This window comes from Akkermansia sp. KLE1798 (assembly GCF_001580195.1).
In the GTDB taxonomy this organism is placed as follows: Bacteria; Verrucomicrobiota; Verrucomicrobiia; order Verrucomicrobiales; family Akkermansiaceae; genus Akkermansia; species Akkermansia biwaensis.
Genome location: NZ_KQ971093.1, coordinates 1 through 50,409, shown reverse-complemented (window position 1 = coordinate 50,409; position 50,409 = coordinate 1). Strand labels below are relative to the sequence as shown.

Annotated in this window: 38 protein-coding genes and 1 riboswitch; of the genes, 20 read left to right on the top strand and 18 right to left on the bottom strand. The window is 57.3% G+C overall.

The genetic code is table 11. The features are described 5' to 3' along the window. Positions 1–165: 165 nt before the first annotated feature. Together HMPREF3039_RS10495 and HMPREF3039_RS10490 are read right to left on the bottom strand one after the other, a co-directional pair. Positions 166–1,797 carry a hypothetical protein gene (locus tag HMPREF3039_RS10495; protein ID WP_197483309.1) on the bottom strand — a complete coding sequence of 544 codons (1,632 nt, stop codon included), beginning with the start codon at positions 1,795–1,797 and terminating at the stop codon, positions 166–168. Beyond that, on the bottom strand, positions 1,784–4,396 hold the full coding sequence (locus HMPREF3039_RS10490) for a two-component regulator propeller domain-containing protein (protein WP_147550014.1): 2,613 nt from the start codon (positions 4,394–4,396) through the stop codon (positions 1,784–1,786). Before HMPREF3039_RS10490 ends, HMPREF3039_RS10495 begins: the two co-directional genes overlap by 14 nt. Before the next feature lie 271 nt (positions 4,397–4,667). Here HMPREF3039_RS10490 and HMPREF3039_RS10485 point away from each other — a divergent pair, with 271 nt between their 5' ends. After that, the gene (locus HMPREF3039_RS10485) at positions 4,668–6,287 is read left to right on the top strand and encodes a beta-N-acetylhexosaminidase (RefSeq protein WP_231863913.1); all 1,620 of its coding nucleotides are present in this window, start codon (positions 4,668–4,670) and stop codon (positions 6,285–6,287) included. A 90-nt stretch (positions 6,288–6,377) separates the two neighbouring features. After that, positions 6,378–7,532 (top strand): M42 family metallopeptidase, encoded by a 1,155-nt coding sequence (locus HMPREF3039_RS10480; protein WP_067570494.1) that lies wholly within the window; start codon positions 6,378–6,380, stop codon positions 7,530–7,532. 229 nt (positions 7,533–7,761) lie between these two features. On the opposite strand, the gene HMPREF3039_RS10475 is transcribed toward HMPREF3039_RS10480, so the two are convergent. Further along, complete coding sequence (locus HMPREF3039_RS10475) at positions 7,762–8,262, bottom strand: hypothetical protein (RefSeq protein WP_067570496.1); 501 nt, start codon at positions 8,260–8,262, stop codon at positions 7,762–7,764. A gap of 204 nt (positions 8,263–8,466) precedes the next feature. Between HMPREF3039_RS10475 and HMPREF3039_RS10470 the strand changes: the two genes are divergently transcribed. Next, positions 8,467–9,015 carry a rubrerythrin family protein gene (locus HMPREF3039_RS10470; RefSeq protein ID WP_067570498.1) on the top strand — a complete coding sequence of 183 codons (549 nt, stop codon included), beginning with the start codon at positions 8,467–8,469 and terminating at the stop codon, positions 9,013–9,015. A 116-nt stretch (positions 9,016–9,131) separates the two neighbouring features. Here the strand turns inward: HMPREF3039_RS10470 and HMPREF3039_RS10465 are convergent, their stop codons facing one another. Next, the gene (locus HMPREF3039_RS10465) at positions 9,132–9,560 is read right to left on the bottom strand and encodes an EMC3/TMCO1 family protein (RefSeq protein WP_067982549.1); all 429 of its coding nucleotides are present in this window, start codon (positions 9,558–9,560) and stop codon (positions 9,132–9,134) included. Positions 9,561–9,875: 315 nt separating this feature from the next. On the opposite strand from HMPREF3039_RS10465, the gene HMPREF3039_RS10460 reads away from it, so the two are divergent. Together HMPREF3039_RS10460 and HMPREF3039_RS10455 are read left to right on the top strand one after the other, a co-directional pair. Next, positions 9,876–11,171 carry a hypothetical protein gene (locus tag HMPREF3039_RS10460; protein ID WP_067570501.1) on the top strand — a complete coding sequence of 432 codons (1,296 nt, stop codon included), beginning with the start codon at positions 9,876–9,878 and terminating at the stop codon, positions 11,169–11,171. A 221-nt stretch (positions 11,172–11,392) separates the two neighbouring features. Then, positions 11,393–13,009, top strand: coding sequence for a phosphoethanolamine transferase (locus HMPREF3039_RS10455; protein ID WP_067570503.1), 1,617 nt, complete (start codon positions 11,393–11,395; stop codon positions 13,007–13,009). Between the two features lie 43 nt (positions 13,010–13,052). On the opposite strand, the gene HMPREF3039_RS10450 is transcribed toward HMPREF3039_RS10455, so the two are convergent. Next, positions 13,053–15,290 carry a glycoside hydrolase family 88 protein gene (locus HMPREF3039_RS10450; protein WP_197483310.1) on the bottom strand — a complete coding sequence of 746 codons (2,238 nt, stop codon included), beginning with the start codon at positions 15,288–15,290 and terminating at the stop codon, positions 13,053–13,055. A gap of 364 nt (positions 15,291–15,654) precedes the next feature. Beyond that, positions 15,655–15,839, top strand: a riboswitch (cobalamin riboswitch). A 150-nt stretch (positions 15,840–15,989) separates the two neighbouring features. On the opposite strand from HMPREF3039_RS10450, the gene HMPREF3039_RS10445 reads away from it, so the two are divergent. Genes HMPREF3039_RS10445 through HMPREF3039_RS10430 form a run of 4 tightly spaced genes read left to right on the top strand, consistent with a single transcriptional unit; the run spans position 15,990 to position 20,698 of the window. Next, entirely contained in the window at positions 15,990–18,086 is a 2,097-nt protein-coding gene (locus HMPREF3039_RS10445) for a ribonucleoside triphosphate reductase (protein WP_067570506.1), read from the top strand. A gap of 49 nt (positions 18,087–18,135) precedes the next feature. Continuing rightward, entirely contained in the window at positions 18,136–18,330 is a 195-nt protein-coding gene (gene nrdD / locus HMPREF3039_RS10440; RefSeq protein ID WP_067570508.1) for an anaerobic ribonucleoside-triphosphate reductase, read from the top strand. 26 nt (positions 18,331–18,356) lie between these two features. Beyond that, a complete protein-coding gene (locus HMPREF3039_RS10435; RefSeq protein WP_067570510.1) occupies positions 18,357–19,073 on the top strand; it encodes an anaerobic ribonucleoside-triphosphate reductase activating protein in 717 nt (238 codons plus the stop codon). A gap of 11 nt (positions 19,074–19,084) precedes the next feature. Then, positions 19,085–20,698 (top strand): aspartate:alanine exchanger family transporter, encoded by a 1,614-nt coding sequence (locus HMPREF3039_RS10430; protein WP_067570512.1) that lies wholly within the window; start codon positions 19,085–19,087, stop codon positions 20,696–20,698. 70 nt (positions 20,699–20,768) lie between these two features. Here HMPREF3039_RS10430 and HMPREF3039_RS10425 read toward each other — a convergent pair whose 3' ends face one another. Next, complete coding sequence (locus tag HMPREF3039_RS10425) at positions 20,769–22,901, bottom strand: alpha-galactosidase (RefSeq protein ID WP_067570514.1); 2,133 nt, start codon at positions 22,899–22,901, stop codon at positions 20,769–20,771. Between the two features lie 126 nt (positions 22,902–23,027). Continuing rightward, on the bottom strand, positions 23,028–23,300 hold the full coding sequence (locus HMPREF3039_RS14195; protein WP_067570516.1) for an HU family DNA-binding protein: 273 nt from the start codon (positions 23,298–23,300) through the stop codon (positions 23,028–23,030). A 153-nt stretch (positions 23,301–23,453) separates the two neighbouring features. On the opposite strand from HMPREF3039_RS14195, the gene HMPREF3039_RS14190 reads away from it, so the two are divergent. From HMPREF3039_RS14190 to miaB, 5 genes are all read left to right on the top strand, one after another. Next, positions 23,454–24,920 carry a hypothetical protein gene (locus HMPREF3039_RS14190; protein ID WP_167506795.1) on the top strand — a complete coding sequence of 489 codons (1,467 nt, stop codon included), beginning with the start codon at positions 23,454–23,456 and terminating at the stop codon, positions 24,918–24,920. Between the two features lie 191 nt (positions 24,921–25,111). Continuing rightward, a complete protein-coding gene (locus HMPREF3039_RS10410; RefSeq protein WP_067570520.1) occupies positions 25,112–26,041 on the top strand; it encodes a DUF3750 domain-containing protein in 930 nt (309 codons plus the stop codon). Between the two features lie 115 nt (positions 26,042–26,156). Next, complete coding sequence (locus tag HMPREF3039_RS10405; RefSeq protein ID WP_067570522.1) at positions 26,157–26,480, top strand: hypothetical protein; 324 nt, start codon at positions 26,157–26,159, stop codon at positions 26,478–26,480. A gap of 16 nt (positions 26,481–26,496) precedes the next feature. After that, positions 26,497–27,720 carry a class I SAM-dependent RNA methyltransferase gene (locus HMPREF3039_RS10400; RefSeq protein WP_067570524.1) on the top strand — a complete coding sequence of 408 codons (1,224 nt, stop codon included), beginning with the start codon at positions 26,497–26,499 and terminating at the stop codon, positions 27,718–27,720. A gap of 7 nt (positions 27,721–27,727) precedes the next feature. Then, entirely contained in the window at positions 27,728–29,104 is a 1,377-nt protein-coding gene (gene miaB / locus HMPREF3039_RS10395; protein WP_067570526.1) for a tRNA (N6-isopentenyl adenosine(37)-C2)-methylthiotransferase MiaB, read from the top strand. Here miaB and HMPREF3039_RS10390 read toward each other — a convergent pair. The 3 genes from HMPREF3039_RS10390 to HMPREF3039_RS10380 all read right to left on the bottom strand — a co-directional run bounded on the left by HMPREF3039_RS10390 (position 29,067) and on the right by HMPREF3039_RS10380 (position 34,446). After that, a complete protein-coding gene (locus HMPREF3039_RS10390) occupies positions 29,067–31,178 on the bottom strand; it encodes a ComEC/Rec2 family competence protein (protein ID WP_067570528.1) in 2,112 nt (703 codons plus the stop codon). The genes miaB and HMPREF3039_RS10390 overlap by 38 nt on opposite strands. Positions 31,179–31,189: 11 nt before the next feature. After that, positions 31,190–32,245, bottom strand: a complete 1,056-nt coding sequence (locus HMPREF3039_RS10385) for a 3'-5' exoribonuclease YhaM family protein (protein ID WP_167506794.1) — start codon at positions 32,243–32,245, stop codon at positions 31,190–31,192. 104 nt (positions 32,246–32,349) lie between these two features. After that, a complete protein-coding gene (locus tag HMPREF3039_RS10380) occupies positions 32,350–34,446 on the bottom strand; it encodes an alpha-L-fucosidase (protein WP_067952111.1) in 2,097 nt (698 codons plus the stop codon). 150 nt (positions 34,447–34,596) lie between these two features. On the opposite strand from HMPREF3039_RS10380, the gene HMPREF3039_RS10375 reads away from it, so the two are divergent. The 3 genes from HMPREF3039_RS10375 (at position 34,597) to HMPREF3039_RS10365 (ending at position 38,545) form a co-directional block, all read left to right on the top strand. Next, positions 34,597–35,430, top strand: a complete 834-nt coding sequence (locus HMPREF3039_RS10375; protein ID WP_067570532.1) for a deoxyribonuclease IV — start codon at positions 34,597–34,599, stop codon at positions 35,428–35,430. 154 nt (positions 35,431–35,584) lie between these two features. After that, the gene (gene eno, locus HMPREF3039_RS10370; RefSeq protein ID WP_082770218.1) at positions 35,585–36,874 is read left to right on the top strand and encodes a phosphopyruvate hydratase; all 1,290 of its coding nucleotides are present in this window, start codon (positions 35,585–35,587) and stop codon (positions 36,872–36,874) included. A gap of 171 nt (positions 36,875–37,045) precedes the next feature. Then, positions 37,046–38,545, top strand: coding sequence for a hypothetical protein (locus tag HMPREF3039_RS10365; protein WP_067570533.1), 1,500 nt, complete (start codon positions 37,046–37,048; stop codon positions 38,543–38,545). A 14-nt stretch (positions 38,546–38,559) separates the two neighbouring features. On the opposite strand, the gene HMPREF3039_RS10360 is transcribed toward HMPREF3039_RS10365, so the two are convergent. From HMPREF3039_RS10360 to HMPREF3039_RS10350, 4 genes are all read right to left on the bottom strand, one after another. After that, positions 38,560–39,249: an SWIM zinc finger family protein gene (locus tag HMPREF3039_RS10360; protein WP_067570535.1), complete on the bottom strand. Its 690-nt coding sequence runs from the start codon at positions 39,247–39,249 to the stop codon at positions 38,560–38,562. Positions 39,250–40,004: 755 nt separating this feature from the next. Beyond that, on the bottom strand, positions 40,005–41,204 hold the full coding sequence (locus tag HMPREF3039_RS10355; RefSeq protein WP_197457179.1) for a hypothetical protein: 1,200 nt from the start codon (positions 41,202–41,204) through the stop codon (positions 40,005–40,007). Then, a complete protein-coding gene (locus HMPREF3039_RS13365) occupies positions 41,155–42,222 on the bottom strand; it encodes a DNA-methyltransferase (RefSeq protein ID WP_082770217.1) in 1,068 nt (355 codons plus the stop codon). The genes HMPREF3039_RS10355 and HMPREF3039_RS13365 overlap by 50 nt, the downstream gene beginning before the upstream one ends. Before the next feature lie 118 nt (positions 42,223–42,340). Further along, entirely contained in the window at positions 42,341–42,568 is a 228-nt protein-coding gene (locus HMPREF3039_RS10350; RefSeq protein ID WP_067570537.1) for a transposase, read from the bottom strand. 299 nt (positions 42,569–42,867) lie between these two features. Between HMPREF3039_RS10350 and argH the strand changes: the two genes are divergently transcribed. Continuing rightward, a complete protein-coding gene (gene argH, locus HMPREF3039_RS10340; RefSeq protein ID WP_067570541.1) occupies positions 42,868–44,235 on the top strand; it encodes an argininosuccinate lyase in 1,368 nt (455 codons plus the stop codon). A 132-nt stretch (positions 44,236–44,367) separates the two neighbouring features. Beyond that, a complete protein-coding gene (locus HMPREF3039_RS10335) occupies positions 44,368–46,047 on the top strand; it encodes a SulP family inorganic anion transporter (protein ID WP_067570543.1) in 1,680 nt (559 codons plus the stop codon). A 16-nt stretch (positions 46,048–46,063) separates the two neighbouring features. Here HMPREF3039_RS10335 and HMPREF3039_RS10330 read toward each other — a convergent pair whose 3' ends face one another. Then, the gene (locus HMPREF3039_RS10330; RefSeq protein WP_067570545.1) at positions 46,064–46,396 is read right to left on the bottom strand and encodes a winged helix-turn-helix transcriptional regulator; all 333 of its coding nucleotides are present in this window, start codon (positions 46,394–46,396) and stop codon (positions 46,064–46,066) included. A gap of 104 nt (positions 46,397–46,500) precedes the next feature. On the opposite strand from HMPREF3039_RS10330, the gene HMPREF3039_RS10325 reads away from it, so the two are divergent. After that, on the top strand, positions 46,501–47,367 hold the full coding sequence (locus HMPREF3039_RS10325) for a nitroreductase family protein (protein ID WP_231863912.1): 867 nt from the start codon (positions 46,501–46,503) through the stop codon (positions 47,365–47,367). Here the strand turns inward: HMPREF3039_RS10325 and HMPREF3039_RS10320 are convergent. From HMPREF3039_RS10320 to HMPREF3039_RS10310, 3 genes are all read right to left on the bottom strand, one after another. Beyond that, entirely contained in the window at positions 47,361–47,888 is a 528-nt protein-coding gene (locus tag HMPREF3039_RS10320; RefSeq protein ID WP_067570549.1) for a hypothetical protein, read from the bottom strand. The two genes, HMPREF3039_RS10325 and HMPREF3039_RS10320, sit on opposite strands and share 7 nt — an antisense overlap. A 20-nt stretch (positions 47,889–47,908) precedes the next feature. Then, complete coding sequence (gene nrdR / locus HMPREF3039_RS10315; protein WP_012419886.1) at positions 47,909–48,400, bottom strand: transcriptional regulator NrdR; 492 nt, start codon at positions 48,398–48,400, stop codon at positions 47,909–47,911. A 293-nt stretch (positions 48,401–48,693) separates the two neighbouring features. Beyond that, on the bottom strand, positions 48,694–50,256 hold the full coding sequence (locus HMPREF3039_RS10310; RefSeq protein WP_067570552.1) for a sialate O-acetylesterase: 1,563 nt from the start codon (positions 50,254–50,256) through the stop codon (positions 48,694–48,696). Between the last annotated feature and the right edge of the window lie 153 nt (positions 50,257–50,409).

Here is a 50,409-nt window from a genome sequence, read left to right as displayed (position 1 = left end):
GTTTTTTCTGTAAGAGGTGTAAACGTCATCCACTTCCCCCATTCCGACATCGATTCTTTTTCCCACGAATCATGCCAGTTTCCCTTCACGAAATACATGCCCACCCGCGCATCTGCGGGAACAGCCGTCCAGAACAATAAAAGTATCAGCAATAACTTTTTCATATCAATTAATCAATCGGTGTTCCGTATCTCCCTCAGAAATATACCATCGGTCATTCACTATTCCTTCATTTCGCTTGTCAATGAATTCATTCAACGTCATGGTGCCTACTTCGTGTTCTCCCTGTGGCGGCCTTTGCCCGTCCGTCGTCTTCTTACAAGGTGTACCGTCATAGACTTTTCCTCCATAGATCCCCACCTGATGGCCCCAGTCATACTTGCGCAGGATATCCTGTGCAGTAGCTTCTCCATCCGTCACCAGATTCTGCATGGAACGGAATAAGGCGGCAGCCTCCACACAAATCAGGAATATGTTGTCTTCGGCAAAGTTGCTCACCATTTTGTTGAGGAAAATGTCATGCACGTACCCTTTTCCTTTCGGATATTTGCGACTGTACTTCGGAAGAAAATCTTCAGGATACCAGCTTTTTTGATAAATCCCCTTCACCAGCATTTTGGCATATTCCCCCGGCTCCGAACATGTTTGGGCTTCCTCTTTTGGGGCAGGGCGCAAAAGTATATTGACAGCCAATTCGATGCCATTTTTCCAGATCTTGGTGTCCTTACTTGCGCTTTGGTCAATTTCCGCCTGTCTCAGGATCAGGAAGGTATCCTGGATCGTGGTTCGGTGAACCTTTTCCAGGTAAATATCATCCTTGTCCTCCTTGAGAACCCATTCCAGATCGATTTTCCCCTTGCGCATCTTGTCGCCCAGAGGTGCCTCAGCCGAAAAACGGCCTGTCAGGAGCAACTTTCCGACTTCAATAGATTTCTTGATCTCTCCCTGCAATTTTAAACTCCCCAGAAGGCTGCTTTTGTCATCTTCATCAAATTTTTCCGCCCTTGCTCCCCACTGAAAGGGTTCCAGCTGCTTTGCGGTCAGTTTTTTGGATGAGAGCTGAAGTACGGTTTCCACCACTGGCTGCGACTTGACGGGATAAACAACGGCCATGTTCTGATTCACCAGCTTGCCGTCCTTGAATTCAGGCTTGTCGTTGATGACCTTTCCCCTCACCTTGTCCACCAGATCAAATGCGTCATTGCTGATTTTACCGGGAACGGTATTGAACGCAATGGATTTGACCCGCATCTCCAGGCGGGGATCCTGCACGAATACGCGGCGCAACTGCCCGCGCTTTTCCTTCCATTCCTCCTTTTCTCCCGGGGATTTGAGCCGTGCGCGCATGCAAACCAGAATGCGGTGATCATTTTCCGGCTGGATATTCTGGAGATCCGCCTCATACGGATATTCCCAGGACAGTTCTTCTTCCTTGGGCTTTACGTAGCCCCGGTCATCCTCCATCTTCCATACCAGCTTGGCCTCCACTTCCGCATTCGTCTCCCGGTGAACAGTGGGAATGAATTTGCAGGAAGCCCGGAAATGTTCCCTGTTGTTCTCCGAGGTACGGATATAAACAAAGCTGTCGGAATCCTGGCTGTGCTCCAGTTCCACAATGTGCTTGGTCACGTTTTCGGAAGTAACCGTCAGATTATCTGTTTTCTTCCAACGGGCATCATCCACATCCACTTCTTCCGGTTTCCGATCCTGGGCATATCCGCAGGCGAACAGGCAGGTCCAGACACCGAAAACCGCACCGGCAGTCGGCAATAGGCGTAATACGTTATTCTTCATCATTATTTTCGGGTTGTTGAGGGGGAGCTTCCTTGAGAAAACGTTTCAGTTCCTCCAGGGACATTTGCGGGCGGGATGCCGAACCCGGAAGATACTGCTTCCAGTCAATGCCGCGGGCCGCCATTTGGGACAGCTCTTCCCGGCTCAGGGGAAGAACGTTGGGGCTGTTGGGCCTCCATTCCCTGGAACGATAAATGACGCTGCGTTCCTGCAGCTCGTTCCATGAACGGATACACGCCTTATCAAAAGCGTTCCTCAAGTCGCCGTCCCAGAGTTTCAGGGAAAACTGCCATACTCTCAGCAATTCCCGGTGCTGCACGTTTTCGGCGCGGGGCATCAGATGCTTCTGCATGGACCTGTAGGCCCGGAGACGGTCCCGCTCCCCGCGGTCCCACCGGGAGGGAGAAGGCAGGTAATCCGTAAAAGCCCCGCTCCACAGGGAAAGAACGTCCATGGGCAGGTCACCCCCTGCCGACAAACCGTTTACGGAAGGAATATAAGGATCCCTGGACGCCAGGATGGGCAACGTGTCGTATTTCCCGTCCAGCCTTGTCACAAAAACACCGTTGACGATCGTATTAAACGACGCATTGCGCCTTACGGTGAAACCGCATGAGACGGGCCCCTTTACCAAAAACCTCTTGTACACGCCGTTCCCCGCAAAATCCTTCACCCGCGTCCGCGCTTCCACCGGCTTCCCCTGCTGGTCGAATATTTCCTCCTTCCTTTTGTCCATATTCCTGCCCCAGGCCCCTTGGGGAGGCTCTTTCCCCTGGAGAAACCGCATCCGGTTCCCCTGGATCAGGAAATTAACAAGGCCCGGATATTTCGGCTTCCATGTCCGGGCTTCCAGGAGAAAATCCCGGTAGCCGTTGTTCCCCTCCCTGCCGTTCGGATTGTAAAAATACAGGGCCACCTCGTGCAATCCTTCCGGAATATCCGTCACTATCCAGACATTCGGCCCGTCAAACGTGCTTTCATAAGCTTCCCCGTGGTCGTCCCATTCCGCCTCCGTGCGCGTTCCTACTTCCGGGCAATAAAGTACGTTGCGGTTCTCCGGCCAGCTGGGCCTGTGGCACCAGGCGCGCAGAAAGTCCTTTTTCCTCTTATGGGGGCCCATGTAACCGCGAATGTCCACCTCCAGAATTTTTTCTCCCTTGGGCACTGCGCCGGGTTGACGCCAATCCGGATAGCGCGTAGAAAAATAGGTATTGCTCAAAGGAGCGTTTACGGCACACAAAAGAGCCTGGTCCTGTCCATAATGGCCGCACCAGTCCCCGCGCGTCGCCCAATCCTCTCCCACGTACACCACTCCCGTACCGGACGAATTCCCTCCTTCTTCCATCCCCCCTGCATTCCGTAGGCGCTCCACCGGTGCTTCCCGGGGATGCGGGGGCGTGGAAGCGGCTGCTCCCTGAACACGGTATTTGGCTGTCTCTCCCACCTTTTGCAGTCCCCCTCCGTTCGTGCAGGCGTACACATCCCCCCCGGGCAGCACTACAAAACTCCTAACCCATTTGGCCCTGTCGTTGCGCTGCCTGTCCAGCGACCTTTTTATCACTTTCATTCCCGCCGGATCCACCAAAACCGCCCCCTCCTTGCGGAACCCCACCCACAATCCTTCGCGGCAGGGCAGCAGAGCCGTCACATAATCCTCCGGCAGAATGTCCGGTTTCCCGATCTCCGACGGAAACCCCGTTTTGCGGAATACGGAAGGAAGCCCTCCGTAAATACCCTTGTTCTTGGCTGCCGCATCTTTCCCGCGCGTATAGAACCATTTGCCTTCGCGCAGCCACGCCAGCCCGCAGCTGGTCGCAACCCATACGTGCCGGGTTCCCGCCGCCGCCACGGCATTACACAGGTTGGAAGGCAGCCCCGTTCCGTACATTTCTCCGGGCTGGTGCATGCGCCTGCCTTCATCCCAATGCCAGGGGGACTGTGTGTTGTTCCATTTTTTCCATCCGCTCTCAGGAGTGGAAATCCCCACTCCGCCGCACTGGTAACCCGCCACCAGGGCTCCTCCGGCCATGAAGGCCAGGGACTCGATCTGGTTCTCCGCCAGCCCCTCGGCCCTGCTGACAGCCGTCCAGATTTTTTCCGTCGGGCTGTAAATACTCAGTCCCCCGGAGGTAGCCACAGCTACATCCCCGGTCTCCGGACTGACCTGGATATCGAAAACGCGGTCCCCGATGAGGCCATTGAGCCGATTATAGGCCTTCCATTCCCGTCCGTTCCATACGGCCACTCCTTCATGCGCGGTTCCGGCCCAAACGCGCCCCTGGCCATCTACGGCCAAAGCGTAAATGTTGGGGGAATTTCTGGGAAATCCGGGAGTTTTGCTCATGTACTGCCAGGAACCTCCCGGAACAAGCCTCCAGAGCCCCTGATTCTCGGAAGCGGCCCAGAGGGCGCCCTGGTGATCGACAACGGCATCCATCAGGAAGGAGGCGGGACAGCGGGGCATGGAAGAGGAAGCCTGCTGTGGAGTCCGGGAGCTTGTGGGAGCGCCCTGGACCGCCGGTATGAACAGGATGCCCGCGAACAGGCAGACAGACAAACGGATCAGGGGGTGCCGCATACAGATCACTGAAAGAGAAATCATAGGAAAGAAGGACAGGGGAATAATTCTGATGAAATAATAAAAGGAGGCATTTCGTCAATTAAAAAATAATTGTTATAAAATTGTGATTCATATTCCGTTTTTTAAATAGCCGGGAAATACTCCAGGCACTCCAGGCGTCCTGGTGAAAAAAGTTCGTACCACCTGCCGTTCCGAAAACAAAAATAAATAAAAATGAAGAACGGAATTTTTTGCAGGAACAGCCCGTATTTCTCTTGTCATGACTTTCATCCCCTTTTCTGCTGCAACAGTTTTGATTCTAGCCCCTTTCTGCTGGGGCGCCCCTTCCGCCCCCGTCCAGGAGGCTCCCTGCATCATTCCGCGGCCCGCTTCGCTGGAATTCAAGGCCGGACAGCCCGGTTTTGCGCTGAAAAACGGCGGCGTGAAACTTCCGGCGGGGCATCCCCTTTCCGTACAGGCGGAGCGCCTTTTCCGGGAAAACGGCGTCAAAACGGCAATGGTTGAACAGGGCGCGGACATTGCCTTTGCGGAAGACAAATCCCTGGGAAGGGAAGGTTACCGCCTGACCGTCACCCCGGATTCCATCTCCATTGACAGCGGCGCGGCCAACGGCGGCCTCCATGCCCTGCAAAGCCTCATGCAGAGCATCGTCAAAGACGGCGGCGACGCTCCCGCACTAGCCGCGCTGGAGATAAGGGACCGTCCCCGTTTCTCCTGGCGCGGCATCATGATGGACAGCTGCCGCCACATGATGCCCGTGCGGGATATCAAGAAAGTTCTGGACCTGATGTCCAGGTACAAATTCAACATCCTGCACTGGCACCTGACGGACGACCAGGGGTGGAGGCTTCCCGTTGCCAAATACCCCAGGCTCACGGAAACAGGGGGGACCCGTGCGCAATCCCCCGTGATCGGCAACCGCAGCAAGCCGGACGGCAAGCCCTATTCCGGCCATTACACGGCGGAGGAAATCAGGGACGTGGTCCAATACGCAAAGGACCGGGGCATTACCGTCATTCCGGAGGTGGAACTGCCCGGACATGCCTCCGCAGCTATCGCCGCCTATCCGGAGCTGGGAAACTCAGACATTCCGGATTACGCCCCGAAAGTGCAGGAAACCTGGGGAGTCCACCCCTACACGTTCGCCCCCACGGAAAAAACCTTCCGCTTTCTGGAAGACGTCATTGACGAAGTGTGCCGCCTGTTCCCGGACAGCCCGTACATCCACATCGGCGGGGATGAAGCCCCCAAGGACCAGTGGAAGCAGTCCCCCACGGCTCAACAAGTCATGAAAGACAAGGGCCTGAAAAATGAGCACGAACTCCAGAGCTACTTCGTCAGAAGGGTGGAAAAGATGATCAACGGCCACGGCAAAAGGCTGATCGGCTGGGATGAAATCCAGGAAGGGGGGCTTTCCCCGACCGCCACCATGATGGTCTGGCGGAGCTGGATGCCGAACAGCGCCAGGCACGCCCTGGAACAGGGCAACGACATAGTGATGACGCCCAACAGCCACCTGTACTTCGACTATGACCAGGGCCCCGGCAAGCCCGCCGCCGCGGAATACGAGACCATCAACAACGATTCTCTCACCTGGCAGCACGTCTATTCTCTGGAACCCGTCCCGCAGGGCACGCCGAAAGACCGGGAAAAACAGGTTCTGGGCTGCCAGGCCAACGTCTGGGCGGAATACATCCCAAACCTGCCGAAGTGGGAATACCAAGTTTTCCCCCGCGCCCTGGCGCTGGCGGAAGTAGCCTGGACGCCGCGCGAATTGAAAAACGAAAAGGAATTCCGGCAGCGGCTGGAACGCCAGCTCCCGTTCCTGGACGCCTGCGGCGTGAACTACAAGAGGCCGGACAACGGCGCCCCCGCACGCCCGGATGCCGTCATCACCCGGGAACTCCGCTGAATCCGGGAGAAAACCATGCCGTGCGCCCACTTCCGGAGGCCGCATTATGGACTAGCCAAGCCTCGGGAAAACCATTACATTGGCGGCATTATGAATTTGGAACTGCTTCGTCAGGTTTGCGCAACTCCGGGCGCTCCGGGGTTTGAAGACAAAATCCGCGACTTCATCATTCAGGAAGTGGCGCCCCTCGTAGACGCCATACGCGTGGACAACATGGGCAGCGTGATCGCCATTGTGGAAGGCAAGGATACGGAAAAAACCATGATGGCCGCCGCCCACATGGACGAAATCGGCTTCATGGTCCGCCACATCGACGACAAGGGGTTCATCAAATTCCTGCCCCTGGGCGGGTTTGACGCCAAGACGCTGACCGCCCAGCGCGTGATCGTCCACGGGAAAAAGGACCTCATCGGCGTCATGGGTGCCAAGCCCATCCACGTCATGTCTCCCGCGGAACGCACCAAGCTTCCGGAAGTGACCGACTTCTTCATCGACCTGGGCATGAGCAAGGAGGAAGTGGAAAAATACGTCTCCGTGGGCGACTCCGTCACCCGTGAACGGGACTTGGTGGAAATGGGCGACTGCGTGAACGTCAAATCCCTGGACAACCGCGCCGGATGCTACGTGCTCATTGAAGCCCTCCGCGCCATCAAGGCTTCCAAAAAGAAACCCTCCTGCAACTTCGTGGCCGCATTCACCGTGCAGGAGGAAGTGGGCCTGAGAGGCGCTCAGGCCGGCACGCTGGACATCCTGCCGGACTTCTCCATCGCGCTGGACGTCACCATCGCCTGCGACATTCCCGGCACCCCGGCGCACGAGCAGGTCTCCCGCCTGGGTGAAGGCGCGGCCATCAAGCTCTATGACGGCTCCATCATCGCGGACCGCCGCATGGTGCAGTTCATGAAAGCCACCGCGGAAGCCAACAAGATCAAATGGCAGGTGGAAATGTTGCCCGCAGGCGGAACGGACGCCGGAGCCATGCAGAAATTCGTACCCGGCGGCTCCATCGCCGGCGCCATCTCCGTTCCCACCCGCAACGTCCACCAGGTCATTGAAATGGCCAGCAAGAGCGATCTGGACGCGGCCGTGGACCTGCTGGCCGCCTGTGCCATGAATGTGGACAAATGGGACTGGTCCTGGAACTCCGTCAATCAATGCCAGAGCGTTTGCGACAAACCGGCCAAGGCATCCAAGGCCGCTGCCAAGACCGACAAAGCCGCCGCCAAGAAAAAGAAGGCCAAGTAAGGCCAGTATTTGATACCTCCCTGAACAGCAGGCCGCACCCGGAAACGGATGCGGCCTGTTTCATTGAAAACCTGTCTAATTCCGGAAAACCTGCATGACCGGCAGGGCCATGTCTCCATAAACCCGGCCTGGCATTTCCCTTCCCCTTCGGCGGCATGCCGCAACCGGCACAAAAAAATCTCCCGGCATCCTGAAAGGCACCGGGAGCGAATCAATGAGAAAAGGAAAATTACTTGGCGGCGGGAGCCGGTGCAGGAGTAGGAGCAGGAGCCGGAGCGGCATCCACTTCCACCTCTTCTTCCTCTACTTCAACGCCTTCTTCCGGACCGGAAGCGCCGGTCTTCTTCATGGCGTCCTTCAGAGCCTGGCTGCCGAAGAAGTCGGCCTGCTGCAAGCGCTGCATGTCAGTCATCATGCCCATGAAAATGGGCAGAAGTTCGGCTTGGCGGGCCTGCATGGCAGCGTCCACCTGGTCCGCCAATTTCTGGGCGTCTTTGGAAAGGGCTTCACCCTTTTCATTGATCTTCGCCATCTTTTCAGCGGCCGCATCTGCGGTGGCCTTGTCCTTTACCGTGCTGAGCGTAGCGGACATTTCCTTCATCAATGCCAGCATCTGGTCTGCGGCTTCCTTAGCTTCCTTGGAAACTTCAGCGGCCGGTGCAGCCGGCTCCGCAGGCGTTTCAGCAGCCGGCGCGGAAGCCGGAGCCGGGGCATCCTGGGCGGAAGCCATACCTGCAAATGCCAGGGCACATGCTGAACTAATTGTTACAATGCTCTTCATAGCGTTCTCCTTGTACAGGCTCTCCATGTCTGCGTCAATGCCTCATTGCGTTACGGCTCCCTCTGATGCCGCAGAAAACGTGTTTTGCAATTTTTTCAAGCTTCCGGATTTTTTCAGTTGCATCTTTTTAGAATTATTATAAATTTAATTCCGATGACCAAGACCATAGAAAATCTGAAAGCCGCCATTATTGGCGAAAGCACCGCCTCCGCCACTTACGCGGCCTACGCAGCCAAAGCTGGCCAGGAAGGGCAGCCTCTCATCCAGAAATTGTTTGAAGCCGCTTCCAAGGCTGAATCCGTCCATGCCGCCAACCACAACAAGGTACTGGAAAAACTCGGAGCCAACATGGCCCCCTTCGACATTCAGATTCATGTGGGCACCACGGCGGAAAACTTGAAAGCCGCCATTGCCGGGGAAACCCATGAATTTGAAAGCATGTATCCGGAATTCATCGCCGCAGCGGAGGAAGAAGGGCAGAAGGCCGCCGTCCGTTCCTTCACCTGGGCCACGGAAGCGGAAAAGGAACATGCCGAATTTTACGCCGCCGCCCTCCAGGCCCTGGAAAACGGAGACACCAGCGCCCTGCCCGGACAATACTGGATCTGCCTTGTGTGCGGGGACACCTTCAAATCTCTGGAAGGTGTGAAAGCCTGCCCCCTCTGCGGCACCAAGGCTGAAAAATTCCTCGTCATTGGATAAACTCCGCTTGAGCACCGGAGACCTTCCATGACATTGCAAAACCGCCCGGGTTATTCCCGGGCGGTTTTTTACACCGGCTTCCGCAATACACGCGGGCCGGAAAAGAGCAAAAGTTTCTATTTAGCGAACTTTTTCTGCAGATTCTGCGAATATTGTTCCAGTGCCTCCTGCTGCTCCTTCTTCAGCTCCTCCACCTTTTCCAGGTCGCCGGCCTTCTGGGCAGCCTCGATTTTCTTTGCAAACTCTACCTGAATCTTGCCTTGATCAACGAGATTCAAATCCTTGGCTACGGAGAACAAATACCCTCCGGTAGCTATGCCGCCGGCAATCATGCCCACGACGATCATGATGATGCCGAACACAGTAGCCTTTTTGCATACGGCGATAATGGCACATACGATGGATACTACCGCAAGCAGGATACCGATAAGGGCCGCCATCATGCCAAACCATGGAAGCACCACGGCCAGCACGGCACAAGCGACCGTAATACCTTTAAGGATTCCAGAACATTGACAGGCAACAGGTTGGTTTTGAGTTTCCATATGTCTCCTATATACCTTGCCGCAACTGATTGTCAATCATTGCCAAAGAATCACAGGTAAAAAATTCCAACATCCTCCGGTTTACGGAATTCCGGGTAAATAATGCCGGCAGCCGGAAATTTGCTCCTGTGCAGCCACAGCCGCGCCCTCTTCCATGGAACTCCACTTGCAGGCAAATCCGGCAAAACCTGTTTACCTCCCTTTCCCCATGTGCACCAGGCGCCCTGACAGATATGGCGGGCATCACCTCCGTTAAAGCAGGCTTGCAGAAACGAAAAAACAGTGCTAATGAATGGCAACCAACTATTTCCAACAATGAAAAAAATCCTCCTGATACTGGCCGTTTGCTGCCTGTGGCTGTGTACTGCCGCCGCCTCGGATGAAACTTGGCTGCAGGATATGGAAAAGGCAAAACAAGCTGCGCAAAATGATGGCAAGGATATCCTGGTGCTTTACAAAATCGGGAAATACCCCCTGTTCAGCAACGAAAATCCGGAGCCCTTGTTCCATTCCATTCACTTCACAAATGCCGCACGCCGCAACTACATTCTGGTGGAGCAGCAAATGCCCCTGTCCGACCCGGAGGATTCCCCCTCCACCGTCATCGTTTTTTGTGATGCCCTTGGTCGGCCTTATTACAGTTTTTCCAGTGAATGGACCATGGGAATGGACTGGGTCCTTGAAGAATTGGTTATTGCGGCCGAGCGCAAACCCGTCATTCAGAAAATTCTTCAATCCCTGGACAGGCAGCCCGGCAAAAATCCGGATTTCCGCCTCATCGGACAATTATTCCTGTCCATGCCTGACGGAATAGAACAATTCCATGCTTCCTACCGCAACTGGATGGAAAAAACGCTGAAAAACGACGGCGAAGATTCCAGCGGATTAAAAAAACGCGCCCGCCGTATTGAGCAGATGAACCAGCTTTTGAGTGAACTTCTCAAAATCATCTCCAACGCAGAAAACATGGAACAGCTGCAATCATTCCTCCAGCCTTATCAAACACGGCTCAATGCCTCTCCTGTCGTAAAGCAGTTCCTGGAATCTTACCTGGCTGTGGAACCGTACATCCACCCCCTGAAAAAGGACCCCTCCTTCCTGGATTCATTTCTACAAGAGCCCGTGAAAAAAGTGCAGGCCCGAATTATTTCCATTTCTCCCCATTCCAAAATGTCCCGTTACCTGCGTACGCATGCCTGGGACAATATCCGCATGGGGGCAGAGATTTTCAAATTGGACGACACTTATAAAAATAATCCGTCACTAGCCCTTCAACGTCTGGAAAAATCTTTCTCCAAATACACCTCTTATGCATCCCGTCAGTTGCTGCTGTTGCTCAAAGGCCGTTTTTTTGCGGAACAAGGAGAGTGGGACAAAGCCCGGCAGGCTTTGAACCAGGCAATCCCCATGGACCCTCTTTCCGGCAATGCCGGGGAAGCCAAAAAACTGCTTCAATCACTCTCCTCCAACCGGGTGCGCCTGCAGGAACTTTTTTATTTGAAACGTCGGGGAAACCAGGAAATAGATGACGAATGGGATAAACTATTGCTCATAGAAACGTCAGGAAATGTATTTTTCCATTTTTCCACCTTTGACGAATACTTCAATTAGATAAACCCTCGCCTCCATGAAATTCATTCCGGCATAATTCTGCTTGAGCCTCGTTCCCGAGGCCTTACAATAACTTCTTTCCGGGGCGGAAGAAACCCCGCCCCGTTCATCTGATGGCAATACCCCGGACAACTACCGACTCTCCGGCACGGCACCTTGCAAAACAACACATATGGACGGCGGTTTTGCAGGCTTTGCGTGCCGCATTCGTACCCCGCCGCATGCGCTGCCTGTGGGCGGCCAGCCTCGTAGCGGCGCTGGTGGTCAATCCCTATGTACTCAACGACGGCCAAAGCGTGCTGATGAGCTGCATGGGGATTGTCTGCTCCGCCAGCCTGCTCTGCGGCGTCATCCTGCTCTGCCTGAAATACCGCTTCACGGCTTACGCCGTTCTTCCGGCCGTCATCCTGTTCAATGCGGGCCTGTACATGATGCAAATGCGGTACGGAGTGACCCTGAGCCTCTCCGTCCTGGCCAGCATCGCAGAGACCAATTTCCAGGAAGCCTGCGCCTTTTGCACGGCCGGATCCATAGCGGGAACACTGCTGCTGGCCGGCTTTATCTACCTGGCCATCTACTGGAGCCGCCGTTCCCTTCACCAGACGGCCACATGGCCCGCCCTTGCCTGCATCTGGGGCCTTTACGGCGTTTCCCTTCTTTTGAGCATCCCGGCCGTTTCGTGCAGCGCGGAACCCCTCTACCTCTATTATACTTCCGACAAGGCGAAGGGCTGGCCGCTGGTGGATTTTGTAATGGCCAACAAGCTGGTCAACGAATACGTCGCAAATGACGCCAGGCAGTTCAACATACTCCAGGAGCTTCCGTCCTGCGCGGAGCCGCTTTCCCACTGCAATGCACCGGACAATCTGGTCGTCGTCTTCCACATGGGCGAGAGTGTCCGAGCGGACCATCTCCCCCTGAACGGCTACCACCGCAACACAATGCCCCTGCTCTCCCGTGAGCCCAACGTCGTATCCTTCCCCCACGCCACCTCCTTCGGCATCGTTACGCGCATTTCCGCCATCGGCATGTTTACGGATGCGGAACTGGAGCGGCGCCAACCCGGCCATTCCTCCTTCATTGACCTTTTCAACAAGCACGGCTTCAAATCCATCCGCATCATGGACCTGAACGGGGATTCCGTACACGACTATTCCCTGGGCATCCTGACCCGGAATTGCCGGGTGCAGAAACAAACGCCGCCGCTTCACCGGACACCGGACATGAGGCAGGAGCGCACTTCCCTGGTAATGGAGGAATGTCTGGGAGAGTACGGGAACGCCAGACAACTGTACGTCATTTACAACGAGGGCAGCCACATGGCGTTTTCCTATCCGGAAAAAGCCGCCCGTTTCACTCCGGCCCGCTGCAACATGGACGACCCCAAGGCGCATCTGGACGAAACGATCAACGCCTACGACAATTCCATCGTGGACCTGGACTCCTCCGTACACCGCATGATCAGCCGCCTGAAAGACCGGCCCGCCATTTATTTCTATTGTTCCGACCACGGCGTAGCCCTGGGAGAAAAAGGAAAAATGTTCCAGGGCCACACACTCCCCTGCGTTTACCGGCCTGCCATGTTCGTCTGGTATTCGGACACTTTCGCCGCGCGTTACCCGGACATGGTACGCGCCCTGAAGGCCAACCGCCTGAAAGCCGTTTCACACGACCATATTTTCCATACCCTTCTGTCCCTGGCGGCCATCCGCTCAGAGACCGTGCGGCCGGAATTGAACCTGGCCGCCCCGCAGGCAAAGGAAACCGCCGTTCCCATCCAGCCGGAAGTGCTGGCGGACTGGCAGCCGTTCGCAACGGCCACGGCAGCCAGCCTGTGAAGGAAACCACGACATTCTGCGATAAAACGGCGCCCGCCGGAACTCAACGCACTTTGACCCGGAGCGGAGTCCGGATGCAATCGCGGACGCGGCGCACCTCTTTTTCCCATTGTTCAGCGGACTTGACGGGAGAAGCCTTGCTCCATACCGCCCCCATGTACCAGTCAAAGGAATTCCCGCTCTTCATGGAGCGGGTCCAATAGGAGCATCCCTCTCCATCCTTCGCGGCGCCATCCGGCGCCCACGGCACCATAACGGCGGTTCCGAAACAGCCGTTATCCCCCTTGGGCCTGCTCCATGCGGCCACGATTCCAGCTTCACGGTCCGCTGTGACAACTTCATAACTGTTCCTTTTCTTCCCGGTATCCATGCCAGCACCGACTCGGATTTCCGAAGAATTGCCCCCGTTCAGGGTCACGGAACTTCTTACCCTTGTGAAATAGCTTCCGGCATCCAGAGTCACCTTCCTGGTCTCGGCAGCCTTCATTCCTCCTCCCACGTTCCACGGCGCGTAACTTACTTCAAAGGCGGTCTGAACAGGTCCGTTGTACAGGGTCCGCACCCTGGCCCAGTTGCCGGAAACATGGGCTTTCCCGTCTCTGAACACAGCAATGCCGCCGCATCCGCGTCCGGGTCCCACATTGTACGTGTCCAGTCCGTTGCCGTGGTCACGGTGATAATCTCCCCTCTTGTAAAATTCATTGATCACGGGCACCCCTGTCTTCTTGCTCCATACGTCCGTCCCGCTGGAAACAAGCCCCTCCCCCTCCGGCGCAGGCCTGGAAACTGCCGGACCGTAAATACGGTGGGCCGTACGGTCGTTTTCCCACGCAAAATCGTCCAGCCGCTCCGGCACATGACGACTGAAGCACACCTCTTCCGCAGAAGCGGCATCCAGGGAGGAATTCTCCAGAATCCAGAAATCGCGGGACGCTCCCGCGCGGAAATTGCTCTGGAACAGCAGGGTGTCCATCCTGCCGTCCCCATCGGTATCCGCCAGCTGGTGGACAATCACGCAGCCGTTGCGCACGTCAAACACGCGCAGCCGGGAAGAATCCCGCCCTTTTCCGGGATTCCACGGAACGGACACCGTTTCCCGGGGCCGGAAAACATTCAAGGGGTTGGCGACGGAAACGGTCTTCCGCCGCGGATGATCTTGACGAATCACCCATTTACGCAATTCACAGCCGGCCAGAAGGTAGGCTCCGGAACCGTACACCTCCGTATCATTTCCGGAATAATGCCCCGGTTTGTCCGCGATCGGCTGCACCCAACCCAGCGCTCCCTCCGCGTTCACGGCGTCGCAGGCCGCCTGCCATGCCTTCCGGATGACGGGCAGGTATTCCTTTTCGTCCAGGTAGCCCTGGTTCACGCCCCACATCATGCCGTACATGATGAAGAGGGTTCCGCTCATTTCCTTCAGGGGCGGTTCGGCGGGGTCCATCAGGCTGGCGTGCCAGGAACCGTCGGGAGACTGGCATTTTTTCAATGTCGCCGCCATGCGCTTGAGCAGGTTCACGTAAAAGGGCCGCGTGGGCCAGTCCCGCGGCATGTCCTGCAGAATCATCGGCAGCCCGGCAATCACCCAGCCGTTCCCGCGGCTCCAGAACATCTTCTTTCCGTTGGCCGCCGGAATGGTGAAGTAGCGGGAATCCCGGTAAAACAGGCCCTCCTTCTTATCAAACAAATAATCGTATGCGGCCTTGTATTCCCGGTCCATGAATTCCAGATACCGGCGGTCTCCGGTATAGGCCGCCAGCTTCGCGAATACGGGGGGCGCCATGAACAGGGCGTCCGACCAGCACCAGCGGTTCTGGCATCCGGGCGTCTGGAATTTAAGGGAGGCGGAAGAGGGCCGGGCCATCACCTTGTCCAGAACGGCACGGATTTTTTCGGCGGCGGCGGGGTTTCCATCTTCCATGGCCATCTCCATCCAGGCATGGCCGATCACATGGTCATCCGCATGGTAGGGCCGTTTCAGAACGCCCCATTGGCTGCCTTCCCCGACCGTCCTCACGGCCTGAAGCTTCATGCTCTGCGGATGGGCCAGGGCATACTGCACCAGGCCGGAATAAAACGCCCCGTAGGTCCAATGCAGAGGGGAACGCTTGACGGGATGGGCTATCTGCCACGAAGCTACAAGTTCAAGATTTTCCCTGATGGTTTTCTCCTTCCAGTCCGCAGAAGCGCCGGAAGCAACTCCGAATACGGATAAAAAGGACAGAAACAGGACCAGGGAACTTTGTTGCAGCATGTTGAATGAGAGAGTAAATCGTTGCATATTCATATATACAAAAAAACCAGTTATAAAATTTCTTCATTAATCATTTTTCGGAATGATATAAAAAAATCCCGCGGCATCGCTTTTTCCCTTCAAGGACGGTGTTTGAATGATCAACGCGGAATTCTGATGCCACCGTTCCATCATCTGATATATAACCCGGCCGAATCAAACAATACAGGAGTAAAACGGAAAACCCTTAATTTTTCATCCATTTTCTCTTGCTGGTATCCAGGCAGCCCTTCCGGGCACATATGGTACCATGATGCAGGCGGATGCCTCATTTTCAATCATCCCTCTCAGGAATGGTACAATATATTGTATGATGGTAAATATTTAATACATCATTTGCACATTTTCCTTGCAGACCCATATATTCTATGGTTCATTGCAGTCCAGCGCAGGTAACGGAAGACGGTGAAAATCCGTCGCGGACGCGCCGCTGTAACCGGTAGACGATGGACCGGACACTGATTGCCAGGCAATCGGGAAGTCCCCATCACATGTCGCACCGGGAGCCAGAAGACGACCTGATGCTGCCGTATCTCCCATCCCGCGGACAGGATGAACATACGCACAGGTTCCCTCGTGTACCGTTTTTCGGACGAGTTGCACGCGGCTTCCCCTGCTTATGATTTTCCAGGCTTGTGCCAGGCTCGCGGATGAGCGGTCATCATCCTTTCAAGCGAGACATCCACCATGGCGACAAGCATCATCAAACGTTCCGGAAAGAAGGAACCATACCAGGGCTACAAGATCGAGGAAGCCATTAAAAAGGCATTCCACAGTTCCGGCACCGTTTACAACCGCGCCATTTATGAAGAGGTGGAGGCCAAGCTGGGCCACCAGGACAACGCAACCGTAGAGGAAATCCAGGACCTGATTGAACGGGCTCTGTTCCGCTGCGGATACTTTGAAACCGCCAAGGCTTTCATCACCTACCGCTTCCTCCACAAGATGCAGCGCGAACAGATCGCGGGCCTGTATTCCGGCAATACGTATGTGGACTGCAAGCTGACGGTGGAGGAATACATCGGCCAGAGCGACTGGCGCATCGCCGCCAACTCCAACACCACGTACTCCAATGCCGGGCTGATCAACAACACCGCCGGCAAGGTGATCGCCAACTACTGGCTGGACCAGGTCTATTCCGCACGGGAAGGCGCCGCCCACCGGGAAGGGGACTACCACATTCACGACCTGGACTGCCTGACGGGCTACTGCGCGGGCTGGAGCCTGCGCAACCTTCTAAATGAAGGGTTCAACGGCGTGCGCAGCCGCGTGAACAGCCGGCCGCCCCGCCACTTCCGGGAAGCCCTGGGCCAGATGGCCAACTTCCTAGGCATTCTGCAGAGTGAATGGGCCGGAGCCCAGGCGTTCAGTTCCTTTGATACTTTCCTGGCCCCTTACGTTTTCAAGGACCAGGCGGACTTCACACGCGTCAAGAAGGACATCCGCAGCTTTGTGTACAACCTGAACGTTCCCTCCCGCTGGGGGCAGTCCCCCTTCACCAATGTGACGATCGACTGGACCGTCCCGCGCGACCTTCAGGACCAGCCCCCCTTCAGCGGAGGAGAGCACCTGTTTGAAGGAGTGGAAGACCCCGCCCTGCTCTTCCTGGCCAAGGAACGCGGGGTGAACAGCCTGACGGAATTGACCTACAAGCACTTCCAGAAGGAAATGAACCTGATCAACAAGGCTTTCTATGAAGTGCTCACGGAAGGTGACAGCACGGGACAGCCCTTCACCTTCCCCATTCCCACCGTCAACATCACGGAAGACTTCGACTGGGAAGGGGAAAACGTCCCGCTCCTGTTTGAAAACGCCGCCAAAATAGGCTCCTCCTACTTCCAGAACTTCATCGGCAGCCAATACACCGTCAATGAAAACGGGGAACGCGTGCCTGACGAACGGGCCTACAAGCCGGACGCCGTGCGTTCCATGTGCTGCCGCCTCCAACTGGACCTTCGGGAACTGCTCAAGCGCGGCGGCGGGCTGTTCGGCTCCGCGGAAATGACCGGCTCCATCGGCGTGGTGACCATCAACCTGGCGCGCCTGGGCTACCTCTTCAAACAAAACCGGGAAGCCCTGTTCGCACGGCTGGGGGAACTGCTGGACCTGGCCAAATCCTGTCTGGAAAAAAAGCGCGCTTTCGTCCAGGAAATGTATGACCGCGGCCTGTACCCCTACACCAGGCGCTACCTGCCCACCTTCCGCAACCACTTTTCCACCATCGGCGTCAATGGCATGAACGAGCTGCTGCGCAACTTCTCCAACGATTCCATGGACATCACCACGGAGGAAGGCAGGAAGTTCGCGGAAGAAATCCTGGAATTCATCCGCCTCCGCATGCAGGAATACCAGGAGGAAACGGGCAACCTGTACAACCTGGAAGCCACTCCCGCGGAAGGCACCACGCACCGCTTCGCCCGGGAAGACCAGAAACGCTACCCGGACATCATCCAGGCCGGCCCTGTAAGCCAGCGCTACTACACCAACAGTTCCCAGCTCCCCGTGGACCACACGAGCGACCTGTTCCGGGCCCTCCAGCTCCAGGACGAACTCCAGTGCTGCTATACAGGGGGCACCGTCTTCCACATGTACATGAATGAAGCCATCAGCTCCCCGGAAGCCTGCCGGAACATCGTCCGCAAGGTGCTGACCCGCTTCCGTATGCCGTACCTGACCGTCACCCCGCTCTTCTCCGTCTGTGAGAAACACGGCTACCTGCGCGGAGAGCACCAGTACTGCCCCTTCTGCGACGAGGAACTGCTCCACATCCACAGGCACGAATAACTCCCTTTTCAACCAGCCGCCTCATTTCAACCCAATCATCGAAACGACAATGACCAAACAGGAAATACTAAGCAAATACGCCCAGGACCGCACCCGCTGCACCGTGTACACGCGCGTCATGGGCTACCACCGCCCCGTGGAAACCTTCAATGCCGGCAAGCAGGGCGAATTCCACGACCGCGTCCACTTCGTGGAACCGGGCGCTCCCTGCAACTGTTCCCCCCGCACGGAACAGCCTCGCTGATTTTCCCAATAACATATGCGAAGTCAATGGGAACGGGTCGGGGCATAGCGGACATCACGCCGCTCACCTTGCTGGACTTTCCAAACAAGGTGGCCTGCATCTTCTGGCTGGGAGGCTGTAATTTGTTTTGTCAGTACTGTTACAACGTCTCCCTGGTCAAAAATGCGGTCCCCGGAACCGGCGGACGAACGGACTACCTCAACTTCCTCAGAGATCGGGTGGGATTTCTGGACGGAGTGGTCTTGTCCGGAGGCGAATGCACGCTGTGTCCCGACCTTATTCCCATCTGCCGTGAAATCCGGCAGCTCGGCTTCGCCATCAAGATAGACACCAACGGAACGCGGCCTTCCGTCGTGAAGTCCCTGGTGGAAGAAGGGCTTTGCGACTACATTGCCCTGGACTACAAGGCCCCCACCGAACAGTACGGCGCCGTCACGGGAAGGCCCGGCCTGTTTCCGTTCTTTTCCAGAACGCTGGACTATCTGATTGCCTCAAAAATCCCTTTCGAAGTCAGAACGACCGTGCACCCGGACCTGTTGACGGAAGATCACGTCAACACCATCATACGCGACTTGACAAAGCGGGGTTATGAAGGCAACTACTTCGTGCAAAATTTTTACCAGACCACACAAACGCTCAACTCTCTCCCCACGCCGGACCGCCCGTTTGACCGGAGCAGGGTGGATTCATCCTCCCTCCCCGTCCAATTCCGCAATTTCGACCTCGGCAACGGAAGAAACTGATACCGCCCCACATGTTCGACATCCTGCTCAACCACAACACCCTGGTCCTTTTCGGAATCATCTTCTTTGGCATCGCCCTTGGCAGCATTAAAATATACGGCCTCAACCTCGGCCTTTCCGGCGTGCTCTTCGTGGCGCTTGCCGCCGGCCACTACCGGCTGGCCATTCCCAATGGAGTAGGGCAGCTTGGCCTGGCGCTCTTCGTGTACTGCGTGGGGCTGAGCGCAGGCAACCGCTTCTTTTCCGCCATCGCCAAGCAGGGCAGCAAACTGGCCGTGATGTCCGCCGTAATTGTGGGCGTTTCCGCCCTGTTCACCTGCCTGTGCGGCATTTGGTTCAATGTGCCGGCGGGTATTTCCTCCGGCATCTTTGCGGGGGCCTGCACCAGCACCCCGGCGCTTGCGGCCGCCACGGAAAGCCTGCCCGGGGCTTCCGGCAGCGGCGTCAGCATCGGCTACGGCATCGCCTATCCGTTCGGGGTCGTGGGCGTGGTTCTGTTCGTCCAGCTCTTGCCGCGCCTGCTGCACTTTGACCTGCACAAGGAGGCCAGGGCCATGCACGCCAAGCAGGAAGCCAGCATCATTTCCCGCCTGGTCCGCGTCAACCAGCCCAACCTGCTCGGCCAGAATATTGCGGACTGCAAGCTGCTGGACGGCCTGCACTGCATGATGACCCGCGTGGTGCGCGACGGCAGGCTGATGCCCCTGACGCCGGAAGACACCTTCCGGGAAGGGACGGAAGTCCTCATCGTGGGCAACAGCGACACCATGCCGCACGACATCGCGTTCCTGGGGGAAGCCTGTGAAAATCCCTACCCCATGGACTCCCAGAAGGAACGCCGCAAGCTGATCCTGACCAACAAGGACTATGCCGGACGCAAGCTCCGCGAGCTGAAAACCCTCCGTACGGACGGCGTCATCATCTCCCGCATCTCCCGGCTGGGGTTCACCTTTGTCCCCACGGGCGACACGACGCTGGAACGAAACGACGTGCTCACCGTCGTCGGTTCGCCGGAAAACCTCACCAAATACGGGGAAAAAATCGGACACCGCAGCCAGGACATGAACCAGACGGACCTCCTTTCCCTGGGATTCGGCCTGTCTCTCGGCATCATTCTGGGGCTGGTCAACTTCAGCCTGGGCAACGGCATGGGCATTTCGCTGGGAATTGCCGGCGGTCCGCTGATCGTCGCCCTGCTCCTCGGCCACTTCGGCCGCCTGGGGCCCATTGTGGGGTACATCCCGCGCCCCACGCGCCTGCTTCTTCAAGACCTCGGGCTGGTCTTCTTCCTGGCAGACGCGGGCATCAAGGGCGGCGCGGACCTGGTGGACACGGTGGCCACCCACGGCGCGGCTGTCTTTGTGATGGGCATCATCGTCACCTGCGCGGGCATGTTCTCCGGCTACTTTGTCGGCATGAAAGTCTTCAAGATGAACATTCTGGAATGCCTGGGCGGCATCTGCGGCGGCATGACCTCCACCCCGGCCCTGGGCGCCATCGCCAGCAAGACGGATTCCCAGGCCCCTGTGGTCAGCTATGCTACCGCCTATCCCGTGGCCCTCATCCTGATGACCATCATCGCGAAGGTCATCATCCAGACCATCGGCGGCGTAGTGGGAATTTAAAACCCGGCGGCACGGGGCGGAAAACAGGGAAACGCGGCGTTTCCACGCACGGACTTTCCCTTTGCCGCTTTTACTCTTGTTCAGCTACTTCCAGGCAGACGGACTGGAACGCCTTCTTCCAATGGATGCGGATGCCTGCGTTCATCAGGAAATCTCCGCCCAGAACCCGTTCATGAACGTTCGTGACGGAGCCGTTTTCATCCATATTCAGTTCCCGGAGCATATACCTGGCTTTGGGCTTCAGGCCCTTCAGCCGCAGGGGCGGCGGAGCGTCCGCAAGCCACTTGTCCATGAGCCACGCAAACACGACGGCGCGGTCCTTCCGCACGTACATCAGGGAAGCCACACGGCTTTCATAAGGGGAGGAGAGGCGGTACAAGTCGCCGAACTGGACCACGGGGCGGATGCGCTTGTATTCGGCCAGCGCGCGTCTGGAAAAAGCCATATCCTCCTCCGTCATGTCGCAGGGCTGGAGCTCAAAACCCAGACGGCCCGCCATGGCCGCGTCAAAACGGAATTTCAGCGGAACGGCGCGGCCCGTCTGATGGTTGGGGGAAGCCGTCACGTGGGCGCCCATGGAAATGGCCGGGAACAGGTGCCCGATGCTCCACTGCATGAACACGCGTTCACAGGCATCCGTATTGTCGGACGTCCAGAACTCGTGATGCCGCCGCATGGTGCCGTAATCGGCGCGGCCGCCCCCGGAGGAGCAGGCCTGGAACACCACCTGGGGAAACTCCTCCGCCAGCGCGTCCAGAACGGATTCATAGCCGCGCACGTAATCAATGGCCAGATTACCCTGGTGGCGCGCATCCAGCCATGCGGAACCGGGATCGGAAATCTTGCGGTTGCAGTCCCATTTGACGTAGGCGATGCCCGGATGTTTTCCCAGCAATTCACGCATCACGCCCAGAATGTAGCCGCGTACTTCCGGATTGCTCAGATCCAGCAGATACTGGCTGCGTTCCAGCCTGTTTTCCCGGCCAGGCAGGCCGATCACCCAGTCCGGATGACTCAGGAACAATTCCGACTGCGGATTTACCATTTCCGGCTCCACCCAGATGCCGAAGCGGATTCCCAGTTCCTCCGCCTTTTCCGACAATCCGTCAATCCCGTGGGGAAGCTTGGCCCGGTTCTCCTGCCAATCCCCCAGCCCGGCACGGGCGTCATTGCGCGGGAACCGGTTGCCGAACCATCCGTCATCCAGCACGAAAAGTTCTATCCCCAGGTCCGCCGCACGCTTCATCATGCCGTGCAGCACTTCCTCGGTAAATGTGAAATACACCCCTTCCCAGGAGTTCAGCAGCGTCATCCGCTCTTCATCTCCTCCGCGCAGGCCGTAGCGGCGCGCCCAGCGGTGCATGCTGCGGGAAGCCTCTCCCTTGCCCTCTCCGCTCCAGGCCAGGATGACGGGAGGCGTCTCAAACACGCCGCCGGCATCCAGCACATACGGAGCGGGAGCCACATCCATTCCCGCACCCGCATACAAATAATGGTACGGGCTGTGCCGGAACCATATCCGGTAATTGCCGGGCCACGCCACCGCGCCCATGATCACTTCCCCGGAATCCTCGCGGGCCGGACCGTCCAAGGAAATGATGAAACCGGGACTCCCCTCCTGCGCGGCACGGGTCCCGGTACCGGAAGCCAGCACCAGTTCATGGCCCCGCGCCACTTCTTCCTCGCTCATTAGCGATTCTCCGCCCCAGGTACCGCAGAAACTGGTCACAAAATACCGTTCCGCTTTCAGGGTCAAGTGGCCGGAAGCCGCCCGGTGAATCCGGATGCCTTCCTCCCCTTCATTGCGGATAACCGTCCACTGCATGAACACGCCGGATTCGCTGTGGGCGCGCACATGCACCTCCACTCTCACCGGATAGGCCGGATCCTTCAGATAAAAGACGGCTTCCTCCCGGTCCTCGTCCAGCCGTACAACTTCCTGCCGCTCGCATTCCAGGCACAGGGAAAGGAAGCCGTCCCCCTGGGTGATGCAAAGATCGTACTCCCCGGACGCATTCGGAAGGCCGTCCAGGGAATCCGCCAGCGTCGCGCACAGGAGAGGGGCGGAGGCGGAATCTGAAAAGGCGTCTTCCGGTTCATGCAGGCGCGCTCCGTAATAGGCGCGGCGCACCCTGCCCTTTCCGTCGCGGAACAGGCTCATCTGGGAGGAACGGGTCAGCAAATGCACGGAATCCGGTGTCATGGTCGCAAAAAAGATGGATGGTTCTATTCCGGACCGGCCGTCCGGGCCGCCCCTGTCATCCTCATTAACTCTGCGCCGGAACGGGAAGTCAATGGCAAAATGGAGGGGGCGGCCCGGCGGTTTTGCCTACTTTTTCCATAAATGGCCGGAAGGCCGGAATTTCATGGTGCTTGATTCATGCACGAACAATTTGCCGCCATGGCCCGGATGCCGGACCACGCGGGCCTGGCGCCGCTTGATGCCGAAAGTGCCGAAGCCGCGGAATTTAACCTGCGACTTCCGCTGCACGGACCGCGCAATCGTGTTCAGCACGGCGTCAAGCACCTGTTCCGCCTCCCGGGAAGTGGTTTCGCCCCCCAGTTCCTGCCGCAATTCCTGAATGAATTCTGTCTTGTTCATAAGGCCGCCAGCATGAAATGCCGCCTTCTTCGGGTAAAGCGAAGACGGCGGACCCCCATTCCTGCCACCCGGACCGTCCCATTCGCGGCAGTGGAAAAGCCGCAAGTTTCTCCCTTGCCTCTCCGCGCCGCCGCCATTAAGGTCCGTCAGGACATGCCCCCATCTTCCATAGATCACTCCGGCCCGAACGGAACCTTCAACACGGTTCTGCTGGAACGGCACACCTGCGCGTGGCTGCTGCTGCCCGTGCTGGCGTTCATGGCCGGATGGATGCACTGGTACATCTCCCTCCCTGCGGCGGCGCTGCTCATGTGGGGGATCATAAAAGGGGCGCGGTCCTCCGCTCCGGCCCGGGACGGCATGCCGGAACAAGCGCCTTTCCCCCTTTTCACGCGGCAATCCCTGTGCGTACTGGCGGCCTTCATCGTCGTGATGATCTTCTCCGGATGGGGAGGCTGGGTCAACCAGCACCCGGACCACATCGTCAGGAACGCCTGCCTTCAGGAACTCGTTTCCTCCCCGTGGCCCGTCGTCTTTCCCGACGGAGACGTACTGATATACAACATCGGTTTCTGGATCATCCCCGCTCTGGCGGGCAAACTGACCGGACTGGACGCCGCCCGCATCCTGCTTCCCCTGTGGGGAGCCTGGGGATTCTTTCTGACCTGGTGCTGGATTTGCGTTTTTTCCGGACGCCGCTCCGCCGTCTTCGCCCTTCTGCTGATCATGTTCGGCTCCCTGCTGAACCTGCAATGCTGGCTCTCGCTGGACCTGTTCCGGCTCCATTACTTCGGAATCGCGGAACAAATCATGTGCAGCGCCAACGCGTCCATTCCCGTCGTCCTCTTCTTCGTCTGGCTTGCGGCAAGCCGGATGCCGCCCGGCTGGCTGCTGCCGCTGTTCTCCTGCATGGCCTTTTATTCGCCCCTAGCAGCCGTTGGCGGCCTGCCGCTGATAGTCTGCGAGGGCATCAGGGAATGGAAGGCCAGACGCAACGGTCAGGCAGTTTGGAGCGTACCTGCCGTCCTTGCCGCCGCCATTCCGGGAATCTGCTTCCTGATCTACTACGGCCATGTGAACGCCCCGTCCTCCCGGATGGGCCTGCGGCCTTTCTATACCGGGTGGGGAGATTTCCTACTCATCGGCACCTCCTTTCTCGCATACGCGCTGTTCTGCTGGCGCGATTTCCGGCGGAATCCCCTCTTCCTCTGCACGCTGGCAACCGGGCTGCTTCTCCCTTTCCTGTACGTCAACGGAGACGTCAACGACCTGCTCTGCAAAGGCAGCGTTCCGGCCATGGCCTGCCTGCTGGCCTTTCTGGCGCGCACCTATGCCCTCCATCCCTCCCTCCGCCTGTGGATATGGATTCTCCTTCTGCTGGGGCTGGCCCCCCGGTTCAACCTGCCCTATTACTTTTCCGCGCCGGAACCCGTGCTCCTTCATCTCAAAAACCTCCCTGCCCCGGACGGTTGGGCGGCCAGGGAACTCCGGAAACTGATCCTCGCGGAACACGCCTGCATCCAGGACGGCTGGAAAGGAACCATGTATCATCCCGGCCACCGCTGGCATCCCTATTATTCCGGCAGTCCGGGCTGGTGGTACCGCCTGGTTTTCCGTTAACGGCCCTCCCCTGCGTTTGGAATCTTCCCGATTATCCTTTGAAAACCAATCCGAAACCCGTCTGGTGAAAGACAAAATCCGCGGAAAGGATTTTTTGAAAGATGGGATTCCCACGGAATGAAGACTCGGCGTCAAGGCCCTTTGCATTGTCATTGCCATTCCATTTCATCCAAGGTATACACGAGGCCGCCATGCGCCATTCCAACCCATATTCCCATCACCCCAAGCCCTGGAGCAAATGGCGCGTGCTCTTCTGGCTGTTCATGCTGTTTTTGCTGGCATGCGGAGCCCTCATCTACTTCCATCCCGAAGACGACTGGAAAACGGCGGACCGCAGCAGCAGCCGCCTGGCTCCGCTGCCTTCGGAAGAGCCGGAAGCCGTCGTCCAGGTCTATGCCGCGCGCACTTTCGGCTGGCGCAAGTATTTTGCCGTTCATTCATGGATGGCCGTCAAGGAGAGAAATGCCGATGTCTACACCGTTTACCAGGTTCTGGGCTACCGCCTTCCCTCCACGGGAACGAGCGTTTCCATCGCCACAGACATTCCGGACCGGAAATGGTTCGGGTCTGAACCCGTACTGATTCAGGAACTGCGCGGGAAAGCCGCAGAAAAAGCCATTCCCGCCATCCGCCGGGCGGCGCTGGAATACCCTTATGCGGACACCTACCGGATCATCCCCGGCCCCAACAGCAATACCTTCATTGCGGCCCTGATGCGGAAAGTTCCCGAACTGATGGTGGAACTGCCACCCCATGCCGTGGGGAAGGACTATCCGACCAGTGGAATCGTTGACCTCACGGAGACCGGCAAGGGGGTGCGCATCAACTTCTGGGGAATAGCCGGAGCCAGCCTGGGACTGGCGGAAGGCGTGGAAATCAGCCTGATGGGGCTGAACGCCGGAGTCGATATCCTGCGGCCTGCCTTGAAACTCCCCATGATCGGACGCGTGGGTGTTCCGGACGCTCCCGTAACCTGGGACTGGTGGAGCATTACCCTGCTTCTGCTGGCCTCCGCCTTTCTGGCATTCATCCTGTTGCGCCGCATTCATCGGAAACGCAGGCAGGCGCGCCGCATTCCCCATTTCCGCCATCCCCGGGTAAAAACGAGCGACCGGATATAAAAATCCCCCCTTGCGGAAGGTTTTTCCATGCACGGTCTTCTTTCACGCGGTGAAGAAAGGGAATGAAAAGGAAATTCGATTGCCAAGCGGGAATGAAGCTGTAAGAATCCGCGCCATGAAAAGACTCCTGATCCGCTCCTGTCTGATTGTCGGGCTGGTCTGTGCCGCTTCCTGCGCCTCCAACAAGGAAACGGCCGTTCAGGAACCTGCCGCCGCCCCGGTCATGCAGCCGGAACAGACGGCCGCAGCCGCCCGCCCTGCCCCGCCGCCCCCTGTTCCCGTCACCACCAGCCTTCTTCCGGAAGAAGGGGACGAAGGCGACATCTCCGGCCCGGCCGTGCTCCCCGGCGACTTCCGCCCGGGACTGCGTACCCCCAAACTGCCGGATACCCTGCTGTACGACCTGGACGGCAAGCTGATTACCCCCGCCACCCCGTAATCCACCTCCCTGAACCATGACCGCCACCATTCCCAAAGGCTTCCATCCCGAACCCTTCTCCTACCACCAGGAGCTTGAACTGGACATTGACGCCCTGTCCAACGCGGGCGACGGCATCGGCCGCGTGGACGGCTGGGTGGTGTTTGTCCCGTTTGCCCTGCCGGGGGACCGGGTAAAAGCCCGCGTCTGGCGCAACGACAGGAATTATTCCTCCGCAGACCTGGTGGAAGTGCTCCGACCCAGTCCGGACCGCGTGGACCCGGTGTGCCGCCTGTTCGGCACCTGCGGCGGCTGCCAGTACCAGCACTTCTCCTACGACCGCCAGCTTTTCTGGAAAACGCGTCAGGTGGCGGACCTCCTCCGCCTGCAGGCGGGGCTGGAACTCCCCGTAAACCCGGCCATCGCCTCCCCGCGGGAATACCATTACCGTTCCAAGATCACCCCCCATTTCGACAAACCCAAAGAAGGCGGCAAACCCGCCATCGGCTTTCTGAAAGCCGGCTCCAGAAGGGAAGTGGTGGACGTGCCGCAATGTCCGATTGCGATGGAATGCATCAACGAGGTCCTGCCGATGGCCCGCAAAAGCGTCTATCAGGCGGCGGCCCGCTTCAAGCGCGGAGCGACGATTCTGCTCCGGGCTTCGGAAGGCGGCGTCATCACCAACAACAACGCCGTGGCCTGTGAAAAGGTGGGCACTCTGGAATTCCACTTCCTGGCCGGAGATTTCTTCCAGAACAATCCGTTCATCCTGCCCCTGTTCACGGACTACGTGGCCCGGCAGGCCAGCATGGACGGCGAGGAATTCCTGGTGGACGCCTACTGCGGTTCCGGCCTGTTCGCCCTGAGCCTGGCGGAAAAATTCAAAAAAGTGCTCGGCGTGGAAGTCAGCGAGACTTCCGCAGACTGGGCGCGCAGCAATGCCCGCAGCAACGGAATCAGCCACGCGGAATTCCTGGCGGCCGACGCCGGAGCCATTTTCGCCCAGGTGGATTTTCCGTCGGAAAAAACTGCCGTGGTGATCGACCCGCCGCGGAAGGGGTGCAGCATGGAATTCCTGACCCAGCTGTTCGCTTTCGGCCCTGGAAAGGTCGTGTATGTCTCCTGCAACCCCGCCACCCAGATACGGGACCTGGCGGAATTTGACAAGGCCGGCTACGCCGTCACCGCCGTCCAGCCCTTTGATCTGTTCCCCCAGACCAAGCATCTGGAATGCGTGGTCACCCTGAAAAAGAAAAACTGATCTTTCCATGCCCAAACTTTACATCAAAACCTACGGCTGCCAGATGAACGAACGGGACTCCGAACAGGTGGCCCGCATGTTCGTCCAGAAGGGGTACACCATGACGGATCGCGAGGACGAGGCGGACGTGATCCTGTTCAACTCCTGCTCCATCCGTGAACAAGCGGAGCAGAAAGCCCTGGGCAAGATGGGGCTGCTCGCCAAGCAGCAGCGGCACCGCCCCCACGTGGTGTACGGCATGATGGGCTGCATGGCCCAGAGCCGGAAGGATGAACTGTTCAAGGAGCTTCCCCGCCTGGACCTGGTGATCGGCACCCAGAAATACCACCGCGTGTTCGAACATGTGGACGGCATTCTCCGGCAGCGGCAGGAATGCCGCATGGACAACCTCCGTAGCGCCTTCTCCGGCAGCCATGTATGCGACGTGGCGGAAGAGGAGGACTCCCAGAACCAGATCCGCGATCACCTGGACCCGGGCGCACGCTCCACGGCCTACGTTTCCATCATGCAGGGGTGTGAAATGAAATGCGCCTACTGCATCGTGCCCTACACGCGCGGAACGGAGCGGAGCCGCCCCATCCGGGACATCGTGGACGAAGTGGCGATGCTGGTGGACTCCAGCGTGAAGGAAGTCACCCTGCTGGGCCAGATCGTCAACCGGTACGGACGCCAGATGGACAGCGTGGATGGAAAAGGCGGCTTCGTCCAGTTGCTGGAAGCCGTCCATGAAGTGGAGGGCCTGCGGCGCATCCGCTTCGTTTCCCCCCATCCCATCGGCTTCCGGCAGGACCTGGTGCAGGCGTTCACCTACCTTCCCAAGCTGTGTAGCCATATCCATTTCCCGATGCAGAGCGGCAGCGACCGCATCCTGAAAATGATGCGCAGACCGTACAGGAACGAAACCTTCCTGGATCTTTGCGCGCAAATGAAGCGGGCCCGTCCGGACCTGTCCATCACCACGGACATCATCGTGGGTTTTCCGGGAGAAACAGAGGAAGACTACCTGCTGACCAGACAGGCCGTGGAACAGGTCCAGTTCGACAACGCGTTCATCTTCCGCTATTCCCCGCGCCGCGGCACGCCTGCCGCCGCCATGGAGAACCAGATTCCGGAAGAAGTGAAGGAGGCGCGCAACCAGGACCTGCTGGCCGTCGTCAATGAAATCGCCGTCCGGAAAAACCGTGAACTCATCGGCACGGTTCAGGAAGTCCTGCTGGAAGGGCCTTCCAAGACCAACGCCGCGCGCCTCTCCGGCCGCACCTCCCAGAACAAGCCCGTGATGGTGGATGCGGAGCCCGGCCTGACGGGACAAATCCTGCCCATCCGGATTGAGGAAAGCACCGGATTCACCTTGTACGGCGTTCCGTGCCCTTCCAGGGAGTAACGGTTACGCCGTTCTCTTCCGTCTTCAGGTACAGGGTTCCGGTTTCCGGCAGCCGGTACACGGTCACGCCTTCCGGCACGGGGCATCCCCATTCCGTCGTGAAAATGACTGCCTGGGCTCCGGTTTCCCTGATCCATGCAGCGCTGCTGACCGGGTCGCGCGGATGATGCCCGATAATCAGGACATCCGCCTTTTCCGTTTCCTCCGCCCGCGCCAGGGAGGAAAACCCGGCATTCCCGACCAGCAGCACGCGGCGTCCCCGGTACGTCCACGTCAGCACCGGGCTCCGGTCCTGATGCACCCCCGTAGGCAGCGGCTCCGGCAAGTCCGCCCTCTCCACCCTGTTGCCGGAGCCCAATATCCACTCCTCCACAGAATGCTCCGCCCCCGTGCGACCCCAGTTCCGGATGCCGGGATACTCCTTCAGCAAGACTCCCATCCCGGCCCGTTCCGCCCTGCCGCTCCTGGCCATCGCCACGCCGGAAGGCCGTATATGAAGGGATTTCAATATGGGAAGAAGAGTGTAGCGAACTGTATTCTCCGTACCGGTATCCACCACCAAAGCCGGATTGGAAATGACGACGGACCAGGCGTTTTTCTGCATGGGAATCACCAGGGCTCCGTTTTCCGCAGCAGGAAGCCGGGCGGGAAGATAGCTGCACGGCAGGTCGGCCGCAAGCTGGGTAATGCCCAGCATGCACCCGGCCAGCCAGGCCGCTGCGGCATTGCAGACGGACAATGCCCAGGGACACCACGCAAACATCAGCCCGAACAGGGAAATACCCATCAGGAAGGGAACCAGCAACGCCAGGCACATGTTGGTGAGGGGCGCATACAGGTTCCAGGTGCCGAAATGCCACGCCGTCAGCGGGATGGACATCAGCCATGCTCCCACGGACACAAGCAGGGTTCCGCGGCACGCTTGTTCCAGCCATACCAGTCCCCTTTCCCGTGCGTTGTAAATCCGGGTAGGAATGAACGGGTCCGGCGCCCACAGGGGCTTTTCCCGGTTTATGTATGCTACGATGCACACAATCACGGCAAACACGCAGAAAGAAAGCTGGAACCCCGGCTGGAAAACCTGAAGCGGGTCCACGAAGCACAGCACGATAAACGCCAGAGCCAGAATGTTGGCGGGATGCCCCTTCCTGCGCAGGACGGAGGCCAGCAGCCAGACCACCGCCATGATCAGGGCGCGCAGGGCTGAAACGGACATTCCCGTGACAAACACATACAGGGCCAGCAGGGGGATGCAGGCCAGCCGCGCCACGGGGGGACGGATGAGCAACAGCCTCAGCAGGCCCAGAATCAGCATGGCGGCCAGCCCCACATGCATGCCGCTGACGGCGAATACATGCATGCAGCCGCTCCTCATGAAGCTGGCCATGGTCTCCGGCCGGGCGTCCGTCTTGTCGCCCAGCACGGCGGAAACCATGACCTGCCGGGCCTCGTCGTCCGGCGGCGCGCCCTGTTTCAGCAGGCCTGCCGCCTTTTCACGGAGATGCAGGGAAGCTTCCAGAAATCGGCTGCGCCAGTCTCCCGCCCCCAGCTCGGAAAATCTTTCCAGCCTGACTCCGGCCGCTACCCGGTGCAGATAGCCCCACCGTTCCCGGTCAAACAGGCCGGGCCCGCAGGGAGGTTTCAGGGAATAAATCTCTCCCTCAATCCGGTACCGCTTTCCCGGTTCCAGAGGAAGCTCCCCTTCACGGGAAGAAACCGTATAAAGCCACCTGGCCCCGTGCGGCCTGAACAGGACGGAACGCCCGGAAACGGTATCAACGGAACCTTCCGCCTCAAATCTCCCACCCTCTTCCACAGCCAGATTCCGATATTGCCGCCCGTAATCCAGCAGACAGCCGCCGGCCCAGACCGCCAACGCGAGAGCCAGCAGGCTCATGGCGGGCATCCGGAACAGGCAGGGCAGCAAAACCCAGCAGGCGCAGCACGCCCAGAACCACGGGGACACGTCCACGGCCGCACAGGCGCACAGCATGGCCAGCGCAGGAGCCAGCAGCGGAGCGGAAGCCATCATCCGTTCCGGCCAAGGCCGCAGCAGGTGCCGCTCCTTCTCCATGGGGGGGACGGTTACGGCATGGCGTCCGCTCCGTCCGGAACCAGGGGAAGAACGGAAGGCAGCGGGAGAACGACGTTGGCAGGGAGGGGGGCCTTGCGCTGGAGCACCTTGGGCGCCAGCGCCTCACTCGTTTCATAGGCGCCGCGGAACATCTCCAGCTTGGCGTCCAGATTGTCGATATAATGAAGGACCACGGCCTCCGGCGTCTTCGGGAACACCGGGGAGCCGAACGCCAGTTCCCCGTGGTGGGAGGCAATCAGGTGCAGCAGATGCATGCGCACGTCCGGGGAGGGCGGATCCAGCGTCTTCCAGGAATCCGCCTCCGGCAGCGCCATGATGCGCTTCCACAGATTGTTGACCAGTTCAATTCCCAGAGGGATGTGGCCCAGCAGTTCGCCGGCTTCCGAATACGGCATCGTGAAATCCTCCTTCGGGTAGCAGTTCTCCCACAGTTTTCCGCAGTCGTGGAACAGGCAGCCGGCCAGCAGGAGGTCGCGGTTCAGCTCCGGATTTGCCTGGCACACGGCGGAAGCCGTGCGCATCATGCCGGCCACATGCTCCACCAAGCCGCCGCGGCGTGCGTGGTGGTACGTTCTGGCGGCGGCGGCGCGCTGGAGCCGTTCTCCGAACTGTTCCATGAATTCGACGCACAAGGACCGGATGCGCGGATCATTCATGCTCTTGATCAACACGCAAATTTCCTTCAAATCCGCCTCCTGCTTCTTCTTCAGGGTCCCGGAACCGGCCAGAAAACTTTCCTTCTCCGCCTCCTCCAGCAGGCGCACGTCCAGATCGGCGGCTTCCATCCCGAAAGAACCCTTGGTCCACTGGCCGCGCAGGCTTACGAAACTGCGGAGAGGCAGGGAGGCCAGCACCCGGAACCAGGGCTTGTCTTCCCACACCTTCAATCCCATGGTCCCTTCCGCATCGGCAAAAGTTACGTCCAGGTACGGCTTGTTGCTCTTGGTCAATTTCTGCGCACACTGGGAAATCTGGGCAAAAACCTCCGCTTCCACCTGGCCTTCCGCGGCCAGTTTTCCCAACTCCATGAGACTGACTTGTTCCATGCGTGCCATCTTGCCCCGCTTCTTCCCATCCGTCAAGAAAACGCCGGGCGCACGGCCACTTATCTCCGTGCCGTCACGGCAGGTTCCGCAAAAACAGGAATACGCTATTTTTCCAAAACGCCCAGTTCCGCAATGACGACATGACTGCCTTCCAGCACACGCCTGCCGACAAAACGCAGGTAGCGGGCTTTCACGGGAGCCTTCAAATCAATTCTCTGAAGGACGGGATTGGCCCGGATATTGGAAAACTCTCCCTCCGCCGCGGGAGCCCCCCATTTCCTGCCGTCCTCACTGAAATAAACGGCGTATTGGTCAATCGTACCTTTGGAGGAATCCGCGCGCGGAGTGTACAACACGGCCGCCACATTCACCGCGCGGCCCATGTCGATATCAAGCGCCTGGGGCGGAGCAATCTCTCCCTGCGGGGCATGCGTGTGCCACAAGGTTCCCGGATCACCGTCAAAAGCCAGTTCCGGCGCGGCGGCGGCCCTCTCCCCGCCGATCACTTTCCAGTCCCGGGAAGGTACCGGAACCACCCGCGCCGTGACGGAAGACTTCCTGCCGTTCCCCTCGCTCACCGCCTTTACGGTTCCACCGCCGGAAAGGACAAACGGCTTTTCATAAACAGGTGACTGCGGTCCCGGTTCCGTTCCGTCCGTCGTGTACCGGATAACGGCTCCCGCCGCAGCCGTCAGCGTTACCCGGCCGTCGCGATCATAGCTGACGGAGGGAGCATTCAGAAAACCGGGGTATTTCCACAAGGAAACCTCGCAAAGCGCCGGAACAGTCTTGAACTCTTCCAGCACTACGCGCACTTCATCCGTTGTCACGGGCCTCCCTTTCAGCATCACCCTGGCCCCGATGCTGGACCCCTCCGCCCATGGGACGAACCGCCCGTTCTCGCACACTTCCACACGGAACTTGCGCACCCTCTGTCCAAGCTGGATGGGCTCCGCCAGGCGGATGACGTCAAACGTCGCGGAATCGGGCAATTTCAGTGTGAGGGAAGGGTTCCCGTCTTCCTTGGAGGCGATCCAGTACGTGGTGCGCTTCCGGTCGAGCACATACCGCGCCCCGTACCCGTTCAGGGTGGAGGAAGCGCTCGCCTCCGCTCCTTCGGCAAAATTGCGGGAATAAAGCTCGTTCAGCAACACACGGAATCCCGCCAAGGACTTTTTATCTTCTTCATGAATGCGCCCTCTCCGGTCCGGCGGCACATTCAAATTCAGGTTCGCCCCTCTCCCTACGCTGTTGAAATACAATTCCAGAAGATTCTCCGGCGTCCGTACACGTGAATTCTCGTGATCATGCCAGAACCAGCCCGGACGAATGGAAACGTCCACTTCCGCGGGAATCCAGTACTTCCCGTCCACGGTGCCTTCCACGCCCAACTGGTAGCGGACCGTGCCGGGGGCAGGTTCCGTTCCGGCCTGCAAGGGTACGGGCGTATAAGTGGCCCAGCACGGATAACCCGCATAACCGCTTTCATTCCCCACCCACCGGACATCAGGCCCCACATCGGAAAAAATGACGGCGCTCGGCTGGAGCTTCTTCAACTCGCTCCACGTCGTTTTCCACCGGTAATAAGTGCTTCTGTCAATAGACCTCTTTTCCCGCGCACCGCCGTAATAACCGTCGCCGCCGTTTGCTCCGTCAAACCAGGCGAGAAAAAGGGGGCCGTAGCCTGTCGCCAGCTCCTTCAACTGCCTGCGGTACATCCCGATATATTCCGGCGTGCCGTAGGAGGAGGCGTTGCGGTCCCAGGGAGACAGGTAAACTCCGAACTTGAGGCCGTATTTTTTACACGCGCGCGAAACGTCTTTCACGACATCCCCCTTTCCGTTTTTCCACGGGGAGGAAGCCACGCTGTGCCGGGTGGTCTTCGTGGGCCACAGGCAAAACCCGTCGTGGTGCTTGCAGGTCAGCACCACCCCCTTGAATCCGGCATCCGCCAGTGTCCTGACAAGGTCGTCCGCATCAAAATCGGAGGGGTTGAAAAGTTCCGGCTTTTCGTCTCCATAGCCCCATTCCTTCCCGGTAAACGTATTGATCGTGAAATGAACGAAGGCGTACATCTCCATGTCATGCCAGGCCAGCTGTGCCGCGGAGGGAACGGGAAGCAACGGTGCCACCCTCTCCTTCGCCCCGGCGGTTCCCATGCCGGTCGCCAGCACGCACATTCCCAGCAGCGCCGGCGCCAATCTGTTTAATAATCTTTTCCTGCAAGTCATCTCGTCCAATCATGTACGTGGAAACGGGTTCCGATTCTTTCCGGTAAACGATGCCTCTCTTTTGGTCTTTTTTCTTCAGGCCGGAATGCTACCATTCCTGCAACTTACGGAACCGTCTTCATGTTACACATCGGATGCCATCTCTCCTCCGCAAAAGGGTACGAAGCCATGGGCAAAGTGGCCCTCTCCATCGGCGCCAACACCTTCCAGTTCTTTACCCGCAACCCGCGCGGCAGCAAGGCTAAAGCCATTGACGAGCAGGATATCTCCCGTTTTCTGAAACTCGCCGGGGACAACGGATTCGGCATTCTGCTGGCGCACGCCCCCTACACGCTCAATCCCTGTTCCGCAGACCCCAAGGTAACCCGCTTTGCGGCCCAGGTCCTTCAGGAGGACCTGGCGCTGATGGAATATTTGCCGGGCAGCCTGTACAACTTCCATCCGGGCAGCCATGTAGGCCAGGGAGTGGAAAAAGGCATTGAACTGGTGGCGGCGCAACTGAATGACGTGCTCTCATCCGGACAGACCACGACCGTGCTGTTGGAAACCATGTCCGGAAAGGGCAGCGAAATCGGAAAAACCTTTGAGGAACTGGCCTCCATCATCGAACGGGTGGAACTGACGGAAAAACTGGGCGTCTGCCTGGACACGTGCCACGTCTATTCCGCGGGCTACGACCTCGTCAACCGCCTGGACGGCGTGCTGGAACACTTTGATTCCGTGCTGGGCCTGGAACGCCTGCGCGCCATCCACCTGAACGACAGCATGACGCCGTTCGCCTCCTTCAAGGACCGCCATGAAACCATCGGCAAAGGTTCGCTGGGCGAACAGGCCTTCATCAACCTCATCAATCATCCGGTCCTGCGGGAATTGCCCTTCTTTCTGGAAACGCCCCGGGACGATGCCGGGCACGGCCAGGAAATAGCCTGGCTGAAGGAACATTACCGCGCCTGAACCCGGCGGAATGCGGCCCCGGTGCCGTCACAGCGTTCCTTTCCTCTCCCGGAAAAAGCTTGCAAGAGCGGTCCATTCGGAATAAACAGGGCGTGTAAATTAGCTTAAACTAACTCATGTGCCTGTTTTTCCACAGGCTCCATCATCCGGTTTTATGAAAGAAATGCGCATCGCAAAAATAACAGGGCGTGAAATCCTGGATTCACGCGGTAACCCCACCATTGAGGCGGACGTGTACCTGGAAGGCGGAGCCACAGGCACGGCGGCCGTCCCCAGCGGAGCCTCCACGGGCGAACATGAAGCCTGGGAGCTACGCGACGGAGATCCGGCCCGCTACCAGGGCAAGGGCGTCACCAAGGCCGTGGACAACATTCGCGACATCATCGCTCCCGCCCTCATCGGTCTGGAAGCGACGGAACAAACCACGGCGGACGCGCTCATGCGCTCCCTGGACGGCACGTTCAACAAGTCCAAACTGGGCGCCAACGCCATTCTGGGCGTTTCCCTGGCCCTGGCCAAGGCCGCTGCCGCGCAGCTCCAGCAACCCCTGTACCGGTACTTGGGCGGCCCCAACGCAAAAGTGCTCCCTGTACCGATGATGAACATCATCAACGGCGGCGCCCACTCCGACGCCCCCATCGACTTCCAGGAGTTCATGATTGTTCCGTCCGGAGCGCCCACCTTCCGGGAAGCGCTGCGCTACGGCGCGGAAGTATTCCATGCGCTCAAATCCGTTCTTCACGGCCGCGGACTGTCCACCGCCGTGGGGGATGAAGGCGGTTTTGCCCCCAATCTTGATTCCGCTGAAGACGCCCTGGACTGCATCGCCCAGGCCGTGGACAAGGCAGGCTACCGCTTCGGGGAAGACATTGCGATTGCCCTGGACGTGGCCTCCTCCGAATTCTACGATCCCGAATCCGGCCTGTACGTCTTCAAAAAGTCCGACGGAAGCCGCCGCACGGCGGAAGAACTGACGGACTACTACGTGGAACTGAAAAAGAAATATCCCATCGTCTCCATTGAAGACGGCTGCGCGGAAAACGACTGGGACGGCTGGAAAATCCTGACGGACAAGCTGGGCAAAAACACCCAGCTCGTCGGGGACGACCTCTTTGTCACCAATGTGGAATTCCTGCGCAAGGGCATCAGCCTGGGCGTAGGCAACTCCATTCTTGTAAAAGTCAACCAGATCGGCTCTCTCACGGAAACGCTGGATGCCGTGGAACTGGCCATGGGCAACCGCTATACGGCCGTCATTTCCCACCGTTCCGGAGAAACGGAAGACGCCACGATCGCGGACATTGCCGTAGGCACCAATGCCGGCCAGATCAAAACCGGCTCCTTGAGCCGTTCCGACCGCATGGCGAAATACAACCGTCTTCTCCGCATTGAAGAGGAACTGAGTGAATCCGCCCGCTACGGCAACGGATTCGGTCTCTTTTAACCCATTTTCGCCGAGATTGATACAAAACAATCCCCAATCCCCGCGCCGCATTTGCGACCGGGGATTTTTCTTATTCCGATGGAATGGAAACTTTTCTTTGCAGGGAAATATGCAATGCTGTGGCGTCTCCTGCCCTGCACTGACTGACTCTTTACCCATCCTTCCCATACCATGCCATCCCGCCTTTCCCTGCCCGCACATTCCCTGCTGTGCGCGGGTCTGCTGTACCTGGCGCTGCCCATGATTCTGTTCCTGTGGGGATGGCTTCAGCCTCTCTTCTCCCTCCCTCTCTGCGCCGCCGTGGCCTGCGGACTGTACGCCACGGGCCGGAAACTGCCGGAAGGGCATCTTTCCCTGACGGGACGCGGAACGGTTCTTCTCCTTCTTCTGTCCGCCGGGTGTCTGCTTCTGGCATTCCTGTGCGGTTTTACGGGCCACTTCCAGCAGCATGCGGACTTCACCATCCGCAATGCCGTTTACGGACAGCTCATCGCGGAACCATGGCCTCTCGTCATGCCGGACGGCCGTCTTTTCATCTACTATCTGGGCCATTGGCTGCCGCCTGCCTGCGCGTTGTCCTTCTGCCCTGCTGCATACGCTCCCTGGCTGCTGGCGGGATGGACTTTCCTGGGGCTGGAACTGGCGCTTCTGACAGCGGCATGCCGCTGGGGAATCCGTAAGACTGCCTGGTGGGCCCTGCTTCTCCTCTGTCTCGGTTCGCCCGCCGCATCGCTGGACTGCCTGGGCATGCCCCTCTCGAACCTGTTTCCAGAATACAACGCCCAGATAGCCCTGTTCATCGGCATTCCATCTCAAATATTCAACACGTTCAACCATGCCGTTCCGGCACTTCTGTGTTCGGTCCTGGTCCTGACGCGTTCCCTGCCCGCCTCCGGCTACTACCTGATGGGAGCCCTGCTGCTGCCCGGTTCTCCCCTGGCGGCCCTGATTCTGCTCCCCTTCATTCTGTATGAAACACTCTTCCGGGACAGCCGGAACAAGGCATCCGGGCCCGGTACGGGCGAACGTCTGCGCACTCTCCTGCGCCGTCCCGTTTTCTGGATAGGGTTCCTGTGCGTGGCGGTCATGAGCCTCTTTTACGCCCATCTGGACGGGGGCGGCCAATTCTCCTGCCTGCTTGCGGACCAATACGCGGCGGCGTTTCACTACACCATGCAACGGATGGTGCTTTATCCGGACTCCGTCAAATACGCCAGCTTCCTTCTCTCCCTGCTTTTGAATGTACTCCTGCCAGGGACACTCCTTTTCCCTGCCTGCAGGCGCATGCCCCTGTATTACATCACTCTGGGAGGAATGGCATGCTGCCTCTTTTTCCGGATAGGCATGATGAATAACGAACTGCTGTTCAAGGCTCCCGCCGTGCTTTACCCGTTTCTGGCCTTCCTGTTCCTGCACGCCCTCCGCACCGGAGGCACGCGGTCCCGCATCCTCCTGGCCGTTTACGTGGCACTCACAGCCATTCCCTCCGTGATTTGTGTGACGGAAAAGCTGGGGACATTCTCTACGGACGGCGCCCTCATGCGGACACACCGGCAGGAAAGCTACGGAGGAACGCTTTATCACCCGGAACAACCGCTCTACCTCCAATTCATCAAAAAAGACGGCCATCCCCTTCCCGGCTGGCTGTTCAAGGGATGCCGGAAGCCGTAAAGCCGGAAACCGGCTCAATCCAGCCGAATGCCGAACATGTCGGACAGGGAGCTTGCATCCCTGTCCAGGGCGTCTTCTCCGCCGGAAGCCGGTTCCGGAGCATCCGGAATCAGAACGGACGCGTCAATTCCCCGCAACGTAAACAACAGTTCCGGCTGATCGTCCAGCATCACGCCGAACGCGTACAAGGCCGCCGCAGCATGCTTGCACAAATCCGCCCAGTCCGGGCAGGAACAGGAAAAGCGCCACTCTTCCGGCCTGGGAAAAAGGCCGCTTTCAGGGTCGCACAGGATACGCAGCAGCTCCGGGGATAAATTCCCTTTCAGCAAATCAATCCAGGACCCGATATGTCCGGCGCACTGCGCACGGAGCCGCTCCAGCGATTCTTCGTCCGGAGTCGCCGCCTCCGCGCTTGCCTCATACAAATGCTCCCCCATTACCAGGGCGTCTATCCGGCCGGGGGACACCTTCATGTCCAGAACGCAGCCATAACGCAAATACGTTCTTCCGGGAGCCAGCCGCATGCCGTACACCTCGCAAGCTCCCAGGCTCTTCATCCATTCCCGGCCCCAGAAGTTCTTTGCCAGATTCCGTCCGGAAGCCGCCACGGGGTGCAATTCCACTCCTTCCGCGGCCAATTCTGCTGCCTTTTCTTCCGCGCGTTTCCGCAAATCCGCCCGTTTCAGGGGCATTTCATCATCCATGCACACAAAGGAATAGTAGCATTCTGCACTCCCTCAAACACGAAAAAATTCTTCCCTCTGACCTCAGTTGCTGAATTTGTCCGCAAAAATTCTTTATGATAAAGATAGCACGAATATTTTTTCTATAGCAAGAGATATATCATTGGCTCCTTCCCCAGACAAATGATTGGCACTAAAAAAGGAACTTCTCAATACAGCCGATCCCACATCATAAAACAGGCGGCACGAATACTATAAAATTCTCTAAGCATGTTCATAATCAATTGAAAAACAATCTATTATAAATCATGAATTGTTTCCCCCGGAAAAACTACGACTCCGGCAAAATAACCACCGTATCACACGGTCACATTGCATTCCCGTCCATCTCACCAGACTTGGGAAAAAACCATATTTCCTCTTCCATTGGGAAACACTCCATATCCGGGTAGCTTTAGCTCTTCCAACTTTGTCAGGCATTCGCCCCGAAATATCCGACGCCATATTTTCCGCGCAATGCCACGGAGCCAGCGTCACATAAAACACTTCATGGAATGGTGTAAACCAATGCTGTAACCAATAATCAATGGCTTTGTACTGCGCTATCCACGTCTAGGCATGCCGTCTATCGGGAAGCCTCTGCAATATCTTCTTCCGGGCTCTTCGGTGTAGCAACATGGAAAAGGTGCCCAATACGCCCGAACACCGGTAAATATTAAAAAAACGGAATTATGCTCTTTAGGCTTGCTTGAGTAGAAAATAAGTTCCTTTTTTGATTATGCGCGCAAACACTTTGTAAGAAAATCTTGTGCGTCCGCAACGTCAACATCTTCGTCAAAATTAAATACAATTTCTTCTAAAACCTTGCCTTCATATTGAGTGACTCCGCGAGAGTTTCTACCCGCCCAATGTTTAATAATTCTTGTGGCAGATAAAAGCTGTCGATTGAACATAGAGCAAAGACGAGTGCTAATGTGTTTATTGTCGTCAATTGCAACTACATAGATTAGATACACGCTTTTTTCTTCTGAAAGGAAAGAAAGGAGCTTGTCAATATTGTATCCCTTTGGATTGCTTGATAGGAATAAAACCTTTGTTTTTATATCAGTTTCCGTAAGATAATGCTCAAATTCTCTTCCGTAATCCCCCAATTTATCGGCGGTGAACATCTCTGGCAAGGGTGTTTTATCTCGCAAACAACGGATTAAAGTGTCTTTCAAATCATCTTCTTGAGTTATTAAGTATTCGATAATCCGTCCTCGTAAATTAACGTTGTCAATGAAAGCCGCTATTGCGATTTCTGATTCAACAGATTTTACTCGCTTGGATAAATCATCATCCAATATGCCATACTCCTTTGAAGCCAAGAAGGAAGTTGCTCTACTTACAGAGTCTCGAATACAATCAATCTGAGATTTTGACGGGAGAAATTTCTTTCCCGTTGGAGAGATATTATTCGTCGCTTCAACCAACCGTTCGAGGTTTTCTTCGAATGTGTAATTTTCGTGCGACGAGAATAAAAACTCAAAGCATTGGGGAAGATTGTCTATCCCCTCAAAAGAACGCATAATATCGCTTCCGTTGAAACTACCTTTTATATTATTAAACCGCAATTCCTGAGATGAGTGACTAATCTTTCTCAGAAAGGTTGTATTTGCAAGCATCAAAAAATTCCTTGATGGAGTCACAAGGCATACAAAGAACGGCATATTGTCGTACTTATGTAAGGCGGAAAGAGAAAGGACCGTATTAGAAAAACTGGATGAAGCCGCTCTGCAAAATCGGATGGCAAACCATTCTCCATAGTACACGCTTCTATCTTTTACGAGTTTGAATCGCTCTTGTACTTGAGTTGCTAGCGATGCTTTATCTGATACTCCATCTCTATCGGATATAAATTTAACCAAACAATCAATTATCTCTCTGTTATACATTTTCGCTTTCTCCAAAATCAAAAAGAGTTCGTTCTTCGTCAACTTTAATTTCTGCCACTTCCACGTTCTTAGTTCGCTTTCTGCCCCGCTTGGCATGTGAAGAAAACGAAGAATTAGACTTTGATTTCTGCTCTGTTAAGGAGTTACGTTCCCAAAACACGCCATCCACATAGCCTTGGATTTGGGAGTCATCCTCTGCCATTGCAAGTCGTTGCTCTATCCAAACGCAATACTGAGGCTCAATCTCAACGCCTAAAAAATGACGATGGAGTTTTTTTGCCACTACACTTGTTGTACCAGACCCCAAAAATGGGTCAAAAATAACGTCCCCCTTAGATGATGATGCAAGCATGATTTTTGCTATCAACTTTTCTGGTTTTTGCGTAGGGTGGGCCGTGTTTTCCGGCATAGACCAAAACGGAATAGAAATATCGTCCCAGAAATTTGATGGACAAGTATCTCGGTAATTGCCGTTTTGGGACTCGGTCCAATCTTTTGGCTTGCCGTCAACACGATATGGGGCAACAATCTTTTTTCTAATTTTTACCGCATCAAGATTGAAAGTGAAATTATCGCTATTTGTTGCAAACCAAATATCTTCCATTCCGTTTTTCCAATTCGCTTTTGCGCCACGACCTTTTTCTCTCTGCCATGTAATGCGATTTCTTACGGAGAAGAATTCCTCCAACACATTGCCGATAATTAGGCTCGTTCCCCAATCGCAACACACATATATTGAGCCAGTATCTTTCAGTAAAGATTTGACCCCTCTTAGCCATTGCCGAGTGTATTCTTCGTAGTCTGATTTCTTTCTCTTTGCAAAGGTTGTTCCATTGAATGATTTCGTTAGATTGTACGGAGGGTCAGCAATCACTAAATCTACACTATTAGGAGGCAACAAGGGTAAAACCTTAAATGTATCGCCTATTATTGTTCTATCAAGCACATTATTAATCGAATTCTGCTTTTCAGTTATAGATACACAACGGTCTAAGTAAATCGTTCCCTCACTTATAGGGGTGTCTATTGTTTTATTTCGTTCTGATTTTTTAATTGCCATCTTATTTCTTTACTCTAATTGCAATTTTTGATGTTGATTCTATTAAGATTATTTAAATTTTAGAACCAGCATATCTTCATTTTGAAAAACTTTTTCTTCTATATAAGTTGTGTTTGTTTTAAGCAACTGAAAAACATACTAGCGTTTCAAACGCATCTTCGGCTTCACCATGATTCATTCTATAATAGAACTCGTCAATATATTTTTGCAAGTATTTTGGGCTGATCTTATGGAATACTCCGTAGATACCTCTTTTATCGAGGATATCCGCCCGGCGGAAACCGCGCGCCTGACCTGGGATGCCATTAATCTGGAAGAACGGGTAGTTTGCCTGAAAGGGTTTCACAGCAAGACGGGGGGCATGTTCAAATCCATTCCGTCCTGCATCAGCTGCTCAAGGAAGCGTGGCCTCCACAAAAAGAGACCTCTGTCTGCCCTCCCAATTGGACGGAATGCAGTATGAAATGGGGCATTCCGGACTGCATTTGCTTAAATCCCGCTATCTAGACATGCAGAATATTTCCAGAAAGGACACTTCCACGTTCTGGGCCGTCAATGAAACTAAACGCTCTTCATCGCTCTTTTGACACCATTACCCATTTCTGGCTTTCAAATCCACCGGGCTTCAGGCACAACAGAGGGGTCATGTGGAAAGGCAGATTTTCTAAACCCACCGCTGATCTGGTTCAACGCTACGGCGAATCCGTCTCCTACGACTGGAGGCTCTTCCGCCAGGACATTGCCGGATCCATCGCCCATGCGCGGGCACAGCTCAAGGCAGGCCTGCTGACGCAGGAGGAGTTCGACGCCATTGAAGGCGGCCTGAAGGACATCCTGAAGGACATTGAGGCAGGCAACTTCACCTGGAGCCGGGAGCTGGAGGACGTGCACATGAACATTGAGAGCGAGCTGACCCGCCGCATCGGCGCGCCCGGCGCCAAGCTGCACACGGCCCGTTCCCGCAATGACCAGGTGGCTACGGACACGCGCCTCTACTGCCGCACGGAGATTGATGAAATCCTGGAAAAGGTGCGCGGCCTGCAGCGGGCCCTGGTCATGAAGGCCAGGGAATACGCGGATGCCATGATGCCCGGCTACACCCATCTTCAGCGCGCCCAGCCCGTCACGATGGGCCACCATCTCCTGGCCTACGTGGAAATGCTGAACCGCGATGCGGACCGCCTGAAGGACTGCCGCAGGCGGCTGAACGTCTCTCCGCTGGGTTCCGGAGCCATTGCCGGTTCCACCATTTGCCTGGACCGCCACGGAATAGCCGTGGAACTGGGTTTTGACGCCGTCACGGAGAATTCCATGGACGCCATTGCGGACCGGGACTACATCATGGAAACCCTGTTCGACCTGGCCGTCATCGGCGCCCATCTTTCCCGCCTGAGCGAAGACGTCATCCTGTGGTGCACGGCGGAATTCGGCTTTGCCACTCTTTCCGACGCCCACACGACGGGCTCCTCCCTGATGCCCCAGAAGAAGAATCCGGACGTCGCGGAGCTGACCCGCGGCAAGACGGGGCGGCTGTACGGCAACCTCACCGCCGTCATGGTAGCCGTCAAGGGCCTGCCGCTGACCTACAACCGCGATCTTCAGGAAGACAAGGAACCGCTTTTCGATTCCATCGACACCATCAAGCTGGCCCTGGACGTCAACGCGGAGATGATCGCCGCCATGACGGTCAACACGGAGCGCGCCCTGGAAGCGGCCTCCGATCCCATGCTGCTGGCCACGGATCTGGCGGATTACCTGGTGCGCCGCGGCGTTCCCTTCCGCCAGGCCCACGAATTGGTCGGCAAGGCGGTCGCCATGAGCATTTCCACCGGAACTCCGCTTCATCAGTTGAGCGACGATCAATTCGCTTCCATCTCGGACGCCTACGGAACGGATGCGCGCAGTGTATTTGAATTGACAAAAGCCTTCTCCCAGCGTACCAACCCGGGGGCTCCCAATTCCGAAAATACCTGCCGCCGCATCGCCTACTGGGAAAACGTCCTTTCCAAATAGCACGGCTTCAGGAGGCGGACGGAACGGAGAGCCGGCCGGCCGCCTCCGCGGCGCGCCCTCAGGCGCAGACAGGGGGAGTTTTCCAACCATTCCCGGCATGGCGCAACGCCATAGCCCCCAGATCCGGCAGCCATGTTCAAACCAGCTCTCGTTTCCTCCCTCAAAACCTACACCAGGCAAACTTTCCTCTCAGACCTCTTCGCGGGGCTGACCGTGGGCGTCGTAGCCATTCCTCTGGCCATGGCCTTCGCCATTGCATGCGGGCTTTCCCCGTCCCAAGGGCTTGTCACCGCCATTGTGGCCGGGTTCCTCATTTCCCTGTTCAGCGGCAGCAAGTACCAGATAGGCGGCCCCACAGGCGCCTTTGTGATCATCATTATGGGCGTGCTGGAACAGTATCACGCCTCCGGCCTGCTGATCTGCACCCTGATGGCGGGCGTCTTTCTCATCATCTTCGGCGTCTGCCGCATGGGGGCGCTCATCCGCTTCATCCCCTTCCCCGTCACCACGGGATTTACCTCCGGCATTGCCGTGGTGATCTTCTCCACACAGATCAAGGACATCTTCGGCCTCACCATTGCAGAGAAAATTCCCGGTGATTTCATCGACAAATGGGCGTGTTACTTCCAGCACTTCCACACCGTCAACTGGGCCGCGCTGGGACTGGCCGCCGGAACCGTCATCCTTACCCTGCTGAGCCGCCGCTTCTGGCCCAAGGGCCCGGCCATGCTGGTAGGCATGCTGGGAATGACGGCCGTTTCCGTGGCCTTCACACTCCCCGTAGCCACCATCGGGCAGGCCTTCGGCAGCCTGCCGAACACATTGCCCATGCCCTCCCTCCCCCATATCGAGTGGCACAACGTGGGCGCGCTGACGGCGCCCGCCTTCACCATCGCCCTGCTGGCGGCCATTGAATCCCTCTTGAGCGCGTCCGTGGCGGACGGCATGACGGGCGGACGGCACAAGCCGAACATGGAACTTATCGCCCAGGGCATCGGCAACATCGGCTCCGCCCTGTTCGGCGGCATTCCCGCCACCGGAGCAATTGCCCGCACGGCCACCAACATCAAGGCGGGGGCAAAAAGCCCCGTTTCCGGGATGATCCATTCCCTGACGCTGCTGGCCATCCTGATGGCCTTCGCGCAATACGCGCAGCAAATCCCGCTGGCCGTGCTGGCGGGCATCCTGACCGTCGTGTGCTACAACATGAGCGAGATGCACACCTTCAGCCGCCTGCTGAAGGGCCCCAGGCAGGACGCGGCCGTACTGGTGATCACCTTCCTGCTGACCGTCTTTGTGGACCTCGTCGTGGCCGTGGAAGTGGGCGTGGTGCTGGCCGCCCTGCTCTTCATGGGCCGGATGGCGCAGATCAGCGACGTTTCCGCCATCAAGAACGAACTGCTGGACGACGATTCCGAAGACAGCGGAGACCGTTCCACAGCCAAACTCAATATCCCGGAAGGAGTGGAGGTGTTCGACGTCAAAGGCCCCTTCTTTTTCGGAGCGGTGGAGCAATTCAAGGACCAAGTGCTGAAAACGCTGGAACACGATACGAAGGTGGTCATCCTGCGCATGCGGCTGGTTCCCGCGCTGGATGCCACCGGTCTGAACGTCCTGTCCGACTTCTGCCACCAGTGCCGGGAACACGGCTGCACCCTGCTTGTCTGCGGCGTGCAGCCCCAGCCGCTGGATGTCATCCGCCACGCTCCCTTTTACCGGGAATTGAAGCGCTACAACATTTGCGAGAATATTGACGCCGCCTTGATCCGGGCCGACAAGATTCTCAACGGCCCCGCTCCCAAACATCTGTAAGAGAGAAGGAGGACGGTCAGGCTCCGTGCGCCTCCAGATAGGAAGCTCCCCACGCGTTCATGGCTTCCAGCACGGGAAGAACGCTCCTGCCGAACGGCGTCAGGGAATATTCCACCTTCGGAGGAACGACGGGATAGACTTTCCGCTCCACCAGCCTGTCCGCCTCCAGTTCCCGGAGCTGCTGAACAAGCATCTTGGTCGTGGCCTCCGGAACCAGCCGGTGCAGTTCATTGAACCGGAGAACGGAGTTCTGGTAAAGAAACCAGAGGATCACGATCTTGTATTTCCCCCCGATCAGGGAAAGAGTTGCCCCGCAGGGGCAGCGGTAGGTGGAAGGGGGTTTCTTCATGGCTTCAGTAACTTTTTGGGTACTATACTACAAAACAGTGCCTACTTGTCAAAAAATCCCTGTCGCCCTATTCTGGCCGGAATTCCATTTCACCAGATATGAAAGTGACTATTGACCAAGAAAAGTGCATCCATTGCGGCCTGTGCAAAAAAGCCTGCATCCTCACCCGCTTTTGCGGATTCGACTCCCTGGAACAAGCCGCAGAACAGCACTGCATCGACTGCGGCCACTGCGTCGCCGTCTGCCCTCGGCAGGCCATCATCCATGCCGCCGTCAAAAAAACGGAACCCATCGGCCCCGTCCCGGATGAGCAGGGATTCCTGAATCTGCTGATGAAAACCAGGAGCGTCCGGCATTTCAAGCCCTCTCCCGTCGGCAGGGAGGCCTATGACCTCATGCGCCGCGTGGCGGAATACTCCCAATCCGGCCTGAACGCCCAGGAAATTCGTCTGATAGTCATCGAGCATCCGGATGCCCTCTCCCGCATCAGGAAGGCGGCCATGCGCATGTACGGGAAACTGGAGAAGCTGGCCCGGTTCCCTCTGACGCGCTTCTTCCTGAAACTGGCCCTGAACCGGAGGGACTACCGGTCCGTGATTTTTGAAAGCGCTACGCATACCCTACGCCGGCAGGCTCAGGCGCGGGGCGAAGACCCCATTCTGTACGGAGCCCCGGCACTGATTCTGCTGACCGGTCCGGCGGCATCGCAAACCGGCCGGGAAGACGCCACCGTCATCTCCCAGAATATCATGCTGGCCATGACTTCCCTGGGTCTGGGATGCTGCTACATGGGCGGATTGGTCCTGGGATGCCGGATGCTCAAATACCAGCCTCTTCTCCAGACCCTGCAACTGCCGGAAAAGCAGGAAGTGTACCAGGCCTTCGTTCTCGGCGCCCCCACCCTGCAACTCAGACGCATGCCGGAACGGAAATGCCGTGAAGTCACTTTCCGCCGGCTCTCCGGTCAATGACCGGAATCCTCTTCCTCATACCGAGAAAGCAGGAAGTCCAAATCTTCCAGCAAATGCTGGCTGGTGCTGTTCCAGCGCTTCTTTCCCTGCAGGGCCAGAACACATTCCTTTTTATCCGTAAAACGGTAGCGGGTAATGCCCTGTTCCCGGAGGCGGGAAAGGTACTGCCTCAGCTCACCGTCAAAAAACAGCCAGAACGGCACGCTGCGCGCGATCTCCGCCACACTGACCGTCATGGGCGGCGTCATGTCTTTCAATTCCCTGGCCAGATGGGCAAGGCCCACGTCCCGGAGCATGCGGCGGATGCGGTCATACAGGTCGGACAGGGACATGACGGACAGATCGCATTCATGCTCCAGATAATAGCGAACGGAAGCGAGCAGGTCTTCCTTGAACGGCAGAGTCGTTCCCGCCTGGCGCGCGGCGGATTCCAGCGCGTCGGCCAGCCACTGCTCACCGTACTCGGCGATCAGGAAGTCGCCGAGTTTGAGCAGAGGTCTGTTGTTTCTGAAGCCGATCATGGAAAATGGATGGGAAGACGTTATAAAATGGGCAATTTGCGCTGAAGGGGATCAATCAGCGTCTGGTGGCGCATCTGAGTGATCTCCTGAATGAATTCCTCCACATTGGAAAACTGGCGGTACACGGACACGTAGCGGATGTAGGCCACGGGATCAATGGCGTACAGCTTTTCAATCACCTTCTTGCCGATCTCGCTGGACGGCACTTCCCGCAGGTGGTCCCGGTGCAGTTCGGAGATGATTTCCTCTACCGCGCGGTCCAGGCGGTCCATGCTGACGGGGCGCTTTTCACAGGCTTTGACGAGGCCCCTTAAGATTTTTTCACGGTTCAGGGCTTCCCGCAGGTTGTCCCTCTTCACAACGCGCAACTCCGTACGCTCGATTTGTTCATACGTCGTGTAGCGGTAATCGCACCTCAGGCAGACGCGGCGGCGGCGAATCGTCGTCCCGTCCTTGGACATGCGGGAGTCGATGACCTTGTCCTCCAGATGACCGCACTGAACACATCTCATGCCGGAACCATACTACCATATAGCGCGCCCATAAAGAAAAAAGTACGCCAAATATAGTGCAGAAGGCTTAACCATCAATATTTCCCAAACACCGTTTCATGTGAATAAAACGCGCGCGGAATATCCCTTTTTCCCGTCATGAAAAGGATTTCCGCACATGCCGGGATTGTGAATAAGCGGCAGACAAAAACCCGCATGGCTTGCATGGAAGGCTGCCATTATTTTCAGGCGAGCCCTCCCGCCGGGGAAAACCGCACCCGGAGTACCCCAAGACATGCTATTTCTCATTGCCGTCATTCATTCACCGTGCCACCCTCATTGACGACGGAGCCTGCGGGCAATCTCGTTCCGTTCAAATTCAGGACTGCGCCTTTCCGGACCGTAATCCGTCCCAAATTCAGTGACTGTCCGTCCATCCCTTCCAAAAACATCTCCGTTCCCCCGGACAACACCCAGGAACACTTCAGAGAGGAAGCCCGCACATTCCTGAACACGATCTTGGCCGCACTCTGCTGCTCCCCTCCATTCTCCCGGACGACATGCACCTCCGCCTGTCCGGACAGGAGCCCAGGCAGAGCCTTCCCGCCCAGCGCCGCAGGTTCCCGCGACGTTATCGTTACCGCGGAACCACCGGGAATGTTCCAGGTCTGCCGTCCCGCCAGTTGAACATTTCCCTTGATGAGCAGATTTTTTCCTTCCGTCAGGCGAATACCTCCCGGTCCCAGCACCAGCCGGTCCCCGGACGCGCCAGCACCTTCAATCACCACCGTATTCACCGCCGGATCTTCCACCCGTATGCCGAACAATTTTACTGTACCGGACACCACGCTCGGCTTGATGGAAGAAGCCACATTCCAGACACACACGTTTTTTCCCGGCTGCTTCCTGTTCATCCATGCTTCCGGAGCTCCCAGCGGAACATCGTAGCGGCCACTGCGGACAGAGCCCGCATCCTTTCCCGCCAGCCGGGCCGCTTCGTAGGCAAACCGCGCACCGATGCTGATCTGGGCAGTCCCACTGTAATGCACTCCCATAGTGTCCCCTGCCGTCAGCTTGGGAAGGTCTCTGGTAGGAACATAGCCCATGCCCGGACGGGAAGCCGCCAGACTCTTCATGACCTGCTGAGTCGTTTTTCCCTGTACGGTGGTATCGCGGCCTTCCAGCCCTCCGGTAATATTTCCAGTCTCCGCATCCGTTTCATTCCTGCCGTCCCAGTTCGCATTCTCCCCAATGATGGCCTTCTGCGCAGCCAGAGCAGACGTATCTCCGTAAGGTTTCAGATCTGCCGACAGATCGTTCAGCAACTCCAGAAAACGGGACGCACTTTCCGGAACAGAAGTGCCCGCGTTGCTCTCCCCCTGCAAATACAGGAGCCCGGAAAACGTTACCTTGGAATATCTGGACCTGTCCACAGCCCCGCAAGCGTTTTTAACGGCCTGCACCAGCGCCTGATAAGCCTGGCCATGCTTTTGCCAGTGGGAATTGTCCCCTCCGTCCCTGGAGGCCTTTACGACTGCAACATCCGCATCCTTGAACCACCCGTTTTTCTCCAAGGTAAAGGCAAACCCGTACTCCGGTCCCATGCACAAATTACCGTTATAGCGCGGCATCGCAGGCCGGACTTGTTCCCAGGCCGTAGAAGCTCCGGCAAACACCCCCTCCCGCTGCCCGAAATTTTCATGCCAGTACAGCGTGGCCTGCGGTTCATACTTCTTCAACAGCTCCGGTGAAGCGGGACTGCCCTTCACTGTCCCCAAAGAGTTGGACTGGCCTGTCAGCAAAAAAATCTTCAACTCTCTGGCTGAAGCCATGGAAACGGAACAAGCCAACAGGAAAAGCAGCAGAATTTTTTTCATGGTGAAAGCTTATCAGAAGCTTACCATACGCAATTTCCTTAATGGGGCAAGATCACAGACAGCGGTTTGTATAAAGACCAGCCTTTGTTTTCCAGTGGTGGCTTAAGTTCCGTGGTTCTTTTCAAGTGTTCGTTACAATTCTTTCATGGACTT

Coding starts and splice junctions, on each gene's coding strand:
- HMPREF3039_RS10495 (WP_197483309.1), bottom strand. CDS start 1,797: ATGATGAAGAATAACGTATTACGCCTATTGCCGACTGCCGGTGCGGTT.
- HMPREF3039_RS10490 (WP_147550014.1), bottom strand. CDS start 4,396: ATGATTTCTCTTTCAGTGATCTGTATGCGGCACCCCCTGATCCGTTTG.
- HMPREF3039_RS10480 (WP_067570494.1), top strand. CDS start 6,378: ATGAATTTGGAACTGCTTCGTCAGGTTTGCGCAACTCCGGGCGCTCCG.
- HMPREF3039_RS10475 (WP_067570496.1), bottom strand. CDS start 8,262: ATGGCTTCCGCCCAGGATGCCCCGGCTCCGGCTTCCGCGCCGGCTGCT.
- HMPREF3039_RS10470 (WP_067570498.1), top strand. CDS start 8,467: ATGACCAAGACCATAGAAAATCTGAAAGCCGCCATTATTGGCGAAAGC.
- HMPREF3039_RS10465 (WP_067982549.1), bottom strand. CDS start 9,560: ATGGAAACTCAAAACCAACCTGTTGCCTGTCAATGTTCTGGAATCCTT.
- HMPREF3039_RS10460 (WP_067570501.1), top strand. CDS start 9,876: ATGAAAAAAATCCTCCTGATACTGGCCGTTTGCTGCCTGTGGCTGTGT.
- HMPREF3039_RS10455 (WP_067570503.1), top strand. CDS start 11,393: ATGCGCTGCCTGTGGGCGGCCAGCCTCGTAGCGGCGCTGGTGGTCAAT.
- HMPREF3039_RS10450 (WP_197483310.1), bottom strand. CDS start 15,290: ATGCAACGATTTACTCTCTCATTCAACATGCTGCAACAAAGTTCCCTG.
- HMPREF3039_RS10445 (WP_067570506.1), top strand. CDS start 15,990: ATGGCGACAAGCATCATCAAACGTTCCGGAAAGAAGGAACCATACCAG.
- nrdD (WP_067570508.1), top strand. CDS start 18,136: ATGACCAAACAGGAAATACTAAGCAAATACGCCCAGGACCGCACCCGC.
- HMPREF3039_RS10435 (WP_067570510.1), top strand. CDS start 18,357: ATGGGAACGGGTCGGGGCATAGCGGACATCACGCCGCTCACCTTGCTG.
- HMPREF3039_RS10430 (WP_067570512.1), top strand. CDS start 19,085: ATGTTCGACATCCTGCTCAACCACAACACCCTGGTCCTTTTCGGAATC.
- HMPREF3039_RS10425 (WP_067570514.1), bottom strand. CDS start 22,901: ATGACACCGGATTCCGTGCATTTGCTGACCCGTTCCTCCCAGATGAGC.
- HMPREF3039_RS14195 (WP_067570516.1), bottom strand. CDS start 23,300: ATGAACAAGACAGAATTCATTCAGGAATTGCGGCAGGAACTGGGGGGC.
- HMPREF3039_RS14190 (WP_167506795.1), top strand. CDS start 23,454: ATGCCCCCATCTTCCATAGATCACTCCGGCCCGAACGGAACCTTCAAC.
- HMPREF3039_RS10410 (WP_067570520.1), top strand. CDS start 25,112: ATGCGCCATTCCAACCCATATTCCCATCACCCCAAGCCCTGGAGCAAA.
- HMPREF3039_RS10405 (WP_067570522.1), top strand. CDS start 26,157: ATGAAAAGACTCCTGATCCGCTCCTGTCTGATTGTCGGGCTGGTCTGT.
- HMPREF3039_RS10400 (WP_067570524.1), top strand. CDS start 26,497: ATGACCGCCACCATTCCCAAAGGCTTCCATCCCGAACCCTTCTCCTAC.
- miaB (WP_067570526.1), top strand. CDS start 27,728: ATGCCCAAACTTTACATCAAAACCTACGGCTGCCAGATGAACGAACGG.
- HMPREF3039_RS10390 (WP_067570528.1), bottom strand. CDS start 31,178: ATGGAGAAGGAGCGGCACCTGCTGCGGCCTTGGCCGGAACGGATGATG.
- HMPREF3039_RS10385 (WP_167506794.1), bottom strand. CDS start 32,245: ATGGAACAAGTCAGTCTCATGGAGTTGGGAAAACTGGCCGCGGAAGGC.
- HMPREF3039_RS10375 (WP_067570532.1), top strand. CDS start 34,597: ATGTTACACATCGGATGCCATCTCTCCTCCGCAAAAGGGTACGAAGCC.
- eno (WP_082770218.1), top strand. CDS start 35,585: ATGAAAGAAATGCGCATCGCAAAAATAACAGGGCGTGAAATCCTGGAT.
- HMPREF3039_RS10365 (WP_067570533.1), top strand. CDS start 37,046: ATGCCATCCCGCCTTTCCCTGCCCGCACATTCCCTGCTGTGCGCGGGT.
- HMPREF3039_RS10360 (WP_067570535.1), bottom strand. CDS start 39,249: ATGGATGATGAAATGCCCCTGAAACGGGCGGATTTGCGGAAACGCGCG.
- HMPREF3039_RS13365 (WP_082770217.1), bottom strand. CDS start 42,222: ATGGCAATTAAAAAATCAGAACGAAATAAAACAATAGACACCCCTATA.
- argH (WP_067570541.1), top strand. CDS start 42,868: ATGTGGAAAGGCAGATTTTCTAAACCCACCGCTGATCTGGTTCAACGC.
- HMPREF3039_RS10335 (WP_067570543.1), top strand. CDS start 44,368: ATGTTCAAACCAGCTCTCGTTTCCTCCCTCAAAACCTACACCAGGCAA.
- HMPREF3039_RS10330 (WP_067570545.1), bottom strand. CDS start 46,396: ATGAAGAAACCCCCTTCCACCTACCGCTGCCCCTGCGGGGCAACTCTT.
- HMPREF3039_RS10320 (WP_067570549.1), bottom strand. CDS start 47,888: ATGATCGGCTTCAGAAACAACAGACCTCTGCTCAAACTCGGCGACTTC.
- nrdR (WP_012419886.1), bottom strand. CDS start 48,400: ATGAGATGTGTTCAGTGCGGTCATCTGGAGGACAAGGTCATCGACTCC.
- HMPREF3039_RS10310 (WP_067570552.1), bottom strand. CDS start 50,256: ATGAAAAAAATTCTGCTGCTTTTCCTGTTGGCTTGTTCCGTTTCCATG.